General features: G+C 75.2%; 59 protein-coding genes and 2 pseudogenes (1 of these 61 only partly in view). 8 read left to right on the forward strand and 53 right to left on the reverse strand.

What is annotated here, in order from left to right; all coding sequences use genetic code 11:
- Positions 1-412: 412 nt before the first annotated feature.
- The 19 genes and pseudogenes from dapB to rimP all read right to left on the reverse strand — a co-directional run bounded on the left by dapB (position 413) and on the right by rimP (position 18,536).
- Entirely contained in the window at positions 413-1,216 is an 804-nt protein-coding gene (dapB, locus tag AB0J00_RS20435; RefSeq protein ID WP_357748498.1) for a 4-hydroxy-tetrahydrodipicolinate reductase, read from the reverse strand.
- 67 nt (positions 1,217-1,283) lie between these two features.
- Complete coding sequence (locus tag AB0J00_RS20440) at positions 1,284-1,652, reverse strand: VanZ family protein (RefSeq protein WP_357748501.1); 369 nt, start codon at positions 1,650-1,652, stop codon at positions 1,284-1,286.
- Between the two features lie 5 nt (positions 1,653-1,657).
- A complete protein-coding gene (locus tag AB0J00_RS20445; protein WP_357748504.1) occupies positions 1,658-3,040 on the reverse strand; it encodes a pitrilysin family protein in 1,383 nt (460 codons plus the stop codon).
- Positions 3,037-5,295 (reverse strand): polyribonucleotide nucleotidyltransferase, encoded by a 2,259-nt coding sequence (locus tag AB0J00_RS20450; protein WP_357748506.1) that lies wholly within the window; start codon positions 5,293-5,295, stop codon positions 3,037-3,039. The genes AB0J00_RS20445 and AB0J00_RS20450 overlap by 4 nt, the downstream gene beginning before the upstream one ends.
- 257 nt (positions 5,296-5,552) lie before the next feature.
- Entirely contained in the window at positions 5,553-5,822 is a 270-nt protein-coding gene (gene rpsO / locus AB0J00_RS20455; RefSeq protein ID WP_357748508.1) for a 30S ribosomal protein S15, read from the reverse strand.
- 130 nt (positions 5,823-5,952) lie between these two features.
- Positions 5,953-6,939 carry a bifunctional riboflavin kinase/FAD synthetase gene (locus tag AB0J00_RS20460; RefSeq protein ID WP_357748510.1) on the reverse strand — a complete coding sequence of 329 codons (987 nt, stop codon included), beginning with the start codon at positions 6,937-6,939 and terminating at the stop codon, positions 5,953-5,955.
- Between the two features lie 20 nt (positions 6,940-6,959).
- Positions 6,960-8,108 (reverse strand): branched-chain amino acid aminotransferase, encoded by a 1,149-nt coding sequence (locus AB0J00_RS20465; protein ID WP_357748512.1) that lies wholly within the window; start codon positions 8,106-8,108, stop codon positions 6,960-6,962.
- Between the two features lie 105 nt (positions 8,109-8,213).
- Positions 8,214-8,546, reverse strand: a complete 333-nt coding sequence (locus AB0J00_RS20470) for an antibiotic biosynthesis monooxygenase (protein ID WP_357748514.1) — start codon at positions 8,544-8,546, stop codon at positions 8,214-8,216.
- Between the two features lie 49 nt (positions 8,547-8,595).
- A complete protein-coding gene (truB, locus tag AB0J00_RS20475; RefSeq protein ID WP_357748516.1) occupies positions 8,596-9,516 on the reverse strand; it encodes a tRNA pseudouridine(55) synthase TruB in 921 nt (306 codons plus the stop codon).
- Positions 9,513-10,817, reverse strand: a complete 1,305-nt coding sequence (locus tag AB0J00_RS20480) for an MATE family efflux transporter (protein WP_357748635.1) — start codon at positions 10,815-10,817, stop codon at positions 9,513-9,515. The genes truB and AB0J00_RS20480 overlap by 4 nt, the downstream gene beginning before the upstream one ends.
- Positions 10,814-11,836 (reverse strand): bifunctional oligoribonuclease/PAP phosphatase NrnA, encoded by a 1,023-nt coding sequence (locus AB0J00_RS20485; protein WP_357748519.1) that lies wholly within the window; start codon positions 11,834-11,836, stop codon positions 10,814-10,816. Before AB0J00_RS20485 ends, AB0J00_RS20480 begins: the two co-directional genes overlap by 4 nt.
- Positions 11,833-12,105: a hypothetical protein gene (locus AB0J00_RS20490; protein ID WP_357748521.1), complete on the reverse strand. Its 273-nt coding sequence runs from the start codon at positions 12,103-12,105 to the stop codon at positions 11,833-11,835. Before AB0J00_RS20490 ends, AB0J00_RS20485 begins: the two co-directional genes overlap by 4 nt.
- Positions 12,102-12,617, reverse strand: coding sequence for a 30S ribosome-binding factor RbfA (gene rbfA / locus AB0J00_RS20495; protein WP_357748523.1), 516 nt, complete (start codon positions 12,615-12,617; stop codon positions 12,102-12,104). The genes AB0J00_RS20490 and rbfA overlap by 4 nt, the downstream gene beginning before the upstream one ends.
- A 96-nt stretch (positions 12,618-12,713) precedes the next feature.
- Positions 12,714-13,007 (reverse strand): DUF503 domain-containing protein, encoded by a 294-nt coding sequence (locus AB0J00_RS20500; protein ID WP_357748526.1) that lies wholly within the window; start codon positions 13,005-13,007, stop codon positions 12,714-12,716.
- 79 nt (positions 13,008-13,086) lie between these two features.
- On the reverse strand, positions 13,087-14,925 hold the full coding sequence (gene infB / locus AB0J00_RS20505) for a translation initiation factor IF-2 (protein WP_357748638.1): 1,839 nt from the start codon (positions 14,923-14,925) through the stop codon (positions 13,087-13,089).
- 1,053 nt (positions 14,926-15,978) lie between these two features.
- Positions 15,979-16,122, reverse strand: a pseudogene (locus AB0J00_RS20510) (translation initiation factor IF-2 N-terminal domain-containing protein); the annotation flags it as partial.
- A 214-nt stretch (positions 16,123-16,336) separates the two neighbouring features.
- Positions 16,337-16,609 carry a YlxR family protein gene (locus AB0J00_RS20515; protein WP_357748528.1) on the reverse strand — a complete coding sequence of 91 codons (273 nt, stop codon included), beginning with the start codon at positions 16,607-16,609 and terminating at the stop codon, positions 16,337-16,339.
- An 8-nt stretch (positions 16,610-16,617) separates the two neighbouring features.
- Entirely contained in the window at positions 16,618-17,760 is a 1,143-nt protein-coding gene (nusA, locus tag AB0J00_RS20520; RefSeq protein WP_357748531.1) for a transcription termination factor NusA, read from the reverse strand.
- Positions 17,757-18,536, reverse strand: coding sequence for a ribosome maturation factor RimP (gene rimP / locus AB0J00_RS20525; RefSeq protein ID WP_357748534.1), 780 nt, complete (start codon positions 18,534-18,536; stop codon positions 17,757-17,759). The genes nusA and rimP overlap by 4 nt, the downstream gene beginning before the upstream one ends.
- A gap of 250 nt (positions 18,537-18,786) precedes the next feature.
- Between rimP and AB0J00_RS20530 the strand changes: the two genes are divergently transcribed.
- Together AB0J00_RS20530 and AB0J00_RS20535 are read left to right on the forward strand one after the other, a co-directional pair.
- Positions 18,787-19,290, forward strand: a complete 504-nt coding sequence (locus AB0J00_RS20530; RefSeq protein ID WP_357748537.1) for a hypothetical protein — start codon at positions 18,787-18,789, stop codon at positions 19,288-19,290.
- Between the two features lie 30 nt (positions 19,291-19,320).
- Entirely contained in the window at positions 19,321-19,782 is a 462-nt protein-coding gene (locus AB0J00_RS20535; protein ID WP_357748539.1) for a ferritin-like domain-containing protein, read from the forward strand.
- Between the two features lie 21 nt (positions 19,783-19,803).
- Here AB0J00_RS20535 and AB0J00_RS20540 read toward each other — a convergent pair whose 3' ends face one another.
- Genes AB0J00_RS20540 through dxr form a run of 5 tightly spaced genes read right to left on the reverse strand, consistent with a single transcriptional unit; the run spans position 19,804 to position 26,401 of the window.
- Positions 19,804-21,717, reverse strand: a complete 1,914-nt coding sequence (locus AB0J00_RS20540) for a penicillin-binding transpeptidase domain-containing protein (protein WP_357748541.1) — start codon at positions 21,715-21,717, stop codon at positions 19,804-19,806.
- Between the two features lie 58 nt (positions 21,718-21,775).
- A complete protein-coding gene (locus AB0J00_RS20545; protein ID WP_357748544.1) occupies positions 21,776-22,663 on the reverse strand; it encodes a GNAT family N-acetyltransferase in 888 nt (295 codons plus the stop codon).
- 17 nt (positions 22,664-22,680) lie between these two features.
- Positions 22,681-23,841, reverse strand: a complete 1,161-nt coding sequence (gene ispG, locus AB0J00_RS20550) for a flavodoxin-dependent (E)-4-hydroxy-3-methylbut-2-enyl-diphosphate synthase (protein ID WP_357748547.1) — start codon at positions 23,839-23,841, stop codon at positions 22,681-22,683.
- 42 nt (positions 23,842-23,883) lie between these two features.
- The gene (locus AB0J00_RS20555; protein WP_357748640.1) at positions 23,884-25,185 is read right to left on the reverse strand and encodes a site-2 protease family protein; all 1,302 of its coding nucleotides are present in this window, start codon (positions 25,183-25,185) and stop codon (positions 23,884-23,886) included.
- 1 nt (position 25,186) lies between these two features.
- On the reverse strand, positions 25,187-26,401 hold the full coding sequence (gene dxr / locus AB0J00_RS20560) for a 1-deoxy-D-xylulose-5-phosphate reductoisomerase (protein ID WP_357748550.1): 1,215 nt from the start codon (positions 26,399-26,401) through the stop codon (positions 25,187-25,189).
- Between the two features lie 162 nt (positions 26,402-26,563).
- Between dxr and AB0J00_RS20565 the strand changes: the two genes are divergently transcribed.
- From AB0J00_RS20565 to AB0J00_RS20575, 3 genes are all read left to right on the forward strand, one after another.
- The gene (locus tag AB0J00_RS20565) at positions 26,564-26,884 is read left to right on the forward strand and encodes a DUF2631 domain-containing protein (RefSeq protein WP_357748552.1); all 321 of its coding nucleotides are present in this window, start codon (positions 26,564-26,566) and stop codon (positions 26,882-26,884) included.
- Positions 26,885-27,238: 354 nt separating this feature from the next.
- Positions 27,239-28,132 carry a hypothetical protein gene (locus AB0J00_RS20570; protein ID WP_357748556.1) on the forward strand — a complete coding sequence of 298 codons (894 nt, stop codon included), beginning with the start codon at positions 27,239-27,241 and terminating at the stop codon, positions 28,130-28,132.
- Positions 28,133-28,134: 2 nt separating this feature from the next.
- Complete coding sequence (locus AB0J00_RS20575) at positions 28,135-29,133, forward strand: LCP family protein (RefSeq protein WP_357748558.1); 999 nt, start codon at positions 28,135-28,137, stop codon at positions 29,131-29,133.
- A 4-nt stretch (positions 29,134-29,137) separates the two neighbouring features.
- Here the strand turns inward: AB0J00_RS20575 and AB0J00_RS20580 are convergent, their stop codons facing one another.
- From AB0J00_RS20580 to AB0J00_RS20595, 4 genes are all read right to left on the reverse strand, one after another.
- Positions 29,138-29,860: a VIT1/CCC1 transporter family protein gene (locus tag AB0J00_RS20580; RefSeq protein WP_357748561.1), complete on the reverse strand. Its 723-nt coding sequence runs from the start codon at positions 29,858-29,860 to the stop codon at positions 29,138-29,140.
- Positions 29,857-31,038, reverse strand: coding sequence for a 23S rRNA (adenine(2503)-C(2))-methyltransferase RlmN (gene rlmN, locus AB0J00_RS20585; RefSeq protein ID WP_357748564.1), 1,182 nt, complete (start codon positions 31,036-31,038; stop codon positions 29,857-29,859). Before rlmN ends, AB0J00_RS20580 begins: the two co-directional genes overlap by 4 nt.
- 73 nt (positions 31,039-31,111) lie before the next feature.
- The gene (locus tag AB0J00_RS20590; RefSeq protein WP_357748566.1) at positions 31,112-32,623 is read right to left on the reverse strand and encodes a hypothetical protein; all 1,512 of its coding nucleotides are present in this window, start codon (positions 32,621-32,623) and stop codon (positions 31,112-31,114) included.
- A gap of 143 nt (positions 32,624-32,766) precedes the next feature.
- A complete protein-coding gene (locus AB0J00_RS20595; protein ID WP_357748569.1) occupies positions 32,767-33,414 on the reverse strand; it encodes an RNA methyltransferase in 648 nt (215 codons plus the stop codon).
- 60 nt (positions 33,415-33,474) lie between these two features.
- Between AB0J00_RS20595 and AB0J00_RS20600 the strand changes: the two genes are divergently transcribed.
- Positions 33,475-34,605: a GNAT family N-acetyltransferase gene (locus AB0J00_RS20600; RefSeq protein ID WP_357748570.1), complete on the forward strand. Its 1,131-nt coding sequence runs from the start codon at positions 33,475-33,477 to the stop codon at positions 34,603-34,605.
- Here the strand turns inward: AB0J00_RS20600 and AB0J00_RS20605 are convergent.
- The 5 genes from AB0J00_RS20605 to rpsB all read right to left on the reverse strand — a co-directional run bounded on the left by AB0J00_RS20605 (position 34,577) and on the right by rpsB (position 39,221).
- Positions 34,577-35,767 (reverse strand): phosphatidate cytidylyltransferase, encoded by a 1,191-nt coding sequence (locus AB0J00_RS20605; protein ID WP_357748572.1) that lies wholly within the window; start codon positions 35,765-35,767, stop codon positions 34,577-34,579. The genes AB0J00_RS20600 and AB0J00_RS20605 overlap by 29 nt on opposite strands.
- Before the next feature lie 21 nt (positions 35,768-35,788).
- A complete protein-coding gene (gene frr / locus AB0J00_RS20610; RefSeq protein ID WP_357748574.1) occupies positions 35,789-36,346 on the reverse strand; it encodes a ribosome recycling factor in 558 nt (185 codons plus the stop codon).
- An 86-nt stretch (positions 36,347-36,432) separates the two neighbouring features.
- Positions 36,433-37,176: a UMP kinase gene (gene pyrH, locus AB0J00_RS20615; RefSeq protein ID WP_357748642.1), complete on the reverse strand. Its 744-nt coding sequence runs from the start codon at positions 37,174-37,176 to the stop codon at positions 36,433-36,435.
- Between the two features lie 171 nt (positions 37,177-37,347).
- Positions 37,348-38,163, reverse strand: a complete 816-nt coding sequence (gene tsf / locus AB0J00_RS20620; RefSeq protein WP_357748577.1) for a translation elongation factor Ts — start codon at positions 38,161-38,163, stop codon at positions 37,348-37,350.
- A gap of 131 nt (positions 38,164-38,294) precedes the next feature.
- The gene (gene rpsB / locus AB0J00_RS20625) at positions 38,295-39,221 is read right to left on the reverse strand and encodes a 30S ribosomal protein S2 (protein WP_357748579.1); all 927 of its coding nucleotides are present in this window, start codon (positions 39,219-39,221) and stop codon (positions 38,295-38,297) included.
- Here rpsB and AB0J00_RS20630 point away from each other — a divergent pair.
- Positions 39,205-39,987, forward strand: a pseudogene (locus AB0J00_RS20630) (M23 family metallopeptidase); the annotation flags it as partial. The gene rpsB and the pseudogene AB0J00_RS20630 overlap by 17 nt on opposite strands.
- An 85-nt stretch (positions 39,988-40,072) precedes the next feature.
- Positions 40,073-40,666 carry a DUF4262 domain-containing protein gene (locus AB0J00_RS20635; RefSeq protein ID WP_357748581.1) on the forward strand — a complete coding sequence of 198 codons (594 nt, stop codon included), beginning with the start codon at positions 40,073-40,075 and terminating at the stop codon, positions 40,664-40,666.
- A 70-nt stretch (positions 40,667-40,736) separates the two neighbouring features.
- Here AB0J00_RS20635 and whiG read toward each other — a convergent pair whose 3' ends face one another.
- The 20 genes from whiG to ffh form a co-directional block, all read right to left on the reverse strand.
- The gene (gene whiG, locus AB0J00_RS20640) at positions 40,737-41,534 is read right to left on the reverse strand and encodes an RNA polymerase sigma factor WhiG (protein ID WP_357748583.1); all 798 of its coding nucleotides are present in this window, start codon (positions 41,532-41,534) and stop codon (positions 40,737-40,739) included.
- 87 nt (positions 41,535-41,621) lie between these two features.
- Complete coding sequence (locus AB0J00_RS20645) at positions 41,622-42,584, reverse strand: tyrosine recombinase XerC (RefSeq protein ID WP_357748585.1); 963 nt, start codon at positions 42,582-42,584, stop codon at positions 41,622-41,624.
- 70 nt (positions 42,585-42,654) lie between these two features.
- Positions 42,655-43,908, reverse strand: coding sequence for a DNA-processing protein DprA (dprA, locus tag AB0J00_RS20650; RefSeq protein ID WP_357748588.1), 1,254 nt, complete (start codon positions 43,906-43,908; stop codon positions 42,655-42,657).
- The gene (locus AB0J00_RS20655; RefSeq protein ID WP_357748592.1) at positions 43,905-45,428 is read right to left on the reverse strand and encodes a YifB family Mg chelatase-like AAA ATPase; all 1,524 of its coding nucleotides are present in this window, start codon (positions 45,426-45,428) and stop codon (positions 43,905-43,907) included. The genes dprA and AB0J00_RS20655 overlap by 4 nt, the downstream gene beginning before the upstream one ends.
- A complete protein-coding gene (locus tag AB0J00_RS20660; RefSeq protein ID WP_357748594.1) occupies positions 45,428-45,811 on the reverse strand; it encodes a YraN family protein in 384 nt (127 codons plus the stop codon). Before AB0J00_RS20660 ends, AB0J00_RS20655 begins: the two co-directional genes overlap by 1 nt.
- Before the next feature lie 155 nt (positions 45,812-45,966).
- Positions 45,967-46,287, reverse strand: a complete 321-nt coding sequence (locus tag AB0J00_RS20665; RefSeq protein ID WP_357748597.1) for a DUF2469 domain-containing protein — start codon at positions 46,285-46,287, stop codon at positions 45,967-45,969.
- Positions 46,284-47,018, reverse strand: a complete 735-nt coding sequence (locus AB0J00_RS20670; protein ID WP_357748600.1) for a ribonuclease HII — start codon at positions 47,016-47,018, stop codon at positions 46,284-46,286. Before AB0J00_RS20670 ends, AB0J00_RS20665 begins: the two co-directional genes overlap by 4 nt.
- Before the next feature lie 297 nt (positions 47,019-47,315).
- Complete coding sequence (locus AB0J00_RS20675; RefSeq protein ID WP_357748602.1) at positions 47,316-48,038, reverse strand: response regulator transcription factor; 723 nt, start codon at positions 48,036-48,038, stop codon at positions 47,316-47,318.
- Positions 48,039-48,194: 156 nt separating this feature from the next.
- On the reverse strand, positions 48,195-49,226 hold the full coding sequence (lepB, locus tag AB0J00_RS20680; protein WP_357748605.1) for a signal peptidase I: 1,032 nt from the start codon (positions 49,224-49,226) through the stop codon (positions 48,195-48,197).
- Positions 49,227-49,367: 141 nt separating this feature from the next.
- On the reverse strand, positions 49,368-49,724 hold the full coding sequence (rplS, locus tag AB0J00_RS20685) for a 50S ribosomal protein L19 (RefSeq protein ID WP_357748608.1): 357 nt from the start codon (positions 49,722-49,724) through the stop codon (positions 49,368-49,370).
- Between the two features lie 194 nt (positions 49,725-49,918).
- Positions 49,919-50,419: an NUDIX domain-containing protein gene (locus AB0J00_RS20690; protein ID WP_357748611.1), complete on the reverse strand. Its 501-nt coding sequence runs from the start codon at positions 50,417-50,419 to the stop codon at positions 49,919-49,921.
- 10 nt (positions 50,420-50,429) lie between these two features.
- Positions 50,430-51,179 carry a tRNA (guanosine(37)-N1)-methyltransferase TrmD gene (gene trmD, locus AB0J00_RS20695; RefSeq protein ID WP_357748613.1) on the reverse strand — a complete coding sequence of 250 codons (750 nt, stop codon included), beginning with the start codon at positions 51,177-51,179 and terminating at the stop codon, positions 50,430-50,432.
- A complete protein-coding gene (gene rimM, locus AB0J00_RS20700) occupies positions 51,176-51,691 on the reverse strand; it encodes a ribosome maturation factor RimM (protein WP_357748616.1) in 516 nt (171 codons plus the stop codon). Before rimM ends, trmD begins: the two co-directional genes overlap by 4 nt.
- Before the next feature lie 51 nt (positions 51,692-51,742).
- Positions 51,743-51,979, reverse strand: a complete 237-nt coding sequence (locus AB0J00_RS20705; RefSeq protein WP_014742367.1) for an RNA-binding protein — start codon at positions 51,977-51,979, stop codon at positions 51,743-51,745.
- A 3-nt stretch (positions 51,980-51,982) separates the two neighbouring features.
- Positions 51,983-52,441, reverse strand: a complete 459-nt coding sequence (gene rpsP / locus AB0J00_RS20710; RefSeq protein WP_357748619.1) for a 30S ribosomal protein S16 — start codon at positions 52,439-52,441, stop codon at positions 51,983-51,985.
- 175 nt (positions 52,442-52,616) lie between these two features.
- The gene (locus AB0J00_RS20715) at positions 52,617-53,585 is read right to left on the reverse strand and encodes a DMT family transporter (RefSeq protein ID WP_357748621.1); all 969 of its coding nucleotides are present in this window, start codon (positions 53,583-53,585) and stop codon (positions 52,617-52,619) included.
- 41 nt (positions 53,586-53,626) lie between these two features.
- Entirely contained in the window at positions 53,627-55,375 is a 1,749-nt protein-coding gene (locus tag AB0J00_RS20720) for a proline--tRNA ligase (RefSeq protein WP_357748624.1), read from the reverse strand.
- Between the two features lie 42 nt (positions 55,376-55,417).
- The gene (locus AB0J00_RS20725) at positions 55,418-55,591 is read right to left on the reverse strand and encodes a hypothetical protein (RefSeq protein ID WP_357748626.1); all 174 of its coding nucleotides are present in this window, start codon (positions 55,589-55,591) and stop codon (positions 55,418-55,420) included.
- 28 nt (positions 55,592-55,619) lie between these two features.
- Positions 55,620-56,708, reverse strand: coding sequence for an amidohydrolase family protein (locus tag AB0J00_RS20730; RefSeq protein WP_357748629.1), 1,089 nt, complete (start codon positions 56,706-56,708; stop codon positions 55,620-55,622).
- Between the two features lie 4 nt (positions 56,709-56,712).
- Positions 56,713-56,760 carry the 3' end of a signal recognition particle protein gene (gene ffh, locus AB0J00_RS20735; RefSeq protein ID WP_357748631.1) on the reverse strand. 1,530 nt of this gene lie beyond the right edge of the window, so the window shows 48 of its 1,578 coding nt (coding positions 1,531-1,578); its start codon lies off the right edge, out of view — the gene reads right to left on this strand; it ends in the stop codon at positions 56,713-56,715.

A 56,760-nucleotide genomic window follows, 5' to 3' on the forward strand; every position in this document is an offset into this window, starting at 1 on the left:
GGCATCCAAAGGACACCGCTCATGGGGGTTTTGTTACTTGGCACTGACTTTCGGCACGCTGTTGAGTTCTCAAGGAACGGACGCGCACGAACCCCGACCACCTGGGCGGCCGTCGTCCGAAGCGACTTGCTCCACGATACGCCGTGCACGGCTCGGTGTCACACCCTGGGGGGGGCGACCATCCGGCTCCCGGCCCTCTCGGCCCGGTCTCGCTCGGCGCAGAGAGAAAGTTACGCGGCCACGGGGGCGGCGTCAAACCCAGGTCGGCGCTCGGACCCCCGATTCAGGAGGCCGAGCGTCTCGTGGACGGCAAAACCGCAGGTCGCACGCTTCGATGACCTTGTTACGTGCGAGGCAGGTCACGTGCCGGAGAGGTGTCCGGACGCCCCAGGAGCCCCGTGCGCCCCGTCCGTCACAGGCCCAGGAGCGACTCGATGCCCACGGTCAGACCGGGCCGGCCGCTGATCTGCCGGACGGCGAGCAGGACTCCGGGCATGAACGACGCCCGGTCGTAGGAGTCGTGCCGGAGGGTCAGGGTCTCCCCCGCCGCACCCATGAGCACCTCCTGGTGCGCGACCAGACCGGTGAGCCGGACGGCGTGCACCGGGATGCCCTCGACGTCAGCACCCCGCGCGCCGGGCAGCGAGTCACCCTCCCGGGTCGCATCCGGCGCCGCGGGCACACCGGCGGACCGGCGCGCAGCAGCGACGAGCCGGGCGGTGCGCGCCGCCGTCCCCGACGGGGCGTCGACCTTGTGCGGGTGGTGCAGCTCGACGATCTCCACGGAGGGGAAGAACCGGGCGGCCTCCTGCGCGAAGCGCATGAGGAGGACGGCGCCGATGCCGAAGTTCGGGGCGATGAGGACGCCCACCTGGGGGTGGGGCCCGAGCCACTCGGCGATGGTGGCGAGCTTCTGCTCGTCGAAGCCGGTCGTGCCGACCACGCAGTGGATGCCCTGGTCGATGCAGAACCGGATGTTGTCCATGACCGAGTCCGGCCGGGTGAAGTCGACCACCACCTGGGCGCCGGCGTCGGCGACGTTGAACAGCCAGTCCCGCTCGTCGACCATCGCGACGAGCTCCATGTCCTCGGCCGCGTCGACCGCACGGCACACCTCGGTGCCCATGCGGCCGCGGGCCCCGAGGACGCCCACCGAGATCAGCGGCGAGTCGGGGGCAGAGGTCTCGGCGGACGGGGCGTCAGGGGGTGTGCTCACCCCGCGATGCTCACCAACCGCGACGGCGGATGCAAGGCGGCGGCCCGCCCGGCACGCGCCGTCCCGCTCAGCGGGCGGCGGTGCGGCGGGACCGGGCGAGCGCGGCCCAGACGGCGAGGCCGACCGCCACGCCGGCCGAGTCGGCGACCAGGTCGCCCCAGGCGGCGTCCCGGTCGACCAGGTCGGTGCCCTGCAGCACCTCGCTGACCGCTGCGTAGAGCACCAGGACGACCGCGAGCACCCGTGGCCGGGCCCCGGCCCAGCGGCCGGTGACCGCCAGCGCCGCGAACAGCAGCCCGTGCACCAGCTTGTCGACGCCGTAGGGGCTCGGCGGGACGTCCGAGGGCGGGGCGAAGAGCACCGCGAACGACACCAGCCAGGCGACGGCGAAGACGCCGCGGGACAGCGCGCCGTGCGTGGCGAACGGTGAGGTCACGGCGCTCAGACCAGCGCGGTGAGCCGGTCCAGGTCGCGCGCCCGGTAGGGCCCGACGACGGCGAGGCAGGTGGGACGGGCGAACAGGTCGGCGGCGACGGCCGCGGCCTGCGGCACGTCGACGGCGTCGATCCGCTCGAGCACGGCGCGCACCGGGAGGTACTCCCCGTACGACAGCTCGCTCTTGCCCAGCCGGCTCATCCGGGAGCCGGTGTCCTCCAGCCCGAGCACGAGACCGCCCTTGAGCTGCCCCTGCGCCCGGGTGACCTCCTCTGCCGTGAGCCCCTCGGCGGCGACCCGGTCGAGCTCGGCCCGCACCAGGCGCAGCACCTCGGGCACCCGCTTGGGCGAGCACCCGGCGTACACCGAGAAGTGGCCGCTGCCCGCGTAGTGGGTCAGCGCCGAGCCGACGCTGTAGACCAGCCCGCGCTTCTCCCGGATCTCCTGGAACAGCCGGGAGCTCATCCCGCCGCCGAGCGCGGCGTCCACGACGGCGGCGGCGTAACGGCGCTCGTCGAGCCGGCCCATGCCCAGCCCGCCCAGCAGCAGGTGGGTCTGCTCGGTGGGTCGGTGCAGCAGCCCCGCCGGGGTCGCCGGCGCGTCGAGGACGACGTCGTCGCCGAGCCGGAGCGGCTCGGGACGGGAGTCCCCCGCCAGCCGGTCCGCGAAGGCGGCGGTCACCAGGTCGAGCACCTGCTGGTGGTCGACCCGGCCGGCCGCGGACACCACGATCGACGGCACCCGGTACCGGCTGCGGTACCAGCCGTCGACGTCGTCCCGGGACAGCGCCTCGATCGACTCGACCGTGCCGAGCACCGAGCGGCCGAGCGGGGTGTCCCCGAAGAGGGTCTCGGCGTAGAGGTCGTGCACGGCGTCGGCGGGCTCGTCGTCGCGCATGGCGATCTCCTCGAGCACCACCGTCCGCTCGGACTCGAGGTCCGGGGCGGTGTTGAGCGCCTCGGTGACCAGGTCGCCGAGCAGGGTGACCGCGAGCGGCAGGTCGCTGGCGAGCACGTTCGCGTAGTAGCAGGTGTGCTCCTTGGCGGTGAACGCGTTCATCTCACCGCCGACCGCGTCCATCGCGGTCGCGATCTCCAGCGCCGTCCGGCTGCGGGTGCCCTTGAACAGCAGGTGCTCGAGGAAGTGCGACGCCCCGCCGAGGGCGGGCGTCTCGTCCCGGGAACCGACGCCCACCCAGATGCCCAGGGTGGCCGAGAGGACGCCGGGCATCGTCTCGGTCAGCACCCGCAGGCCACCGGGCAGCTCGGTGCGCTCGACCCGGCCGCCGACCTCGTCGACGTCCAGGGTGCTCGTGATGCCGACCGGGGCCGGGTCGGACGCCGCAGCGTCCGGCCCGGCCCCGGTCAGGTGCTCAGCAGTCGTGGTCACGCCTCCGCGGGAGCGGACGCCTCGGCCGGGGCGTCCGCGGCGGGAGCCGACTCACCTTCGGCAGCGACCGGCACGAGGCTGATCTTGCCGCGGGCGTCGATGTCGGTGATCTCGACCTGGATCTTGTCGCCGACGTTCACGACGTCCTCGACCTTGGCGATCCGCTTGCCGGCGCCGAGCTTGCTGATGTGCACCAGCCCGTCCTTGCCCGGCAGCAGGGAGACGAAGGCACCGAAGGCGGTGGTCTTGACGACCGTGCCCAGGAACCGCTCGCCGACCTTCGGCATCTGCGGGTTCGCGATCGCGTTGATCCGGTCCACCGCGGCCTGGGCCGAGGGACCGTCGGCGGCACCGACGTAGATCGTGCCGTCGTCCTCGATCGTGATGTCCGCGCCGGTCTCGTCCTGGATCGCGTTGATCATCTGGCCCTTCGGGCCGATGACCGCGCCGATCTTGTCGACCGGGATGTGCACCGTGGTCACCCGGGGGGCGTACGGGCTCATCTCGTCGGGACCGTCGATGGCCTCGAGCATGACGTCGAGGATGTGCAGCCGGGCCGCGCGGGCCTGGGTCAGCGCACCGGCGAGGACGTCGGAGGGGATGCCGTCGAGCTTCGTGTCCAGCTGGAGGGCCGTGACGAAGTCCTTGGTGCCGGCGACCTTGAAGTCCATGTCACCGAACGCGTCCTCGGCACCGAGGATGTCGGTCAGCGCGACGTACTGGGTCGTGCCGTCGACCTCGTCGGACACCAGGCCCATGGCGATGCCGGCGACCGGGGCCTTCAGCGGCACACCGGCGTTGAGCAGGGCCAGCGTCGAGGCGCAGACCGAGCCCATCGAGGTGGAGCCGTTGGAGCCCAGCGCCTCGGAGACCTGCCGGATCGCGTAGGGGAACTCCTCGCGGTCGGGCAGCACCGGGACCAGCGCGCGCTCGGCGAGCGCGCCGTGGCCGATCTCGCGCCGCTTGGGCGAGCCCACGCGGCCGGTCTCCCCGGTGGAGTACGGCGGGAAGTTGTAGTTGTGCATGTACCGCTTGCGGGTCACCGGCGACAGGGTGTCCAGCTGCTGCTCCATGCGGAGCATGTTCAGCGTGGTGACGCCCAGGATCTGGGTCTCGCCGCGCTCGAACAGCGCCGAGCCGTGCACCCGGGGCAGCACCTCGACCTCGGCCGACAGCGGCCGGATGTCGGTGACGCCGCGGCCGTCGATGCGAACCTTGTCGCGCAGGATGCGCTGCCGGACGACCTTCTTGGTCACCGCGCGGAAGGCACCGGAGATCTCCTTCTCGCGGCCCTCGAACTGGCCGGCCAGCGCGGCCTTGACCTCGTCCTTGAGCGCGTCGGTGGCCTCCTCGCGCTCCTGCTTGCCGGCGATCGCCTGGGCGACGGCCAGCTTCTCGGCGGCCTGGGCCTCGACGGCGGCGTAGACGTCGTCCTGGTAGTCCAGGAAGCGCGGGAAGTCCGCGACGGGCTTGGCGGCCTTGGCGGCCAGTTCGCTCTGCGCCTGGCACAGCGCCTTGATGAAGGGCTTGGCGGCCTCGAGGCCCTGGGCCACGACCTCCTCGGTCGGCGCGGTGGCGCCGCCGGCGACGAGCTCGATGGTCTTCTCGGTGGCCTCGGCCTCGACCATCATGATCGCGACGTCGCCGTCGGGCAGCACCCGGCCGGCCACGACCATGTCGAAGACGGCGTCCTCGAGCTGGGCGTTGGTCGGGAAGCCGACCCACTGGCCGTTGATGAGCGCCACCCGGGTACCGCCGACCGGGCCGGAGAACGGCAGGCCGGAGAGCTGGGTGGAGGCCGACGCGCCGTTGATCGCCAGGACGTCGTAGAGGTCCTCGGGGTCCAGCGAGAGGACCGTGATGACGACCTGGACCTCGTTGCGCAGGCCCTTGGCGAACGTCGGGCGCAGCGGGCGGTCGATCAGCCGGCAGGTGAGGATCGCGTCCTCGCTGGGGCGGCCCTCGCGGCGGAAGAACGAGCCGGGGATGCGGCCGGCGGCGTACATCCGCTCCTCGACGTCCACCGTCAGCGGGAAGAAGTCGAACTGGTCCTTGGGCTGGCGGCCGGCCGTGGTGGCCGACAGCAGCGTGGTCTCGCCCATGGTGGCGACGACGGAACCGGCGGCCTGCTTGGCGAGGCGGCCGGTCTCGAAGGTGACGGTGCGGGAGCCGAGGGCCCCGTTGTCGATCACCGCGGTGGCGGTGAAGACGCCGTCCTCGAAGTCGTTGTCGGTGTCTGTGGTGGGTGCGGACATCGTGTCCTCTTCCTACGTCGCATGCGGCGACGTCCTCTTCGCGGCGCTGCGCGCCGACGGTGTCCGGGGCGACCGGTCTTCGATCGAAGCCCTCGGGGGGCGGCCTGTTCCGCAGGCCCGCTGCGTCCCGGGGGCCACTACCGAGGACCGGCCCTTCGCGGGTGTCCGTCAGGTGGGGCGCCGGTGGGCCCGTGCGGCGGGTGCCGCACGAGAGAGGGGACCGTCCCGGTGGTGCCGGAGCGGTCCCCTCGGTGGTGCTAGCGGCGCAGACCCAGCCGCTCGATGAGCGAGCGGTACCGGTTGATGTCGGTCTTGGCCAGGTAGTTCAGCAGTCGGCGACGACGGCCGACCAGCAGGAGCAGGCCCCGCCGGCTGTGGTGGTCGTGCTTGTGCTGCTTGAGGTGCTCGGTCAGGTCGCTGATCCGGCGGGTCAGCATCGCGACCTGCACCTCCGGCGAGCCGGTGTCGCCCTCGGCCGTGCCGTACTCGGCCATGATCTGCTTCTTCGTCGCGCTCTCCAGCGCCATGTCGCCTCCAGGGCAGGTCACGTGTGGCCCCCGGTCTGTGTCACGGGGGCAGCGTTCACACACACGTCGGTCACCCGACGCTCCGGCAAGGCTACCAGCGTGACCGGACCGTGACCCCACGCCGTCCGGGTCACCCCCCGGCCGGGTGCTCCAGCCCGAGGCTGGCCCGGGTCTCGGCGACGTCGCGGGCCATCGCCTCGAGCAGTTCGGGCACGCCGGAGAAGGTGAGCATCGGCCGCAGCCGGGCGGTGAACTCCACGCCGACGTGCTCGCCGTACAGGTCGCCCTCGAAGTCGAGCAGGTAGGCCTCCACCGTCCGCCGGCTGCCGGCGAACGTCGGGTTGGTGCCGACCGAGATCGCCGCCGGGTGCCGGCTGCGGCTGGCACCGGTCTGCGGGTCGCGCAGCACCAGGTGCCCGGCGTACACGCCGTCGGCGGGGACGGCGGTGTACCGGGGGCTCTCCACGTTGGCCGTCGGGTAGCCCAGCTCGCGGCCGCGCCGGTCACCGCGCACCACGACGCCGTCGACCCGGTGCGGGCGGCCCAGCGCCTGGGCGGCGGACACCATGTCGCCGGCGGCCACGCAGGCCCGGATGTAGGTCGAGGAGATGGTGACCGGCTCGGCGTCGGCGGGGTCGGCCACCACGCTGGCCAGGTCGACGCCCTCCACCGCGAAGCCGAACCGGCGGCCCTCGGCGGTCAGCGTCTCGACCGTGCCGGCGGCCCGGTGGCCGTAGGTGAAGTTCCGGCCCACCACGACCTGGGCGGCGTGCAGGTGCTCGACCAGCACGGTGTGGGTGAACTCCCCCGGGGTCAGCCGGCTGAACTCGGGGGTGAAGGGCAGCACGCACATGGCGTCGACGCCGAGCGCGGCCACCAGCTCGGCCTTGCGGTCGGCCGAGGTGAGGATGGCCGGGTGCGAGCCCGGGCGCACGACCTCCGACGGGTGCGGGTCGAAGGTGACCAGCAGCGCCGGACGGCGCATGGCCCGGGCCCGGGCGACCGCGGCGGTGATGAGGTGCTGGTGACCCCGGTGCACGCCGTCGTACATGCCGATCGTGACGACCGTGCGACCGAGGTCACCGGGCGTGGCCTCCAGGCCCTGCCAGCGCAGCACTCCGCTCCCCCGCGTCCCGGTCAGGAGGCGGGGGCGACGCGGTGCAGCCAGCCGTGGGTGTCGGCGACCCGGCCGTGCTGGACGTCGAGCAGGTGCTCGCGCAGCCGCATGGTCACCGCGCCGGGCTCGCCGTCGCCGACGGTGAAGTCGCCGGTGCGGGCCTTCACCGAGCCCACGGGCGTGATCACCGCGGCGGTGCCGCAGGCGAAGGTCTCGGTGATCGAGCCGTCGGCCACCCCGCTGCGCCACTCGTCGACGCTGATCCGCCGCTCAGTGACGGTGTGCCCGAGCTCCCGGGCGACGGTGATCAGGGAGTCCCGGGTGATGCCGGGCAGCAGGGTGCCGGTCAGCTCCGGCGTGACCAGCTCGGCGTCGTCGCCGGAACCGAGGACGAAGAACAGGTTCATCCCGCCCATCTCCTCGACGTACTTCTTCTCCACCGCGTCGAGCCAGACGACCTGGTCGCAGCCGGCGGCGATCGCCTGCTCCTGGGCGAGCAGGCTGGCGGCGTAGTTGCCGGCGCACTTGACGTCGCCGGTGCCGCCGGGCGCCGCCCGGATGTAGTCCTCGGACAGGTAGACCGAGACCGGGTGCACGCCGCGCGGGAAGTAGGCGCCGGCCGGGCTGGCGATCACGATGAACAGGTACTCGTGGGCCGGCCGCACGCCGAGGAAGGGCTCGCTGGCCAGCTGGTAGGGCCGGATGTACAGCGTCTGGTCGGGACCGGTGGGCACCCAGTCGCGGTCGGCGTCGACGAGCGCGTCGACCGCGGTGATGAAGGCCTCCTCCGGCACCGGGGGCATCGCCAGCCGGACGGCGCCCCGGGCGAACCGGGCGGCGTTCTGCTCCGGCCGGAAGGTGGCCACCGAGCCGTCGGGCTGGGCGTACGCCTTGAGGCCCTCGAAGATCGACTGCGCGTAGTGCAGCGCGGCGGCGCTGGGGTCGACCTGCAGCGGCGCGTACGCGGTCAGCCGGGCGTCGTACCAGCCGCGGCCGGCCTGGTACCGGGCGACGAACATCGAGTCGGTGAAGTACCGGCCGAAGCCCGGGTCCTCGAGCAGCTGGGTGCGCTCGGCGGTCGAGCGGCGCCGCACGTCCTCCACCACCAGCGGCACGCCCTCGGAGAAGACCCGGGACGAGGTTCGGCTGTCGGCGAGCGTGTCGGTCATGGCTCCCACCTGCAGGGATCGGGGCTGGGCGCCCCGGCGGCTGCCGACGGCGCCCCGTCACACTAGCCCGCGCCCGGCAACCGCCTGCCGGGCGCGGGGCCGGGGTCAGCTCTTCTCACCCTCCGGGCCGGACGACTGCACGACCTCGTAGCTCCACAGGTGGTTCTGCGACCGCTCCGCGGCCGGTGCGAGGGTGTCGCCGCCGCCGGAGTGGGCGCGGTCGAAGTCCTGGCTGGTCTGCCAGGACTGGTAGGCCTCCTCGCTCTCCCACCGGGTGTAGACGAGGTAGGCGTCGGTGCCCTCGACCGGGCGCAGCAGCTCGAACCACTCGAAGCCCGGCGTGGTCTCCACCGCGCCGGCGCGACCGCGGAACCGCTCTTCGAAGCGCTCCCGCTTGTCCTCGGGCATGGTCACGACGTTGATCTTGACGACGCTCATGATCGGTTCCCTGCCCGGCGCCACGGCCGGTCAACCGTCGCCGGCCCGGTCAGGACGGCGGGAACCCGACCTGCACGCGGGCGGTGGACCCGGCGTCCTCGACCAGCGCCACCAGCCGGCCGTCCGGGGCCACCGCGGCGACCAGCCCGGGCACGCCGGTGGCCGGCACCCGCTGGCCGTACCCGAGCGCCACGGCCTCCTCGGCGGTCAGCTCGCGGGCGGGGAACACCTGCCGGGCGGCGTCGGCCAGCCCGAGCACCCCGGGGCCCGCGCCGTGCCCGGCGAGCGCGCCGGCGGCGTCCTCGACCGGGCGGGCGTCGGCGGTGGAGAACGGGCCGCTGCTGGTGCGGCGCAGCGCGGTGAGGTGCCCGCCCACGCCGAGCGCGGCGCCGGCGTCCCGGGCGATCGCCCGGACGTACGTGCCTGTGCTGCACGCCACCGTCACGTCGACGTCGACCAGGTCCGGCGTCGGCCGGTCGACCCGGTGGACGTCGATGCGGTGCACGGTCACCGACCGGGGGGCGAGCTCGAACTGCTCGCCGGCGCGCACCCGGTCGTAGGACCGCACGCCGCCGACCTTCACCGCGCTCACCGACGAGGGCACCTGCGCGAGCTCCCCCACCTGCCCGGCGAGCGCCGTCCGGACGTCGTCGGCGGTGAGCCCGGCCGCCGACGTGGTGGCGGTGACCTCGCCCTCCCGGTCGTCGGTGACCGTCGACTGCCCGAGCCGGATGGTGGCCTCGTAGGTCTTGTCCGAGCCCGACAGGTGGCCCAGCAGCCGGGTGGCAGCCCCGACGCCGAGCACGAGCAGGCCGGTGGCCATCGGGTCCAGCGTGCCGGCGTGGCCGACCTTGCGCACCGACAGCACCCGCCGGGCGCGGGCGACGACGTCGTGCGACGTCATGCCGGCGGGCTTGTCGACCAGCAGCAGGGACGGCGGGACGTCGGCATCGGGCCTTCTCGGACTCACGGTGCAACGCTCGCAGACGTCCACCGGGAGCCGGCCACCCGGGCGACCACCGCTCCCAGCCGGAGCGCGATGAACAGCGTGAGCCCGGTCCAGACGCCGGGCAGCCCCCAGCCCAGCGCCCCCGACAGCAGCGACAGCGGCACAAAGCCGACCAGCGCCGACCCGAGCGTGACGGTGCGCAGGTAGGCGACGTCGCCGGCGCCCATGAGCACGCCGTCCAGCGCGAAGACGACGCCGGCCAGCGGCTGCATGAGCGCCAGGAACCACCAGACGACGCCGGCCTGGTCGAGCACGGCAGGGTCGGCGGTGAACAGCGGCGGCAGCACCGTCCGCAGCGCCAGCAGCGCGCCGGCGACCACGACCCCGGTGCCCAGGCCCCAGATCCCGACCCGGACGGCGGTGCGCCGGGCCTCGGCCGGTTCCCCGGCGCCCAGCGCGTGCCCGACGAGCGTCTGCGCGGCGATCGCGTACGAGTCGAGCACCAGCGCCAGGAACATCCACACCTGCAGGGCGACCTGGTGCGCGCCGAGCTCCGCCGTCCCCGACCGGGCGACGACGCCGGCGGCCGCGGCGAAGGCGACCTGCAGCACCGCGGCGCGGATGAGCAGGTCGCGGCCGAGCACCAGCTGGGCCCGCAGCCCGGACCAGCGCGGCGGCTGCCGGAGGACCGCCCGGCCGGTCTCGCGCAGCAGGGCGCGGACGAACAGCGCGGCGGACACCGCCTGGCCGGCCAGGTTGGCGACGGCGCTGCCGACCAGGCCGAGGCCGGCGACGTGCACCAGCGGCGGGCACAGCACCAGGCTGACCACGCTGCCGGCGAGCACGAACCGCACCGGCCGGTGCAGCTCCTGCACACCGCGCAGCCAGCCGTTGCCGGCGAGCGCCAGCAGCAGCAGCGGCAGCCCGGGGCTCGCCACCCGCAGCCAGTCCTCGGCGGCGTCGGCGACCGGCCCGGCGCCCCCGGCCAGCAACCGGGTCAGCGGGCCGGCGGCCAGCTGGAAGACCAGGGCCAGCGGGACGCCGAGCGCCAGCGCCAGCCAGCTGGCCTGGACGCCCTCGGCGACCGCGCCGGCCCGGTCGCCGGCGCCGGACCGCCGGGCGGCGCGGGCGGTCGTGCCGTAGGCGAGGAAGTTCAGCAGCGCCGCGACGTAGGCCAGCAGCCCGCCGCCGACGGCGAGCCCACCGAGGCTGGTCGCGTCGAGGTGCCCGACGACGGCGGTGTCGACCAGCAGGTACAGCGGCTCGGCCGCGAGGACGACGAGCGCCGGCGCGGCCAGCCGGGGGACGGACGGACCGCTCAGCCCTGCAGCTCCCGCCGCAGCTGCTCGAGGGTGCCGGCCCGGTCGAGCGTGCTGCTGTAGCCGGCGGCGGCGCGGTGGCCGCCCCCGCCCAGGGCGATCGCCACCCGGGACACGTCGGTGCGGCCGCGGGACCGCAGGGACACCACCCAGCTGCCGTCGTCCTGGCCCTTGAGCACGCAGGCGACGTCGGCCTCCTCGGTGGAGCGGATCACGTCGACCAGCGCCTCGAGGTGGTCGGCCGCCAGCCCGTGCGAGCGGGCGTCCGCGCCGGTGGCCCAGGTCCAGACCAGGCCGGCGCCGACCGCGGGCTCCAGCTGCGCCCGGCCGGTGACGTCGGCGAGCAGGCGCAGCCAGCCGAACGACGCGGTGTCGAACAGGCGCTGGCTGATGGCCGCGTGGTCGATGCCGGTGCGCAGCAGGCGCGCGGCCAGCTCGTGGGTGGCCGGCGCGGTGTTGCCGAACCGGAACGACCCGGTGTCGGCGGTCAGCCCGGCGTACAGGCAGGCGGCCAGGTCGGTGTCCAGGTCGACGCCGAGCCGGTCCAGCAGCGCGGCCACCAGCGCGACCGTCGCGGGCGCCAGCGGGTCGACCAGCCGGACGTCGCCGAACCCGGGGTTGCTGGCGTGGTGGTCGACGACCACCGAGCGGCCGGCGTCGTCCAGCAGCCGGGCCAGCTCACCGAGCCGCCCGGTCGACGAGGCGTCGAGGCTGACGAAGACGTCCGGGGAGTCCGGCACGTCGGTCGAGGGCACCAGCGCGTCCGCGCCGGGCAGCCAGGCCAGCGACTCGGGCACGGTGAACGGGCCGGGGAAGGTGGGCACGACGCGGGCACCGAGCCGGCGCAGGCCGGCGGCCAGGGCCAGCACGCTGCCCAGCGCGTCGGCGTCGGGCTGCACGTGGCCGGACAGCACCACGGTGGCCCCGGCGCCGGCCGCGCCGGCGAGCACCTCCGCCGCCCGGTCGGTGGCCCCGGCGACCGGGTCGCCGGTCGCCGGCAGCGGCTCCCGGGTCACCGTCACGCGTCCGGCCCCGGGTCGGCGACCGGCGGGGACTGGGACGCGTCGGTGTCGACGCGGCCACCGCCCACGGGGTAGGACGAGCCGTCGTCGGGCTCGTCGGCGGCGATGGACGGCGCCTCACCGATCTGGCCGGTCTTGCCCCCGGCGGTGGGGTCGCCGTGCGGCGCGGGCTCCTGCCGGCCGCCGAGGGTGGTGCCCTCGTCGTCGCCGTAGGGATCGGGGTCGACGGCCTCGTTGCCCGGGCGGTCGGTGCCCTGGCCCGCGCTCACCGGGCGCTCCGCTCGGGCGTGGGCAGGTCGTCCGCGTCGTCGGCGGCCGCGTCGTCGAGCTCCTCGTCGGACAGGTCGTCGTCCTCGTCCGCCACGGCGGGCTTGCGGTACGGGTCGGCGTCGCCGGCGTACTGCGCGCCCTCGCGGGCCCGGGCGAGCTCGGCGTCCGCGTGGCGCACCCGCTCCAGGGCCTCGTCCAGCTCGCGCGCGGTGTCGGGCACCATGTCGGCGACGAAAGCCAGCGACGGCACGAACTTGATGCCGGTCTGCCGGCCCACGGCCGAGCGGAGCACGCCGGTGGCGCTGGCCAGCGCCCGGGCCGAGTCCTCGACCTCCTGGGCGTCGCCGTAGACGGTGTAGAAGACCGTCGCCTCGCGCAGGTCTCCGGTCACCTTGGCGTCGGTGATGGTGACCATCCCCAGCCGCGGGTCCTTGATCTGCATCTCGATGGTCGCCGAGACGATCTGGCGGATGCGCACCGCCAGCCGCCGCGCGCGTGCCGGGTCGGCCATCGGTCCTCCTGAGCTCTGGGTGCATCGCTGCACCGGGTCGGCCCCGCTCCCGGGCCCTCCGCGAGCTCGCGCGGTGGGCGGACCGGGGCCCGGTCGTCAATCCTCGTCGCTGAACAGCTGCCGGTGCGTCGACAGCAGGGTCACCTCGGGTCGCTCGGCCAGCAGCCGTTCGCAGGCGTCGAGGACGTCACCGACCTGGGCGGCGTCGCCGGCCACCGTGGCGACCCCGAGCTGCACGCGGCGGTGCAGGTCCTGGTCACCGACCTCGGCGGCGGCGACGGCGAAGCGGCGCCGCAGCTCAGCCACCACCGGCCGGACCACAGCCCGCTTCTCCTTGAGCGAGTGGACGTCGCCCAGCAGCAGGTCGGCCGTCAGCGTCGCGGTGAACACCGGACGCCTCCTACCCACCTGCCGCCGGACGATGCCGGTCCCGTCCCGGGCGCACCCGGGACGGGACCGGCCGTCGACATCAGGCGCGCGGCTTCTCGCGCATCTCGAACGTCTCGATGACGTCGTCGACCTTGATGTCGTTGAACGACCCCAGGCCGATACCGCACTCGTAGCCCTCGCGGACCTCGGTCGCGTCGTCCTTGAACCGGCGGAGCGACTCCACCGTCAGGTTGTCGGCGACCACGGCACCGTCGCGGATCAGGCGCGCCTTGGAGTTGCGCACGATCGTGCCGCTGCGCACCAGCGAGCCGGCGACGTTGCCGATCCGCGGGACGCGGAAGACCTCGCGGACCTCCGCCGTGCCCAGCTGCACCTCCTCGTACTCCGGCTTGAGCATGCCCTTGAGCGCGGCCTCGATCTCCTCGATGGCCTGGTAGATGACCGTGTAGTACCGGACGTCCACGCCCTCGCGGGCAGCCAGCTCGGTGGCCTGACCCTCGGCCCGGACGTTGAAGCCCAGGACGATGACGTCGTCGGCCAGCGCCAGGTCGATGTCGCTCTTGGTGATCCCGCCGACGCCGCGGTGGATGACCCGCAGCGAGATGTCGTCGCTCACCTCGATCTTCATCAGCGCCTCTTCGAGCGCCTCGACGGTGCCCGAGTTGTCGCCCTTGATGATCAGGTTGAGCTGACGGGTCTCCTTGAGCGCCGCGTCCAGGTCCTCCAGGCTGATCCGCTTCCGCATCGACGCGTTCTGCGCGTTGCGGATCCGGGCCTGGCGGCGGTCGGCGATCTGCCGGGCGATCCGGTCCTCCTCGACGACGAGGAAGGTGTCACCGGCACGCGGCACGGAGGTGAGGCCGACGACCTGCACCGGCCGGGCCGGCAGGGCCTCCTTGAGCTTGTTGCCGTGCTCGTCGAGCAGCGACCGGACGCGACCATAGGCGTCGCCGGCCACGATCGAGTCGCCCTGGCGCAGCGTGCCGCGCTGGACCAGCACCGTGGCGACGGGGCCCCGGCCCTTGTCCAGCTTGCCCTCGATCACGACACCCTGGGGGTCCTGACCGACGTTCGCGCGCAGGTCCAGCGAGGCGTCGGCGGTCAGCAGGATCGCCGCGAGCAGGTCCTCGAGACCCTGGCGGGTCGTCGCGGAGACGTCGACGAACATCGTGTCGCCGCCGTACTCCTCGGCGACCAGCCCGTACTCGGTGAGCTGCTGGCGGATCTTGGCGGGGTTGGCCCCCTCCTTGTCGATCTTGTTGACCGCGACCACGATCGGCACCTCGGCGGCCTGGGCGTGGTTGAGCGCCTCGACCGTCTGCGGCATGACGCCGTCGTCGGCGGCCACGACGAGCACGACGATGTCGGTGACCTTCGCGCCTCGGGCACGCATCGCGGTGAACGACTCGTGACCCGGGGTGTCGATGAAGGTGACCGGGCGCTCGTTGCCCTCCAGCTCGGTGACGATCTGGTAGGCGCCGATGTGCTGGGTGATGCCACCGGCCTCCTTGGCCGCCACGTTGGCGTGCCGCAGGGCGTCCAGCAGCTTCGTCTTGCCGTGGTCGACGTGGCCCATGACGGTCACGACCGGCGGACGGATGTCCCAGTCGTCCTCGTCGTCGCTCTCCTCGTCGCCGAAGGTGAGGTCGAAGGTGTCGAGGAGCTCGCGGTCCTCGTCCTCCGGGCTGACGACCTGGATGACCCAGCCGATCTCGGCACCGAGCAGCTGCAGCGTGTCGTCGTTCACCGACTGCGTCGCGGTGACCATCTCGCCCAGGTGGAACAGGGCGGTGACCAGCGCGGCCGGCTGGGCGTTGATCCGCTCGGCCAGGTCGGTCAGCGAGGCGCCCCGGGGCAGCCGGACGGTCTGCCCGTTGCCGCGGGGCAGGCTGACGCCACCCATCGACGGCGCCGCCATGGAGTCGAACTCCTGACGCCGCTGCTTCTTGCTCTTGCGCCCGCGGACCGGACCGCGGCCACCGGGACGCCCGAAGGCACCCGCGGTACCGGCACCGGAACCACCGCGACCACGGCCGCGGCCACCTCCGCCACCACGGAAGCCACCACCGGCCGGCGCGCCGGCACCAGGAGCACCGCCGCCGCCACCGGGACGGAAGCCGCCGCCACCGCCGGGACCACCCGGACGGCCACGACCGCCGGCGCCACCGGGGCCACCGGGACGACCGCCACCGGCGGGCCGGGGCGGCATCATGCCGGGGCTCGGACGCTGCGGCATCATGCCCGGGTTGGGGCGCGGACCGCCGGGGCCGGCCGCGGGCCGGGGCCCGCCGGGACCGGCCGCGGGACGCGGACCGCCCTGGCCGGGCGCCGGGCGGGGACCGCCGGGGCCGGGACGCGGACCACCCTGACCGGGCGCCGGGCGGGGACCGCCGGGACCCGGACGCGGGCCACCGGCCGCCGGGCCGGGACGGGGACCGCCCTGGCCGGGAGCCGCCGGACGCGGGGTGCTGCTGAAGGGGTTGTTGCCCGGACGGGGCGCCGGACGCGGGCCCGGGCGGGGACCGCCGGGAGCGGCCGGACGCTGGGCGCCGGAGGTGGGTGCACCGCCGCCGACCGGACGCGGACCGGGCCGGGGACCGGACGGAGCGCCCGGACCGGCCGGGGCCTGGGCAGCCGGAGCCGCCGGGGCCTGGGCCGCCGGGGCCTGGGCCGCCGGAGCCGCGGGGGCCTGGGCAGCCGGACGCGGGCCCGGGCGGGGACCCGGGGCACCGGGACGCGCCGGGGCCTGGGCAGCCGGGGCCTGGGCGGCCGGAGCCGCGGGGGCCTGGGCAGCCGGAGCCGCGGGGGCCTGGGCAGCCGGGACCTGGGGCGCCGGGGTCGGGGCCGCCGGAGCAGCCGGGGCCTGCGCGGCAGGCGCCGAGGGCGCCGGACGCGGGCCGGGTCGGGGGGTCGGGCGGGCGGCCGAGCCGTCGCCACGGGACGGGGCGCTGGAGCCACCGTCGAACGCCTCACGCAGCCGTCGGGCCACGGGGGCCTCCACGGTGGACGAGGCGGACTTCACGAACTCGCCCTGCTCCTTGAGCTTCGCGAGCACCGTCTTGCTGTCGACACCGAGCTCTTTTGCGAGCTCGTGTACGCGGGCCTTGCCTGGCACGGGTCTCCTCTTGCTGAGGCCGGCGGCGGGTCCGCGCGACCTCTGGGTCAGTGGTGCATGGTCATCGTGACGACTTCACGGGTGGCTCATCCGAGGACGTCCTGCTCTCGAGGGCGGTCCGGCCGGGTGCCGGACCGACTGTGGTGCTGCGCTCTCGTCGGGCTGTGTTCTCGTCGGGCCCTGTGGTGCTGTCCCACCCGGGGTCCGCCCCGGGTCAGGCCTGGTCGGCCGTGCCCCGGAGGTGGTCCTCGAGCGGACCGGTCTCCAGCGGTGCGCTGCTGCGCAGTGCCCGCGGGAAGGCCCGGCGCCGGACTGCTGCGCGCAGGCACTCCTCGGTGGGGTGCAACGAGGCACCTCGTCCGGGGAGCCGCCGCCGGGGGTCGGGGGTGACCCCGCCGTCCCGGACCACGACGCGAAGCAGTTCGGTGACCGGAGCGCGCCGCCGGCACCCCACACAGGTGCGGACCGGGATCGACGTTTCGGCCATCGACGAGTCTAGCGCGCCGCCGGCCCGCGTTGTTCCGCGCGTCGGACCGGCGGCCGCTGACCGCCCTGCCCGCCGCGCAGCGGGGGACGACCGGTCTGGCCGGCGGCACCCGCCGGGGCGGCGGTCCGCAGCGGCGCGCGGCCCACGCCCGGGGAGGCGGGGGCGTCCGGGTCGTCGGCCTGGGCGTCGCTGCGGATGTCGATCCGGCAGCCGGTGAGCCGGGCGGCGAGGCGGGCGTTCTGCCCCTCCTTGCCGATGGCCAGCGACAGCTGGTAGTCGGGGACGACGACGCGGACCGCGCGCGCCGCCGGGTCGACCACCCGGGCGCTGGTCACCCGGGCCGGCGACAGGGCCGAGGCGACGAACGTGGCGTCGTCGTCCGAGTGGTCGACGATGTCGATCTTCTCGCCGTGCAGCTCGCCCATGACGTTGCGCACCCGCTGGCCCATCGGCCCGATGCAGGCACCCTTGGCGTTGAGCCCGGACACCTTGGTGCGCACCGCGATCTTCGTGCGGTGGCCGGCCTCGCGGGCCACCGAGACGATCTCGACGCTGCCGTCGGCGACCTCCGGGGCCTCCAGCGCGAACAGCTTGCGCACCAGGTTCGGGTGGGTGCGCGACAGGGTGACCTGGGGGCCGCGGAACGTGCGGGCCACCGAGACCACGTAGGCCTTCAGCCGCGAGCCGTGCGGGTAGCTCTCCCCCGGCACCTGCTCGGACGGCGGCAGGACGGCCTCGACCTTGCCGATGTCGACGAGCACCGCGCCCTGGGCGTTGCGCCGCGCGTCGGCCTGGACGACGCCGCTGACGATGTCGCCCTCCTTGCCCGCGTACTCGCCGAAGGTCTGCTCGTGCTCGGCGTCCCGCAGCCGCTGCACGATCACCTGCTTGGCGGTGCTGGCCGCGATCCGGCCGAAGTCGGTCGGGGTGTCGTCCCACTCCCGCACGACCGCGCCGTCCTCGCCCAGCTCCTGGGCCAGCACCGCGACCTCGCCGCTCTTGCGGTCGATGTGCACGCGGACGTGCTTGGCCGCCCCGTCGGCGTGCCGGTAGGCGGTGACCAGGGCGGTCTCGATCGCCTCCAGCACCGTGTCGGCGGGGATGCCCTTCTCCCGCTCGACCGCCTTGAGCGCGGTCACGTCGATGATCACCGGGTTCCTCCTCGTCCCTGGCGCGGCCGCCGCGGCGCGCGGGGCCCGGCCGGTCGCCCGGCCGTGCTGCCCGCGTCGGCCGGCGGGGTCGCCGCCGTCTCCTGCTCGTCCTGCTCGTCGAGCAGTCCGTCGTCGTCGGTCTCGTCGCTGTCGTCGTCGGTCTCGTCGTCGGTCTCGTCGTCGGCCCCGTCGTCGGCCCCGTCGTCGGCCTCGTCGCCGCCGAGGTCCACCAGCGCCGCGTCGCGGTGCCCGGCGGGCCGGGCGAACTCGACCTGCACGCGGGCCTCGCCCAGCTCCGCCCAGCCCAGCGTGCGCTCTCCGACGGCCTTGCGCACCTGGCCCTTCTTGGCGCCGCCCTTCTCCACGGCCAGCACCACGCCGTCGTCGCCGACGCGCAGCACCCGGCCGGTCAGCTGCTCCCGCTTCCCCTCCGGGCCGGCCGCGACGCTGACCAGCCGGCCGACGTTGCGCCGCCAGTGCCGCGGCTGGCTGAGCGGGCGGTCGACGCCGGGGCTGGTGACCTCGAGCACGTAGGGCGAGCTGCCGAACGCGCCGTCGACGGCGTCGAGCACCTCGGACAGCCGGCGGCTGAGGTCGGCGACGTCGTCGAGGCTCACGCCCTCGTCCCGGTCGATCACCACCCGGACGACGGCGCGCTGCCCGGCCTGGCGGACGACGAGCTCCTCCAGGTCGTAGCCGGCGGCGGCGACCAGCGGCTCGACCGAGGCGGTCAGCCGGCCGGTCAGCGCGTCGTCGTGGACCCCTCGCGTGGGCACCGGTCGCCTCCTCGTCTGCTGTTGTCGTCCCACCCCTGCCCGGTCCGCGACCGGTCGGTCGCAGGACGGGGCGGCAGACCGCGGCAGGCCCGACGGGCCGCCGGCGGGCTGGGCGGGAACCGTCAGGCTACCGCTCGCCCCGCGACCGGCCGACCGGCCCCGGCGGCACTCCCGCCCCACCGCTCACAGCGTCCCGGCCGGACCGGAGCGTCGGGCTGCCGGACCGGCGCGGGCTGCGAGGATGGGGGCGATGTCCAGTTCCGCCCCCTTCTCCCGGCCCTTCACCCGGCCCTTCACCCGGCGCAGCCTGCTGGCCGCGGCGCTGGCCGGCACGGCGCTGGTGGCGACCGCCTGCACCGGCGGCGACGAGGACCGGGCCGACGCGGTCACCCCGGCGCAGTCCGACCAGCTCGCCCGCCAGGTCGCCGTCCAGGCCTCGCTGGTGGCCGCCTACGAGCAGGCGTTCACCGCCTCGCCCGAGCTGGCCGCCGCGGCGGCCCCGCTGGCCGACCAGGCCCGCGAGCAGCTCACCCGGCTGCGCCGGGCGGCGCCGGGCGCCGGTGCGTCCGGGTCTGCGGCCCCGGACGGTGCCCCGCCGGCGGACGCCGCGGGTGCCCGGGGCTGGCTGCGGGCCCAGGTGGCCGCGGCCGCCCAGGCGCACGCCACCGCCTGCCCGGACTTCACCGGCGCGCGGGCGGCGCTGCTGGGCAGCATCGCCGCGGGTCTGCGCGGCCAGGACGGGCAGCTGGCGTGACCCGCCGGCACGAGCGGGAGGACGACGGCCGTGGCTGACGACGGCAGCACCGAGGACGGCGGACCGGAGGTGACCGCGCTGCAGGACGCGCTGGCCGCCGAGCACGCCGCGGTCTGGGGCTACGGCACGGTCGGCGCGGCGCTGCCCGCCGCCGACCGCGCGCAGGTGACCGCGGCGGAGGAGGCCCACCGCGACGTCCGCGACCGGCTGACCCGGCTGCTCAGCGGCCGCGGTGCCGACCCGGTGCCGGCGGAGGGCGGCTACGCCCTGCCGTTCCCGGTGCTGTCGGCGGTGGACGCCGCCCGGCTGGCGGTGACCCTCGAGGAGGGCACCTCCCGGGCCTGGGCCTGGGTGCTCGACCGGGCCACCGAGCGCAGCACCCGCGAGGAGGCGGTCACCGCGCTCGGCGACGCGGAGGTGCGCGCGGTCGGCTGGCGGGCCCGGGCCGGCGTCAGCCCGGTGACCACCGCCCTGCCGGGGCTGCCCTCCTGACGCAGCCCGGCCCGCGGCCCGTCAGCCGCGCAGGCCGCTGAGGAAGGCGTCGGTGACGTTGACCGCCGCGGTGCTCGACTGGCCGGCCTCGACCAGCACCGCGAACGCGATGTCGCCCTGCGGACCGCCCAGCTGGTAGCCGACGAACCAGCCGTGCGAGTCCGGCGGGGTCTTGTCCCCGAACTCCGCGGTGCCGGTCTTGCCGAACACCTCGCCCTGGTCGCCGAGCGCCCGGGCGGTGCCGGTGAGCACCACCTGCCGCATCATCGGGCGCAGCGCGTCCAGCACCGCGGCGTCCGGGCCGGTGGGGGCCGGCCCGGCCGGGTCGGCACCCACGACCTCGACGGGGGCCGCGGGCCTGCCGCTGGCGATGCCGGCGGCGACCAGCGCCATCTGCGCGGGGCTCATGACGACCTTGCCCTGGCCGATCTGGTCGGCGGCCTTGGTGGTGCCGGTCGCGTCGGCGGGCACCTTGCCGCTGGAGATGCCGACCGGCAGCTTCCAGTCGCTGCCCACGCCGTAGGACGCCGCGGCCTTCGCCAGCGCGTCGTCGGGCAGGGTCAGGCCCTGCTGGATGAACGTGGTGTTGCAGGACTGCGCGAAGGCCTCGGTGAGCGGGACGGTGCCCAGGTCGAACTGGTCCTCGTTCTCGAACTCCCGGCCGTCGACGGTCGTGGTGCCCGGGCAGGGCACCGGGGTGCCGGGGGTGACCGTGCCCGCCGCCAGGAGGGCGGTGGCGGTCATCGTCTTCATGCTCGAGCCGGGCGGGAACTGCCCGGACAGCGCGTTGGCCGGGGTCGCCGCCTCGTTCGAGCTCACCGCCAGCACCTCGCCGGTGCCGGGCCGCACGACCACCAGGTGGGTGGCCAGCGGCTGGGTGGCGACGGCCGCGTCGGCGGCGTTCTGGACCGCCGGCACCAGCGGGGTCTGCACGGGGGTGCCCGGCACCGGGGCGACGGAGGCGATCTGCTGCCCGGTGTCGCTGGTGCCCTCGTCGGTGCTCAGCACGGTCACGCTGAACCCCGGTGTGCCGGTCAGCTGCGCCTGGTAGGCCTTCTGCAGGCCGGACAGCCCGAGGGTGTCGCCGGCGGCGTACAGCGGCTTGCCGTCCTCGCCCTTCGCGTCGTCGAGCACGTCGGCGGTCGCGTCACCGACCCGGCCGAGCAGCGCGGACGCGAACCGCGGGCTCGGTGCGAGCAGCCGGGTGGAGGTCGGGAACACCGCGCCGGGGAGGTCGTGGACCTGGGCCTTGATCCGCTGGTAGTCGGGCTGGCGCAGGGTGATCACCGGGACGAACTGGCCCGGCTTCGCCTGCTGCACGTCGGCGGTGATCTCCTCGGCGGAGACCCCGGTGGCCGCGGCGAGGCCGGCGGCGAGCGCGGGCAGGTCGGTGACCTTCGACGGGTCGACGCCGACGTTGACGACCTCGGTGGGGGCGAAGACCGGCGCGCCGGTCGCGTCGGTGATCGCCGCGCGGTCGGGCAGGGTGCGGGTGAGCTGCAGGTGCTGCCCCTCCCCCAGCTCCGGGTGGACGATCGTCGGCTCGGCGACCACCTGCCAGGCGTCGCCGGCCCTGCGCAGCTGCAGCTCGGCCGAGTAGCTCCAGTCGGGCGCCGCGGCGAGGTCCCAGGTCGCCTTCCACGACGCGGTGGCCCGGTCGTCGTCGACGGTCACCTTCCCGAGGTCGGCGGTCAGCGTGGCGTCGGGGAGGTCCTCGGCGGTCTGCTCCAGCAGCGCCTTCGCGACGGCGGGGTCGGTGGTGTCCCCGGCCGCAGCGGCGGCCTTCCCCTTCGACCAGTCGGTCAGGAAGGCCCGGGCGGCGTCGTGCACCTCGTCGGAGGCGTTCCCGGAGCAGCCGGCGAGCACCGGCACGAGGAGCAGGACGGCGCCGGCCGCCGGCAGCAGCCCACGGACGGTCCGGTGTCGGTTGCGCACACCTCCACCCTCGCAGACCCGCCGGGCAGAACCCTGGCAGCCGGGTGGGCGTGCCGTCCTAGAACAAGATCGACGTGTAGGTGCCCACCTGGGAGAAGCCGACGCGGGCGTAGGCGGCCCGGGCGGCGGAGTTGTAGTCGTTCACGTACAGGCTGACCACCGGGGAGACGGTGGTGCGGGCGTGCTCGACGACCGCGGCGGTGCCCCGCTGGCCGATGCCCCGGCCCCGGTGGCGCGGCGACACCCACACCCCCTGCAGCTGGCAGGCGCCGGAGGAGACCGCCCCGACGTCGGCCTTGAACAGCACCTCGCCGTCCTCGATCCAGGCCAGCGCCTGACCGGCGTGGACGAGCTCGGCCACCCGGGCCCGGTAGCCGGCCCCGCCGTCGGCCCGCAGCGGGCTGACCCCGACCTCCTCGGTGAACATCGCCACCGCGGCGGGCAGCAGGACGTCGATCTCCTCGACGCGCACCGGCCGCACCCGGGGCTCCGCCGGCACCGTCGGGGGCCCCTCGATGGCCAGCAGCGGCTGACGGGCCCGCACCTCACGGGCGGGCCCCCACCAGGGCGCCAGCAGGTCCCACAACGGCAGCACCGAGGCCGCCGGCCCGACGATGGTCGAGCAGCGGCGGCCGGCCCGGCGGGCCCGCTCGGCGAAGGCGACCGCGGCCTGCTCCTCGGCGCCCGGCCGGGCGAACGGGATCAGGTTCGCCCCGGCCAGGCACACGGCGTCCAGCTCGCGGCCGGTGCCGCGGGGTGCGGGCAGCCCCCACAGCGGGGCGCCCAGGCTGCGCGCGGAGGTGCCGGCGACCTCGGTGCGGGCGGCGAGCATGCAGGCGGCCACCGGGTCGGTGGCCAGCAGCTCCCGGACGGCGGGCTCGTCGTCCTCGTCGAGGAGCCGCGCCGCACGGGACGACGCCCCGGCCGGCGACCCGGCGCGCAGCACGGTGGCCGTCCGGTCCGTCAGCTGACGGTGACGACGGGCGGGCCCGACGGCTCACCGGCGGCGACCTGCGCCTCGGCGATCCGCATGGCCTCCTCGATGAGCGTCTCGACGATCTGCGACTCGGGAACGGTCTTGACGACCTCGCCCTTGACGAAGATCTGGCCCTTCCCGTTGCCGGAGGCGACGCCCAGGTCGGCCTCGCGGGCCTCGCCGGGGCCGTTGACCACGCAGCCCATGACGGCGACGCGCAGCGGCACCTCCATGCCCTCGAGCCCGGCGGTGACCTCGTCGGCCAGCTTGTAGACGTCGACCTGGGCGCGGCCGCACGAGGGGCAGCTGACGATCTCGAGGCCGCGCTGGCGCAGGTTCAGCGACTCCAGGATCTGGTTGCCGACCTTGACCTCCTCGGCCGGCGGTGCCGACAGGGAGACGCGGATGGTGTCGCCGATGCCCTTGGACAGCAGCGCGCCGAAGGCGACCGCGGACTTGATGGTGCCCTGGAACGCCGGGCCGGCCTCGGTGACGCCGAGGTGCAGCGGGTAGTCGCACTGCTCGGCGAGCAGCTCGTAGGCCCGCACCATGACCACCGGGTCGTTGTGCTTGACCGAGATCTTGATGTCGCGGAAGTCGTGCTCCTCGAACAGCGAGGCCTCCCACAGCGCGGACTCGACCAGCGCCTCGGGGGTGGCCTTGCCGTACTTGGCCAGCAGCCGCTTGTCCAGCGACCCGGCGTTGACGCCGATCCGGATCGGGGTGCCGGCGTCCTTGGCGGCGCGGGCGATCTCGCCGACCTTGTCGTCGAACTTCTTGATGTTGCCGGGGTTCACCCGGACGGCGGCGCAGCCGGCGTCGATCGCGGCGAACACGTACCGCGGCTGGAAGTGGATGTCGGCGATGACCGGGATCTGCGACTTCTTCGCGATGATCGGCAGCGCCTCGGCGTCGTCGGTGTCCGGGACGGCCACCCGGACGATCTGGCAGCCCGACGCGGTCAGCTCGGCGATCTGCTGCAGGGTGGCGTTGATGTCGGCGGTCTTGGTGGTGCACATCGACTGCACGCTCACCGGGAAGTCGCTGCCGACGCCGACGCCCCCCACGTCGAGCTGCCGGGTCTTCCGGCGCGGAGCGAGGACGGGCGGCGGGGCTGCGGGCATGCCGAGGCTGACAGGGATCGCCATGCCCGCCAGTATCCACCCGACCGGCGCAGGTCGGGTGGAGCGCTAGTCGAGGGTGATCGGGTTGATCAGGTCGGCGATCACCAGCAGGCCGGAGAACACCACGAACACCCCGGCCACCACGTAGGCGACCGGCATCAGCCGGGCGATGTCGAAGGGCCCCGGGTCCGGCCGGCCGCGCAGCCGCGCGACGACGGCGCGGGCCTTCTCGTAGACCGCGCCGGCCACGTGCCCGCCGTCCAGCGGGTAGATCGGCACGAGGTTGAACAGGAACAGCACCATGTTGATGCTGGCCAGCAGCGACACGAAGAAGCTGATCTTCTCGGTGGTGGTGAACCGCTGCTCGCTGAACGCCTCGCCGGAGAGCCGGCCGACCCCGACCAGGCCGATCGGGCCGTTGGGGTCGCGGTCCTCACCGAGGAACGTGGCGCGGACCAGCTGGGGCACCCGCTCGGGGATCTGCGCCAGCCGCTGCACGGACTGGCTGACGATGTCGGCGAAGTAGCCGGGCAGCGCGCCCACGGGCTGCCGGGCGTAGACCGTCGCCGAGGTCACCCCGAGGTAGCCGGCGGTCACGACGTCGCCGTCGCTGGTGCGCACCCGGTTCTCGATCGGCTGGACGGTGACCTGGCGGCGCTCGCCGTCCCGCTCGACGGTCAGCGCGAGCGACTGCCCGGCGCTGGCCTGGATGGTGCGGACCAGCGTGTCCCAGCCCTTGTCGTTGGGGTCCTGCGGGATCGCCCGGCCCTCGACGGCGACGATCCGGTCACCGGCGCGCAGCCCCGCGGCCGCGGCGGGGGACGGCGTCGCGTCGTCCGGGCAGGTGGTGGACGCCGAGGTCGCCGGGAGCACGCACTCGGGCACCCGGTCGATGGTGGTGCTGGTCATCGGGATCCCGATGCCGACCAGCAGCACGAGGAACAGCAGGACGGCCAGGACCAGGTTGTGGAACGGGCCGGCGAACATGACGATGACCCGCTGCCACCACGGCTTGGCGTAGAACACCCGGTTGCCGTCGGTGGGCAGGACGTCGTTGAGCGCCTGGCCGCGGACCTCGGCGATGAAGCTGCGCATCCGGGTCGCGCGCCTGCTCTCGCCCTCCTCCGCCGGCGGGATCATCCCGACGATCCGGATGAACCCGCCCAGCGGGACGGCCTTGACGCCGAACTCGGTCTCCCCGCGGCGGCGGGACCACACGGTCGGCCCGAAGCCGACGAAGAACTGCGGCACCCGCATGCCGAACTTCCGGGCCCAGAAGAAGTGCCCGAACTCGTGGAAGCCGATGGAGAACATCAGCCCGACGGCGAAGGCGACGATCCCCAGGACGGTGAGCAGGACCCCGGTCAGTTCAGCCTCCGGCGATGGCGGCGCGGGCGTGCTCCCTGGCCCACCGTTCGGCGGCCAGCACGTCGTCCACGCTCGTGGGTGCGCCGAGGTCCGGCGCGGCGTCGAGGGTACGCGCGACGACCTGGACGATCCCTGGGAACGAGAGGTGTCCCGCCGCGAACGCCGCGACCGCCTCCTCGTTCGCGGCGTTGTACATCGCGGGGGCGACGCCTCCGGCCTCCCCCGCCTCCCGCGCCAGCCGCACGGCGGGGAACACCGCGGAGTCCAGCGGCTGGAACTCCCAGGTGCTGGCGGTCGACCAGTCCAGCGCCGGCTGGACGTGCGGGAGCCGGTCCGGCCAGGCCAGCGCCAGCGCGATCGGCAGCCGCATGTCCGGGGGGCTGGCCTGCGCGATCGTCGCGCCGTCGGCGAAGGTGACCATCGAGTGCACGATCGACTGCGGGTGCACGACCACGTCGATGTCGGCGTACGGGACGCCGAACAGCAGGTGCGCCTCGATCAGCTCCAGGCCCTTGTTCACCAGGGTGGCCGAGTTGATGGTGACGACCGGGCCCATCGCCCACGTGGGGTGCGCGAGCGCCTGTGCCGGCGTGACGTCGGCGAGCTCGGCGGCGGTGCGGCCGCGGAACGGGCCCCCGCTGGCGGTGAGCACCAGCCGGGCGACCTCGCCGCGGGCGCCACCGCGCAGGCACTGGGCGAGCGCCGAGTGCTCGGAGTCGACCGGCACCAGCTGCCCGGGGGCGGCGGCCGCGGTGACCAGGTCGCCGCCGGCGACGAGCGACTCCTTGTTGGCCAGCGCCACGGTGCGGCCGGCGCGCAGGGCGGAGAGGGTCGGGCCGAGCCCGATGGAGCCGGTGATCCCGTTGAGGACGACGTCGGCCGGGCGGGCGGCGAGCTCCTCGGCGGCGCGGGGGCCGGCCAGGATCTCCGGCAGCGCGAACTGGCCCTGCGCCCACCCGCGCTGCTGCGCGGCCGCGTAGAAGGCCAGCTGCAGGTCCTGGGCGGCGGTGGCCCGGGCGACGGCCACGGTCTGCACACCGAGGGTGAGCGCCTGCTCGGCCAGCAGGGCCACGTCGCCGCCCCCGGCGGCCAGGCCGGTCACCTGCAGCCGGTCGGGGTTCTGCTGCGCCACGGCGATCGCCTGGCGGCCGATCGACCCGGTGGAGCCGAGCACGGTGACGGTGCGGGGTCCCGCGCCGGGGCTGGTCGTCTGCACGCCCGTCATCCTCCCCGACGACAGCGGGCCGGCCCCGCCCGGCGTGCCCGCGGCCCTTGCGGGGTATGCCCGCCGCACGGATGACAGGATGACCGGCAGCACGGACCGGCGCGGGCACGGCCGGACGGGCGCCAGCAGCGGAACAGCGAGGAGGACCGGCTCGTGAGTGAGCACGAGGGCCGCGGGATGGGCCACCAGACGACCGCCCGGGTGGTGGAGCAGTCCACCCGCGAGGAGGGCATCGTCCGCGCCGGCGAGACCCCCATCGAGCACGAGCAGCCCGAGGACTGGGGCTGGCACCACGAGTGGGGCGCCAAGGCCCGGCTCGCGATCGTCATCCCGATCGTCTTCGTCGTCGCCATGATCTGGGGCAACCACCAGGGCAGGACCGAGGACATCTGGCTGATCGGCAGCGCCGTCCTCATGGTGCTGCTGCTCATCTGGGACGCGCGCCGGCGGAAGAACGCCTGGCGCCGCAACTGAGTCCCCCGGCGGTCCCCCGCCACTCGCACGTCCACGGAGGCCGTCTCCCCAGCCGGGGAGACGGCCTCCGTCGTCGTCCCGGCCGGCTGACCGCCCTGGCAACGTCCGCCCGGCAGCCCGGACGGGTGAGCACAGGCGTTTGTGGGTAGTCGACGACAGATTCCGGGATCCGCGACGGATCTCCACCGCTCCATCCCCCACATCCACTGGGGCGGGTGTGACACGTGTGCACTCCTGGGGCGACACGGCGAAGTTCTCTGTGAAGTCCTTAAGTCAGGACGCTGTTGTACCGATAAGAAGTGCACAGGCCGGGACGGACACCCGCGCCCCCACACTTCACGGAGGACCCCCACGATGAGCCGTCTGTCCCGCTCCCGCGTCGCCGTCGCGACCGGGCTCACCCTCGGTACGGCCACCGCCGGCCTGCTGTTCTCCCCGGCCGCCTTCGCCGCCGAGACCCCCGGCTACACCGTCTCCCCGTCGACCACGCTGGCCCCGGGCGCCGAGTTCACCCTCTCGGGCACCGGCTGCGTCCAGGCCGACGACACCACCGAGACGCCCTTCGTGGGCTTCGTCCCCGACGTCGACGAGCCGGGCTGGGGCGACGGTGCCGACAGCAACGCCGACGGCACCTGGACGCTGACCGAGCAGGCGCCGGAGGACCTGGGCAGCTACACCTACGTCGTCTACTGCGACCAGTACACCGACGGCTTCGACTACAACAAGCTGACGATCACGGTGACCGCGGACGGCAAGCCGGTCCCGGCCCCGGCCCCGACCACCCCGGCCCCGACCTCGACCGCCCCGGCCGAGTTCAAGCCGGGCGCGAAGCCCAACACCCCGGGCATCGCCAGCACCACGACCGCCAAGACCACCGGCAACGCCGCAGCCCCGGGCCAGAAGGTCGTCAAGGTCCTCAAGGGCTTCAAGCCCTTCGAGAAGGTCACCCTGGTCCTCCACTCGACCCCCGTCGAGCTGGGCACCTTCACCGCTGACGCCAACGGCGTGGTGACCGCCGAGTTCACCATCCCGGCCGGCACCCCGCTGGGCAACCACACCCTCGCCTACACCGGCGACAAGGGCAGCTACTTCGAGGACCCGCTGACCCTCACCAAGGACGGCAAGGCCCTGGCCTACACCGGTGCCGACGTCAAGCTGCCGCTCATCGGCGGCACCGTCCTGCTCGCCGCCGGCGCCGGCGCCCTGGTCGTCGGCCGTCGCCGCCGCACGGGGGCTGCGCAGGCCTGAGCATGACCACCAGCACCACGACGGACGCCGGCCAGGACACTCCTGGCCGGCGTCCGCCGCGTGCGGGGCGCCGGCTGGTGCCCCGCACGCGCCGGGGCCGCGTCGGCGCGGCCGTCGCGCTCCTGGCGCTCCTCCTCGCCGTCGCCCTGGGTGCCGACGCCGCACTCGTCGCCGGGCGGATCGACCGCATCGCCGTCGATCCCCGCCCCGGTCCCGGCACCACCTGGGTCGTCGTCGGCCTCGACTCCCGCGCCGACCTGCCCGCCGGCACGTCCAGCGCCCAGTTCGGGACCACCGACCAGGTGCCCGGCGAACGCGCCGACGTCGTCCTCGTCGTGCACCGCTCCGGGTCCGGCGCGACCACCGCCTTCTCGGTCCCCCGTGACCTGACCATCGGCGGCGGGGGGCGTCCCCGGCGGCTGGCGCTGACCTGGCTCGACGGCCCCCAGGCGACCGTCGACGCGCTCTGCCGGCTCGGCATTCCCACCGACCACCTGGCCACCGTCGACCTGGCGGGTTTCGCCGCCGTCGTCGACGCGGTCGGCGGCGTGGAGGTCGACGTCCCCGAACCCGTCCGCGACCCCGGGGCGAGCCTGCTGCTCCCCCGCGCCGGCCGCCAGCGCGTCGACGGCGCCACCGCGCTGGCGATGGTGCGCTCGCGCCACCCCCAGCACCTGGTCGACGGGCAGTGGGCGGACGCCGTCGTCGACCCCGACGGCCGCGCCGACGAGGCCGGCACCGTGCTCTCCGCGGTGGCCCAGGCCGGCCGCGCGAGCCTCCGCTCGCCGCTGCGCCTGCAGCGGCTGGCCTGGGCCGGCGCCGGGGCCGTCACCGTCGACGAGGGCACCTCCCTGACCGACCTGGCCGGCCTGGCGCGCACCGACCTGGCCGGCGTCCCCGTGCTGCCCGTCGGCGAGCCGGTCAACTCCACGCTGATGCGGCTGCCGACCGACGCCACCCGCGAGGCGGTCGCCGCGGCCGGGATGTCCTGCGACCGCTGACGGGTCAGCCGGTGCCGACGCCGATCGCCGTCCCGATCAGGTAGGTCGCGCCCGCGGCGACGGCGCCGAAGACGAGCTGCCGCAGACCCGCGGACCACCACGGGCGGGGCGTGAACCGGGCGGAGATCGCCCCGGCCGCCACCAGCCCGGCACCGCCGCTCAGCAGCGCCAGCCACAGCAGCGGCGCACCGAGCAGGTAGGGCAGCAGCGGGATCACCGCGCCCACGGCGAAGCAGATGAACGACGAGACGGCCGCCGTCATCGGTGAGGGCTTGTCGTCGGGGTCGAGACCCAGCTCGTTGAGCGCGTGCACCCGCAGCGCCTGCTCCGGGTCGCGGGACAGCTGCTCGGCGACCGCCGCGGCCAGCTCGGGCTGCAGCCCGCGGGCCTCCCACAGCTCGGCGAGCTCCGCCTGCTCCCCCGCGGGGTTGAGCCGCAGCTCCCGGCGCTCCTTGTCGACCTCGAGGTCGAGCTGCTCGTTCTGGGTGCTCACCGACGTGTACTCGCCCAGCGCCATCGAGATGGCGCCTGCGGCGAGGCCGGCCACGCCGGACAGGACGACCGCGTGCGACGAGGCCCCGCCGCCACCGACGCCGGCGACCAGGGCGGTGTTGGTGACCAGGCCGTCCATCGCGCCGAAGACCGCGGCCCGCAGCCAGCCGCCGGAGACGTCGGCGTGCGTGTGCTCGTGCGCCTCGGGCGCCTCCAGCCGGCCCTCGGCGGTCACGACTGGTCCGACTCCGCGCCGAGCGGTACGCCCTCCTCCACCGACGGGACGGCGACGGCGACGCTCGGCACGCCGTCGACCTGGTCAGCGGCGGCGAGCTGCCCGCACGCGCCGTCGATGTCCGACCCGCGGGTGTCGCGGACCGTGGTGGGCACCCCGGCGGCCCGCAGCCGGGCGACGAACTCGGCCTGGGCCGGCAGCGGGCTGGCGTCCCACTTGCTCCCCGGGGTCGGGTTCAGCGGGATCAGGTTGACGTGCGCGAGCCGGTCCCGCAGCAGCTTCCCCAGCAGGTCGGCGCGGAACGGCTGGTCGTTGACGTCGCGGATGAGCGCGTACTCGATCGAGTAGCGGCGTCCGGTGCGCTTCGCGTAGTCGTCGGCGGCCGCGAGCACCTCGGCCACCTTCCAGCGGGTGTTGATCGGCACCAGGGTGTCGCGCAGCTCGTCGTCCGGCGCGTGCAGGCTCACCGCGAGCGTGATGTTGAGCCCCTCGTCGGTGAGCCGGCGGATCGCCGGCGCGAGCCCGACGGTGGAGACGGTGACCGACCGCTGGGACAGCCCGAGACCGTGCGGCGCCGGCGTGAGCAGCGCGTCGAGGGTCTTGCGCACCCGGGCGTAGTTGGCCAGCGGCTCGCCCATGCCCATGAAGACCACGTTGGACAGCCGGCCGGGGCCGCCGGGGATCTCGCCGTTGGCCATCGCCGCGGCAGCGGCGACGGCCTGGGCGATGATCTCGGCCGCCGACAGGTTGCGGGTGAGACCGCTCTGGCCGGTCGCGCAGAACGGGCAGGCCATGCCGCAGCCGGCCTGGCTGGAGATGCAGACGGTGGCCCGGTCGGGGTAGCGCATGAGCACGCTCTCGACCAGTGCGCCGTCGTGCAGGCGCCACAGCGACTTGCGGGTGCGGCCGCCGTCGGCGGACTGGTGCCGCACGAGGGTGAGCAGGCCCGGGAGCATCGCGTCGACGAGGTCGGCCCGGGCCGCGGCCGGCAGGTCGGTCATCGCCGCCGGGTCGGTGACCCCGGCGTAGAAGTGCCGGGACAGCTGGTCGGCGCGGAAGGCAGGGTGGCCGAGCTCGGTGACGGCGGCCCGCGCCTCCTCCCGGGTGAGGTCGGCGAGGTGGCGCGGCGGCTTGGCGGCGCGGCGCGGGGCGTCGAAGACGAGCGGCAGGGCAGTCATGGCACCGTCCATCGTCCCACCCGCACCGGGTCCCGGGGCGGGCCGGGACGTGAGTTCGCTCCCGTGGGGGCGCTCAGCCGGCGCAGGGCGCCGGGCCGCCCGTCGGGGTGGCCGTCGCCGGCGGCGTGTCCGTGGTGGACGACGGGGTCGCGTCCCCGCCGGGCGCAGCGGTCGCCCCGGGCGTGGTGGCCGGCTCGGCGGAGGTCGCGCCCGCCGGGGCGCCGCCCCCGCTGCCCGGCCCGGTGCCGCCGGCGGGCGGGGTCGCGCAGGCGTCTCCCCCGCCGCCGGCGCCGTCGCCGGAGGGCGCGTCGGTGCCGGTGGTCGGCGGGGCCTGCCCGGTCGGGAGGGGCTGGCCGTCGCTGTCCGGGTAGTTGCCGGCCGCGGGGTCGGCGGCGCGGAGCAGGTCCTCGGACGGGTCGAACGGCACCACGGTCGGGACGGCGGACGCCGGCGGCGCGCTCGACGGCGTGGTGCTCGACGGCGGCGTGCTCGACGGCGTGGCGCCCGACGGCGCGGCCGGGGCGGTCGCCGGGGTGGTGCTGGGGACCCGCACCCGGGCGAGCCGGGCGGCGGCCGTCTCGGTGCGGGTCCCCGGCACGGCGGTCCCGGCACCCGCGGGGACCAGCTCCACCGACGACGGTGCCGCCGAGGTCGCGACGGCGGACGACGGGGCCGTGGGCGCGGCCGGGGTCGGAGCGGGGCGGCGGGCGGGCGAGGTCGGGGCCGCGGTGGCCGTCTCCTGGTCGGCGCGGACGGCGGCCGCAGGCGTGGCCCGCTCGCCTCCGGAGGCCAGGACCGAGGCCGTGGCGATGCCACCGACCACCAGCAGCGCCAGCGGCACCAGCACCCGCGCCCGGCGGCGCGGCGGCACGGGGGCCGTGACGGCGAGCGGCGGCTCCACGGGCGCCGGGCGCCGGGTCGACGACGCGGAGGTGCGCGGCGTGTCCGTCCAGATCGGCGGGAGCTCGGCCGTTCCCGGGGCGGCGGCCGGCGCCGCGAGGACCGCGGAGGTGGCCAGCGGCCAGGGCTGGTCGACCAGCGGCCGGTCGAGGGGCGGGTGCGGCTCGTCGACTGCGACTGCGACCGCGACCGGGACGGCGGGCGTGGTGGGCCACTGCTCGGGGGCGTCGACCGGTCCGGGTGCCGGCTCGGGCGCCGGCGCGGCCACCGGGGCGGGCCAGGCCGGTTCCGGCGCGGCGACGACGGCCGGCGCGGGAGCGGACTCGACGATCGCGGGGACGACGGCGGGCAGCGGGGCATCCGCCGGCGGGGGCGCCGGGTCGGTGCGGGGTGCGGCGGCTGCGTCGCCGACCAGGTCCGCCTCGTACCGGGCGACCTCGCCGGCCAGCCACTGCGGGAGCAGCGCCTCCTGCCAGTCCGCCGGCACCGGGACGGCGATCTCGAGGGCGTCCCCGAGCCCCGACTCGTCGACGGCGACCTCCTCGGCCCGCGGCTGCGGCACGGCGGCGCGGACCTCCTCGGGCGGTCCGTCGACGACCGGTGGGTGCAGCGGCGGCACGGGCCGGGGCGTGGGGATGCCGGGCAGGGAGCGGGAACGGCGGTCGCCCCTCGATCGGTTGGTCACCACGGCTCCTGCCTCCTCCCGGCTGGGTCGACGACTCCGCCTCGCAACCACCGACGGTGATCGCCCGTCAACGCAACGGAGCCGAAACGCCATGCTGCCGGATCGAACCCCGCGGATCGGGGAGGCGCGGCCGATCGATCAGGTCACGTCGGCGGGGCCGCGTGCTCCCGCACCCAGGCGTGCATCGCGATGCCCGCGGCGACCCCCGCGTTGAGCGACCGGGTCGACCCGAACTGGGCGATCGACACCGTCAACTGCGCCGCCGCCCGGGCCTCCGGGGTCAGCCCCGGGCCCTCCTGGCCGAAGAGCAGCACGCACGCGCGCGGCAGCGACGTCGTCTCCAGCGGCACGGCGCCGGGCCCGTTGTCCACCGCCACCAGCGGCACCCCGGCGGCGGTCGCCCAGCCGGCCAGCGCACCGACGTCGGGGTGGTGGCGCAGGTGCTGGTACCGGTCGGTGACCATCGCCCCGCGCCGGTTCCAGCGCCGCCGACCGACCACGTGCACCTCGGCGGCCAGGAAGGCGTTCGCCGTCCGCACCACGGTCCCGATGTTGAGGTCGTGACCGAAGTTCTCGATGGCCACGTGGAAGGGGTGCCGTCGGCGGTCGAGGTCGGCGACGACGGCCTCGACCGTCCAGTAGCGGTACCGGTCGGCGACGTTGCGCCGGTCGCCGGCAGCGAGCAGCTCCGGGTCGTACCGGGGGTCCGCCGGCCAGGGACCGGCCCACGGCCCGACCCCGACCGACTCGCCCCACTCGGTGGGGCCGGCCTCACCCTGGTGCTCGCTCATCGGTCCGCGATGCTGCCACCCCGCCGCCCGGCGGTCCGGCGCACCCGGTTGGCTGGGGTCGTGGCCGACCTGCTCGTGCACCTCAGCACCCCCGGCGAGTGGCGCGCGGCGCTGGACGCCGGAGCGCTGCGACCGCCGTCGCTGGCCGACGCCGGCTTCGTGCACCTGTCCGCGCCCGGCCAGGTGCACCTGCCGGCGGAGCGGCTCTTCGCCGGCCGCCGCGACGTCGTCCTGCTGGTCGTCGACCCGGCCCGGCTGACCGCGCCGGTGCGCTGGGAGCCCGGCGTCCCCGGCGATCCGGCGGCGATGCGGTTCCCGCACCTGTACGGCGAGCTCCCGGTCGGCGCGGTCGTCGGCGTCGTCCCGTGGCGCCCGGACCGGACGCCCGAGCTGCCCGCGCCCGGGGACGCCGCCGCGCGGCACCGGGCGCTGGCCGTCTCGCTGCCGGTGCGCCGGGCCGGCACGGTGGTCGACGTGCCGGGCGGGTTCGCCGTGGCCGATCCGGCCTGGGCGGCGTCGCGGGACGACAACCGGGCGCTGCTCACCACGCCGGTCGAGGCCGGCGCGGTCGAGGACCTCCTCCCCCGGCTGGCGGCCGACCTCGGCTGGCCGGCGCCGGCGGCGGCGCTGCTGCACCCGGAGGCAGGACCCGTGGCCGACGTCCTGGCAGGGCGTGGGTGGGACGTCTCCGCCGCCGTGGTCATGGCCCGCTGGGCGCCGTTCCCCGCCGCCGCCGGTCCCGCGGAGGTGGTCGCCGAGCGGGAGGTGCACGCGGTGTGGCAGCGGTCGTGGCGCCGGGAGCTCGCCGGCACCCCGGACCTCGACCAGGTGGTGGGCCAGCTGGTGGGCCGGGAGCACCGGTCCGACGCCGTCGTCCGGGTCCTGGACGTCGCCGTCCGCGAGGCCGGGCAGGTGGTCGCCGCCGGTCAGCTGCGGATCGACGGCGCGACCGCCGCGGTGGAGTCCGTGCTCACCGACCCGGCGGCGCGGGGCCGCGGGCACGGCGACGCGGTGCTCGCCCGCTGCCTGGAGCTGGCCGGTGCGGCCGGCTGCGACCTGGTGGTGCTGCAGGCGGCGGAGGAGGACTGGCCGCGCGGCTGGTACGCCCGCCGGGGCTTCGCCGTCGTCGGCCGGACCTGGGACGTCACCCGGGCGGACGGCGTCAGGCCGGGACGACCGCCGACAGGATGAGGTAGGCGATCGCCGCGGAGGGCAGCAGCGAGTCCATCCGGTCCATGATCCCGCCGTGGCCGGGGAGGATCGTGCCCATGTCCTTGATGCCGAGGTCGCGCTTGATCAGCGACTCCCCGAGGTCACCGGCGGTCGCGGTCAGCGCGATCGCCACGCCGTAGAGGGCGCCGCCCCACCAGGGACCGTGGAACGTCAGCGTGACCACCAGCGTGCCGATGAGCACGCAGGCCGCGACCGAGCCGCCCAGCCCCTCCCAGGACTTCTTCGGGCTGACCGTCGGCGCCATCGCGTGCCTGCCGAACAGCACGCCGGCCGCGTAGCCGCCGACGTCGCTGCAGACCACCGTCGCGATGAAGGTGAGCACCCGGGCGGCGCCGTCGTCGGGCACCAGCAGCAGGACCGCGAACCCGGCCAGCAGCGGGATGTAGAAGGCGACGAAGACGGCGGTCGCCGCGTCGTCGAGGTACCGGGCGGGGCCGTCGCCGAGCCGCCACAGCAGGACCGCGAAGACGGTGAGCAGGAAGCCGACGACGAGGCCGGAGCCGCCGCGCGTCCAGGCCAGCGCCACCATCGCCACCGCGCCGACCAGCAGCGGCACCCGCGGCGGGCGGTGACCGCCCTTGCCCAGCGCGCCGGTCAGCTCCCAAATGGCGACCAGCACCGCGGCCGAGATGACCACCAGGAAGGCCGGTCGCCAGACCAGCAGCGCGGCGAGGATGACCGCACCGAGCCCCAGGCCGACGCCGATCGCCGAGCCGAGGTCGCGCCCCGCCCGGCCGGTGGCCTTGACCGGCGGGACCGGCCCGGCCGCCGGGGCCGGCGCGTCGGGGGTGGGCGCCAGCGGCTGCTCGGCGGCGATCCCGTCGAGCGGGGGCACCACGGGCAGGCCGGCCGCGGCGAGCGGCAGCTCACCGGTGGGCGGCACCGCCTCGTCCGGCTCCGGCGCGGGCGCCGGCGGGCGCACGCCGGGCGCCGGCCGCGAGGGCGGCGGCACCGGGGGCGGGGGGCCCACCCGGGTCACCTGACCGGTCGCCGGGGCGTCGTCCGGCCCGTCGCCGTGCGCGCTCGGCACGTCGTCGCCGGGCTCGGCCAGACCGGCCCGGCCGCGGGCAGCCCGACGGCCCGAACCGAGCGGTTCGGGCCGGTGCAGGAAGCGGGGCATGGTCGCGGTTCCGGTGGTGGGTCAGACCTCGAGGAGCTCGGACTCCTTGTTCTTCATCGCCTCGTCGATGCTCGCCACGTGCTGCGCGGTGAGGTCGTCGAGCTCCTTCTCCGCGCGGCGGACCTCGTCCTCGCCGGCCTCGCCGTCCTTGCCGATGCGGTCGAGCTCCTCCTTGGCGCGGCGGCGGATGTTGCGGATGGCCACCTTGGCGTCCTCGCCCTTCGACCGGGCCTGCTTGACCAGGTCGCGGCGGCGCTCCTCGGTCAGCTGCGGGAAGACCACGCGGATGATCGTGCCGTCGTTGGTGGGGTTGACGCCCAGGTCGGAGTCGCGGATGGCGCGCTCGATGGCCTGCAGCTGGCCCATGTCGTAGGGCTTGATGACCGCCATCCGCGCCTCGGGCACGGTGATCGAGGCCATCTGCGGCACCGGGGTGTAGGCGCCGTAGTAGTCGACCGTGATCCGGTTGAAGATCGAGGGGGTCGCCCGGCCGGTGCGGACCGACCCGAGGTCCTCCCGGGCGACCGACAGCGCCTTGTCCATCCGCTCCTCGGCGTCGAGCAGGGTGTCGTCGATCACGGGGGTTCCTCTCCTCCTGCGGCAGGTGCCGCCGTGCGCTGCAGTGCTGGTGCCACCCGGCACCGGGGTCCGGCCGCTCCGGCCGGTCAGCTGATCAGTGTCCCGATCCTCTCACCTGCGACGGCGCGCGCGATGTTGCCGTCCTTCAGCAGGTTGAACACGACGATCGGCATGCGGTTGTCCATGCAGAGGCTGATGGCCGTGGCGTCGGCGACCTTGAGCTGGTCGGCCAGCACGGTGGCGTAGTCCAGGTCGGTGTACATGGTGGCCGCCGGGTTGGTGCGCGGGTCGTCGTCGTAGACGCCGTCGACGCCGTTCTTCGCCATGAGCAGCACCTGGCAGCCGATCTCCAGCGCCCGCTGCGCCGCCACCGTGTCGGTGGAGAAGTAGGGCATGCCCGCACCCGCGCCGAAGATGACCAGCCGGCCCTTCTCCAGGTGCCGGACGGCCTTGCGCGGGATGTAGGGCTCGGCGACCTGGCCCATGGTGATGGCGGTCTGCACCCGGGTCTCCAGGCCGACCTGCTCGCAGAAGGCCTGCAGGGCCAGCGCGTTCATGACCGTGCCCAGCATGCCCATGTAGTCGGCGTGCCGGCGGTCCATGCCGGCCTGGGCGAGCTCGGCGCCGCGGAAGAAGTTGCCGCCACCGACGACGACGGCCACCTGCGTGCCGCCGTGGACGACGTCGGCCAGCTCCTGGGCGATGCTGGAGACGATCGCCGAGTCGACGCCGACACCGCCGCCGCCGAAGGCCTCACCGGAGAGCTTCAGCAGCACCCGCCGGTAGCCCCGCCCGTCGTTCGAGGTGAGGGTCGCGGGCTCGAAGAGCACGCCCTCCGGCGTCGTGGCCGTCGTGTCACTCACTGGCTTCCCCTGGTTCCGTGTCGGTGGATCGATCCTGCCCCATGGGCCGCCGCGGGTCTCCCGCTGCCGGCCCCGGGCAGACCATCGGCCCCGTCCCGGGAGGGGGCGGGGCCGATGGTGGCGTGCTGGGGGCCTGGCTCAGGCCTGGCCGACCTCGAAGCGGGCGAACCGGTCGACGACCAGGCCGGCGTCGCCGATGACCTGCTGCACGGTGCGCTTGGGCTCGGTGATCGACGGCTGCTCGAGGAGGACGAAGTCCTTGTAGTAGGCGTTGACCCGACCCTCGACGATCTTGGAGATCGCCTGCTCGGGCTTGCCCTCCTCCTTGGCGGTCTGCTCGGCGACCCGGCGCTCGGTGTCGACGGCCTCGGCCGGCACCTCCTCGCGGGAGAGGTACCGCGGGCGCGCGGCGGCGATGTGCATCGCCAGCGAGCGCGCGGCGTCCTCGCTGCCACCGCGGTACTGCACCGCGACACCGATGGCCGGGGGCAGGTCGGTGGCGCGCTTGTGCAGGTACACCGCGGTCGGACCCTCGAAGAGGGCGAACCGCGAGAGGACCAGCTTCTCGCCGATGCGGGCCGACTCGCCCTCGATCAGCTTCTCGACGGTCTGGCCGTCGACCTCGACGGCCAGCAGCGCCGACACGTCGGCCGGGCTCTGCTCGATGGCGATCTCGAGCAGGCGCTCGGCCAGCGCGACGAACTCGGCGTTCTTCGCGACGAAGTCGGTCTCGCAGTCGAGCTCGAGCAGCGCGCCGTGCTTGCTCACGACGATGCCGTTGGTCGTCGAGCGCTCGAGGCGCTTGCCGACGTCCTTGGCGCCCTTGACGCGGAGGAGCTCGATGGCCTTGTCGTACTCGCCGTCGGCCTCGGTCAGGGCCTTCTTGGCGTCCATCATGCCGGCGCCGGTGGCGTCGCGGAGGCGCTTCACGTCAGCTGCGGTGAAGGCGGGCATGTCACTTCCTCTGGGTGGTGGTGGTGGTGCGGGGCGGAAGCCGCCCCGCGGCGTTCGGAGGGCCCGGCCGGGGCCGGGCACGCGGCGGCGCCGCCCCTCACCGCGCGAGCGGGAGGAGCGGCGCCGGAGCGTCAGCCGTTCTGGGCGCCCTGGGTGCCGGTCTCGGTGCTGCCCGTGGCGGGCACGCCCTCGACCGGGGCGACCTCGTCGGCGGTGACCGTCGGGGCCTCGGCCGGGGTCTCCGGCAGCGGGGTGGCGGCGGCGTCGCCGGACTGGCCGGTCAGCAGCTCGCGCTCCCAGTCGGCCAGCGGCTCGGCCTCGGCACCGGCCGGGGCGCCGTCCTCGCTGCGCCCGGCGTTGGCCTGCGCGGCGGAGCGGGCCATGAGGCCCTCGGCGACGGCGTCGGCGATCACGCGGGTGAGCAGCGCGGTCGAGCGGATCGCGTCGTCGTTGCCCGGGATCTTGTAGTCGACCTCGTCGGGGTCGCAGTTGGTGTCGAGGATCGCGACGACCGGGATGTTCAGCTTGCGAGCCTCGCCGACGGCGATGTGCTCCTTCTTGGTGTCCACGATCCAGACGGCGCTGGGGATCTTCTGCATGTCGCGGATGCCGCCGAGGGAGCGGTCCAGCTTGGCCTTCTCGCGGGAGAGGACCAGCTGCTCCTTCTTGGACAGGCTGACCAGCACACCGGTCTGCTCCATGTCCTCGATCTCCTTGAGGCGCTGCAGGCGCTTGTGGACGGTCGAGAAGTTGGTGAGCATGCCGCCCAGCCAGCGCTGGTTGACGTAGGGCATCCCGACGCGCTGCGCCTGCTCGGCGATGACCTCCTGGGCCTGGCGCTTCGTGCCGATGAACAGGATCGTGCCGCCGTGGGCGACCGTCTGCTTCACGAACTCGTAGGCCTGGTCGATGTAGCCCAGGGTCTGCTGGATGTCGATGATGTAGATGCCGTTGCGCTCGGTGAAGATGAAGCGCTTCATCTTCGGGTTCCAGCGACGGGTCTGGTGCCCGAAGTGGACCCCGCTGTCGAGCAGGTTCTTCATGCTGACGACGGCCACGTGTCAGCCCTTCTGTGCAGGCGCGACCCGGTGGGCCGCGCTCCTCGGTTGTCGCGGGCACCGGGTGGTGCACCGCCCTGGTGTCCAGCAGCCCCGTCCGCCCGTCCGGGGACGGGACCGAGGAGGCGGCTGCCCCGCGCCGCGGGGAGCGGCGGCGGGATCAGGACACGCGAAGTCGGCCTGCCGCTGGCAGACCGCACGCCCAGCATACGTCGTCGGTGCGCGGCGCCTCACCCGGCGTCCCCAGCCGGTCGTCCCGTCCACAGCTCCCGTCACGGACCGTCCTCGGCCGCCGCCGCGGGCGAGGCTCCCCGGTGTGCTGATCCGCGTCCTCTGCCTGGCCTCGCTCCTGCTGCTGGCCGCTCCCCCGGCCGCCGCGGCGTCCGCCGTGCCGGTGCCGGTGCCGGTGCCCGTGGCGTTGTGGACCTGGCCGCTGGCCGGCCCCCCGCCGGTGACCCGCGGCTTCGACGTGCCCGGCGGTCCGTACGCGGCCGGCCACCGCGGTGTCGACCTGGCCGGGGCCGCCGGCGGGCCGGTGCTGGCCGCGGGCGCGGGCACCGTCGCGTTCGCCGGGACGGTCGCCGGCCGGCCGGTGGTGAGCGTGCAGCACCCCGACGGCCTGCGGACGACGTACGAGCCGGTGCAGCCGGCGGTGGCCGCGGGTCAGCCGGTGGCGCGCGGCAGCCCGCTGGGCGTGCTGGTCGCCGGGCACAGCGGGTGCCCGGCCGGGGCGTGCCTGCACTGGGGCGTCCGGCGCGGGGAGGTGTACCTGGACCCGCTCACCCTGCTGCGCCCGCCACGCGTGCGCCTGCTGCCGTGGGACGGGGCCCGGTCCCGGCTACGGTCGGGGCGTGCGGTTCCGACGCAAGCGCAAGCAGGAGATCCCGGCCGAGCAGCCCGGCAGCCCGGCGGTCCCGGGGGCCACCGGTCTCCCGACCGAGGCCGACCTCAGCGGCTCCGACGCCGCGGCGGCCCAGGTCCGCCGGGACCTGCAGGGCGTCATCGACCGGTTCGGCTGGGCCGTGGTGCACGGCGGGGGCGGTGCCGCCGGCGCGCGGTACTCGCACACCGTCGGGCTGACCGCGGGCGGCCACCCGGAGGTCATCGTGACCGGGCTGCCGTTCGAGGCCGGGGAGAAGTACCTCAACCTGGCCGGCCGGGCGATCACGGCCGGCGCCCGGTTCACCCCCGGTGCCGCCACGACCGTGCTCACCGACGTGGACTCGCCGGTGGTCTTCCTCGCCGTCACCGATGCCGAGCGGCTGACCGTCGCCGAGCAGTTCTACGGGCGGCCGGTCGAGGCGCTGCAGCTGGTGTGGCCGGACTCCACCGGGCTGCTGCCCTGGCAGGAGGGCCACCGCAACCCGCCCACGGCGCAGCCGCTGCTGGGTCCCCTGCCCGGCGACGACGAGGCACCCTCCCCCGCGGACGGGCCCGGGGCCTGACCCGACCGGCCCCGGGCGGGCGGGCGGCTGAGCCGGGCCGCCCGCCCGGGGCCGGGTCATGCCGCCGCCGTCAGGCGATGTCGGCGAGCTTGGTGCGCAGGTGCAGCACGGCCTTGGTGTGCAGCTGGCAGATCCGGCTCTCGGTGACGCTCAGCACCCGGCCGATCTCGGCCAGGGTCAACCCCTCGAAGTAGTAGAGGCTCACCACGACCTTCTCCCGGTCGGGCAGCTGCTCCACCGCGCGGGCCAGCAGCTGGCGGGCCTCACCGTGCTCGGCCATGGCCTGCGGGTCGAGGGCCTGGGAGTCCTGCAGCGTGTCGACCAGCCGCGGTGCGGAGCCGTCGTCGTCGACGAGCAGCTCGTCCAGCGCCACCACGTTGACCAGGGAGAGCTGGCCGAGGAACTTCCGGACGTCCTCGACGTCCATCTCCATCTCGGCGGCGATCTCCTCCTCGGAGGGGTTGCGCTGCAGCTTGGCCTCCAGCGCCGCGATGGTGCGCTCGAACTGGCGGGCCTTCATCCGCACCGAGCGCGGGATCCAGTCGGTGGAGCGCAGCTCGTCGATGATCGCGCCGCGGATGCGGGACATCGCGTAGCTCTCGAACTTGATCTCCCGCGACGGCTCGAAGCGGGTGATCGCGTCGATGAGCCCGAAGGTGCCGTAGGAGACCAGGTCGGCCTGCTCGACGTGCGCGGGCAGACCGCTGCCGACCCGGCCGGCGACGTACTTCACCAGCGGCGCGTAGTGCAGGATCAGCCGGTCGCGCAGCGCGGAGTCCCGGTCCACGACGTACCGGGCCCAGAGGTCGGCCACGACGGCGTCGGGGTCCTCCCCGGTCTCCTGCTGGTGGACAGTCGCCTCAGACACCGGTCCGCCTCCGCACCGTCGTTCCCCGTTCTCCGTGCCCTGCTCGTGCGCCGCGTGCTGCGGCGCGCAGGAAGTCCTTGCTGGTCGTCATGCCCGCGGGTGTGCCTGCGCGTGCACCGCACGGAGCCGCTCGACGGTCACGTGCGTGTAGACCTGCGTGGTGGCGAGGCTAGCGTGCCCGAGCAGCTCCTGGACCGACCGCAGGTCGGCGCCGCCCTCCAGCACGTGCGTCGCCGCCGAGTGCCGCAGCCCGTGCGGCCCGATGTCGGGGGCGCCGGGGGTGTCCGCCATGGCGGCGTGCACCACCCGCCGGGCCTCGCGCGGGTCGAGCCGGGCGCCGCGCACGCCCAGCAGCAGCGCCGGGCCGCTGCGGTCGGTGGCCAGCTGGGGCCGGCCGCGGGTCAGCCACGCGTCCAGCGCCGCCGCCGCGGGGGCGCCGAACGGGACGCTGCGCTCCTTGCGGCCCTTGCCCAGCACGCGCAGCAGGCGCCGGCCGCGGTCGACGTCGTCGACGTCGAGGCCGACGAGCTCGCCGACCCGGATGCCGCTGGCGTAGAGCAGCTCGAGCACCAGCGCGTCGCGCAGCCGGACGGCGGCCTCGGCCGGGTCGTCGGCGGCGCCGGCCACCCGCTCCTCCGCCTGCTCGAGCACCGTGCGGGCCTGGTCGGCGGCGAGCACGCCGGGCAGGGTGCGGTGCGCCTTGGGGCTGGCCAGCCGGAGGCCGGCGTCCTCGGCCACCTGGCCGGTGCGCTTGAGGTGGGCGGTGAACGACCGGGCCGACGCGGCCCGCCGGGCGGTGGTGGCCCGGCTGTCGCCGCGGGTGCGGCCCTGGGCCAGCCAGCTGCGCAGGGTGGCGAGGTCGAGGTCGGCCGGGGTCGCGCCGCTGCGCCGGACGAGGTGGTCCAGCAGCGACACGACGTCACCGACGTAACCGCGCACGGTGTGGTCGGAGAGGTCGCGCTGCAGCCGGAGGTGTTCCTCCCAGGCGTCGAGCGACTCGGCCAGGGCAGCCGGCAGCGCGGCGCGCAGCTCTGCTGTCCCGGCGACCACGGGGCGACTGTCCGTTGCGCGGCCCGGCGGGTCAACCGGACGCGCCGGAGCACCGGTCGCACCCGACCGGTCAGCCCTTTCCCCGCCCCGGTCCCGGTCGTTCCTCGGCCGTCGGCGGCGGTGCGATCCGCCAGCCGGTGCCGGTCCACTCGACCAGCCCGGCCAGCTCCAGCGCCGGCAGCACCCGCAGCACGTCGACGACCGCCACCCCGGCCACCGAGGCCAGCCGCTCGGGCGGCACCCCGCGGCGCACCGGGCAGGCGTCGAGCACCCGCCGCGCCAGGTCGCTGAGCTCGTCGCGCGGATCGCCGGGCCGGTCGGGCAGCGGTGCCAGGTCGTCGCCGAGCCGGCCCACGGTCTCGACCACGTCGGCGGCCGAGGCGACCAGCACCGGCGCCGCGCGCTGCTCGTCCCCCTGCTCGCGGTCGCGCAGCAGCTGGTGGCAGCCCACCGACATCGCGCTCGTGACCGGCCCCGGGACCGCCATCACCGTGCGGCCGAGGTCGCGGGCCCGGTGCGCGGTGGCCAGCGCGCCGGACCGGGCCGCGGCCTCGACCACGACGGTGCCCCGGGTGAGCCCGGCGATCAGCCGGTTGCGGACCAGGAACCGGTGCCGCAGCGGCGCGCATCCCGGTGGCCACTCGCTGACCAGCAGACCGCCGTCGCTGATGCGGGCGAAGAGCGCCGAGTGGCCCGCCGGGTAGGCCCGGTCGACGCCGCAGGCGAGCACGGCCACCGTCGGGCCACCCGCAGCCAGCGCACCGCGGTGCGCGGCAGCGTCGATGCCGAAGGCGCCACCGGAGACCGTCGTCCAGCCGCGCTCCCCCAGCCCGTGGGCGACCTCGGCGGCGACGTGCTCGCCGTAGGCGGTCGACGCGCGGCTGCCCACCAGGGCGACCGACCGGTCGACGGTGTCGTCCAGGCGGGCGTCGCCGCGCACCCAGAGCGCCAGCGGCGGGACCAGCGACCTGGTCCGGTCCACGGCCTTCGCCCCGTCGGACCGGTCGGCGGCCTGCTGGGCCGCGGCCAGGGTGAGGCAGTGCAGGGCGTACCGCGGCCACTCGTCGTCCTCGGGGACGACCAGCCGGGCACCGCAGCGCTCGGCCCGCCACAGGTCGTCGGCGGACGTGTCCTCCCCGGCGCGGGTGCCGACCAGCGCCTGCACCGCCGGCGGCGCGCTGCCGGCGCGCAGCGCGTCGACGGCGACCACGGGCCCCGCCTCCTCGACGTACTGCCAGGCGTCGACCGAGCCCGGTTCCAGCGCCCGGGTGAGCCACGCGCGGGCCTGGCGGACCGCCGGGTCGGCGACTCCCGGCCCGGTCATGCCGCCACCCGCTGCAGCCGCATGCCCAGCGCCTCGGCGACCTCGTCGGGTCCCGGCACCGTGCGGCCTGCCAGGTCGCTCAGCGTCCACGCCACCCGGAGCACCCGGTCGAAGCCGCGGACCGACAGCGCGCCGCGTTCCAGGGCCCGTTCGGCGAGCGCCAGCGCCGCCCGGGGCACCGGCCACCGCTCGCGCAGCAGCCGGCCGGGCAGCTGGCTGGTCAGCTGGAGCCCGGTGCCGGCGAACCGCTCGGCCGCGGCGGCCCGGGCGGCTGCGACCCGGGCCGCGACCGCCGCCGTCGGCTCGGGCGTGCCCGCGTCGTCCAGCCAGGCGGCCCGGGTGACCGGCGGCAGGTCGACCCGCAGGTCGATCCGGTCCAGCAGCGGCCCGGACAGCCGCGCCTGGTACCGGCGGCGCTCCAGCGGGCTGCACGTGCACGCGGTGTCGCCGGCGGCGGTGGCGCACGGGCAGGGGTTGGCGGCCAGCACGAGCTGGGTGCGGCACGGGAAGGTGGCCGACCCGCTGGCCCGGTGGATCGTGACCGACCCCCGTTCGAGCGGCTGGCGCAGCGTGTCGAGCACCGCCCGCGAGAACTCGGGTGCCTCGTCGAGGAACAGGACCCCGCGGTGCGCGCGGGACAATGCCCCGGGTCGGATCTGCCCCGAGCCACCGCCGACGAGGGCGGGCATGGTCGCCGAGTGGTGCGGCGCCTCGAACGTCGGCCGGGTGACCAGCGGTGCCCCCGGCGGGAGGGTGCCGGCGATGGAGGCGATCGCGGTGACCTCGAGCGCCGCCGCCTCGTCCAGCGGTGGCAGCAGACCGGGCAACCGCTCGGCCAGCATGGTCTTGCCCGCGCCGGGCGGGCCGGTGAGGAACAGGTGGTGCCCGCCGGCCGCCGCCACCTCCACCGCGCGGCGGCCGGCGGCCTGCCCCACGACGTCCGCGAGGTCGGGCCCTGGTGGCTGCGACGGCGCCGGCCGGCGCCGGTGCGGGAGGAGCGCCGCGCCCTTCCCGGTGAGGTGCGCGACCACCTGACCGAGGCCGGCCGCGGCCAGCACCTCGACGCCGGCGACCAGCGCCGCCTCGTCGGCGTTGTCGGCCGGCACCACGACCCGCCGGTGACCGGCGTCGGCGGCGGCCAGCACCGCGGGCAGCACCCCGCGGACGGCCCGCACCGCACCGTCGAGCCCGAGCTCACCGAGGAGGACCAGCTCCTCGACGCGCTCGGCCGGCACCACGCCGCGGGCGGCGAGCACCGCGACCGCGAGCGCCAGGTCGAAGCCGCTGCCCTGCTTGGGCATCGCGGCCGGTGACAGGCTGATCGTGACCCGGCGCAGCGGGAACTCGTGACCGCCGTTGGCGATGGCGGCCCGCACCCGGTCGACCGACTGCCGCACGACCGCGTCGGGCAGCCCCACCAGGGTCACCGTGGGCACCCCGGGCGCGAGGTCGACCTCGACCTCGACCAGCGCGCCGCGCACGCCCACCAGGCCGACCGACCAGGTCCGCGCGAGGCTCATCAGAACGCGTTCCGCAGGTGGACGACGCGCGGCCGCCCGGACCCGGGCACCAGCACGCCGATGACGTCGAACCGCAGGTCCGGCGCGTGCTCGTCGTGGGCGTCCAGCCAGGCCCGGGCCAGCGCCCGCAGCCGGCGCCGCTTGTCCGGGGTGACCGCCTCGACCGGGTGGCCGTAGCCCTGGGCGCGGCGGGTCTTCACCTCGCAGAAGACGATCGTCGCGTCGTCCCGGGCGACCAGGTCGAGCTCACCGGCGCGGGTGCGCCAGTTCCGGTCGAGGACGCGCAGGCCGGCGTCGGTGAGCACCCGGACGGCGATCCGCTCGCCGTAGGCGCCCAGGGCCGCGCGCTGGTCGGGTGGCGGGGAGCTGGCTGGCGTGGACACCGGCCCACCGTCGCGCCGCGGACCGGCGCCCGGCCAGGTCCGCGATCAGGTTGTGGACGGCCGCCCGGGCTGTGGACGGCCGGCGGCGCCCGGTCCGCTCCCGGGTGCACCCTGCGCGCATGCGCAGGGTGCACTGGTCGGACGAGGCGGGCGGCTCAGCTGAGCCGGGGGTTGTCCGGGAGCTCGAGGTCGGGCTTGTCCAGCTCCTCGACGTTGACGTCCTTGAACGTCACCACCCGCACGTTCTTCACGAACCGGGCCGGCCGGTACATGTCCCACACCCACGCGTCGGACAGCCGCAGCTCGAAGTAGACCTCACCGCCGGCGTTGCGCACCTGCAGGTCGACCGAGTTGGCCAGGTAGAACCGCCGCTCGGTCTCCACCACGTAGGTGAACTGGCGGACGATGTCCTTGTACTCGCGATAGAGCTGCAGCTCCATCTCGGTCTCGTACTTCTCGAGGTCCTCGGTGCTCATCGGGCGTGCTCCAGGGGGGCCGGCGGGACCACGGCGGGTGCGCCGGGCGTTCGGTCGGGGGTCGACGGGTCGAGCACCGGACCATCATCGTCCATCGGCGCAGGAGCGGACAGCGGCGCGGTGCGGGCGGCGTGGGCTGCCCGGGCGCGCGCCACGTTCACGAACCGCATCCGGTGCTCCGCGCACGGCCCGTGCCGGTCCAGCGCCGCGCTGTGCACGTCGGTGATGTAGCCCTTGTGCTCGGCGAAACCGTACTCGGGGAAGCGCTCGTGCAGCTCCAGCATCATCCGGTCCCGGGTGACCTTGGCCAGCACGGACGCCGCGGCCACGCACGCCGCCACCCGGTCGCCCTTCCACACCGCCAGCGTCGGCTGGGCCAGGCCGTTGACCGGGAACCCGTCGCTGAGCACGTAGTCCGGCGCCGGGTCCAGCACGCTCACCGCGCGCCGCAGCGCCTCGATGTTCGTCACGTGCATGCCCCGCGCGTCGAGCTCGGCGACCGGGATGACCACCACCGACCAGGCCACCGCCCGGTCGACGACCTCGGCGTAGACCTGCTCGCGGCTGGCGGCGGTCAGCAGCTTGGAGTCCGCCAGCCCCGGCACCCGGCCGCGCCGGCCGGGAGGCAGCACGCAGGCGGCCGCGACGAGCGGCCCGGCGCAGGCACCGCGGCCGGCCTCGTCGGCGCCGGCGATCGCGGCGAAGCCGCGCCGCTGCAGGGAGCGTTCCATCCGCCAGAGGTCCTCCTCCGGATCCGCGGCGGCGGAGCGGGAGGTCGGGGCGGAACGGGGAGGAGTGGATCGAGCGGCCATCGCCTCCCGACCCTACGACGGGTGCTCGGAGCGGTCGGGCAACGAGGGGCGGAAAGGCGCGAGCCGGTGCCTGGGGGAACAGGCACCGGCTCGCGGTGGCCCGCACCGGCCGAGGGGAACGGCCAGGGGGCCTGCCGGGGCGACGACGGAGGAAGCGCCCCGGACGGGGAACGGGCCGGGCGCCGCGTTGAGCAGGCGCCCGACCCCGATCGGGGGCTACAGCTCGCTGGCGGCCAGCGACCGGCCGTGCGCGCCGCAGGAGCAACCGGGGTTGCGGGAGGAGAGCACCAGCGACACCGCGTGCGCGCGGTCGCGGGCGCCGAGCTTGCGGAGGATCGCCTTCACGTGCGACTTCACCGTGTCCTCGGAGATGAAGAGGTTCTTGCCGATCTGCCGGTTCGACTGGCCCTGCAGCAGCTCCTCCAGGACGTCGGACTCGCGGCGGGTCAGCGGCACCTCCGGCTGCAGCGGGCGGCCGACCGGCACGACCTCGCCCTCGGTGCGGCGGATCTGCGGGTCGACGACGGTGCGGCCGGCGCGGGCGGCGAGCACCGCCCACCCGAGCAGCGTCGGCGAGGTGTTCATCAGCAGGTAGCCGCGCACACCGGCGGCGAGCGCCTCGTTGACCACGGCCGGGTCGTCGCTGGTGGCCAGCGCCACGATGGTGATCGTCGGGTAGCGGCGGCGCAGGTCCCGGCAGGCGCTCAGCGTCACGGCCTGGTTGCCGTGGGCGCCGGTGCCCAGCTCGACGACGACGGCGTCCGGGCGGGCCGTCTCGGCCAGCGTCAGGGCGCGACGCGGCTCGCCGGGAGCGCCCACGGCCTGCAGCCCGGCGGTCTCGTTGACCATGCTCAGCAGCCCGCGGCGCAGGACCGGCGCGTCCGCCAGGATGAGGACGCGGGTGACCCCACGGGTGGCGTTCGCCAGAGGTGCAGACACAGCAGGTGCTCCGTTCACGGTGCGGGAACTCTCGAGAGAGAGTTCGACCGGGTGAACGAATTGCTTGAACACTTTTTTCGAGAATTGTCGCGGCTCACGTCACCGCGTGCGCCACAGGAATGGTGCGGGCTGCCGGAATGGCAACCGGAAAAGGCGTCAGGAGCCGTCGAGCTCGCGTCCGGGCCGGGTCGGCGGCGACCGGCGCAGCCGCCGCCAGCCGGTGCGCGGCGGACGGCGGGACGGTCCGGTGAGCCGCAGCGGACGGCTGCGCAGCCGACGGCGCGCGGCGGTCAGCGGCACCGCGCCGGCCAGGCCGATCAGGTAGGGCGTGGCGACGGCGGCCGTACCCGAGACGACCGGCAGCGCGTGCGCCGCGGCCGCCCCCTGGTCGTCGGTGCCCTGGATGTCAGGGCTGTCCAGCACGCCGATCCGGTTCAGCGGCCACACGATGAGCGCCGCCTTGCCGATGACGTCGTCCACGGCGATGGTGCCGGCGTACTTGTCGCCGATGTGCTCACGGGAGTCCGCGGAACCCGAGCGGTGGTCGCCCATCACCCACAGCCGACCCTGGGGCACGGTCACCGGGCCGAACTCGCGACCGGTGGGCGGACCGGCCCCCAGCGGGCTGTTCTGGTAGATGTAGGGCTCGTCCAGCGGCTTGCCGTCGACGGTGACCCGCCCCTCGGCGTCGCAGCACTGCACGGTCTGGCCCTCGGTGGCGATGACCCGCTTGACGAAGTCGTCCTCGCTGGGCGGCGCGACGCCGATCGCCCGGCCCAGCGCCAGCAGGCCCTTGGACACGACGTTCCCCGGCTCGTCGACCCGGATCTCCGGGCTCCAGGTGTCCGGGCCCTTGAAGACGACGATGTCGCCGGGCTCGGGCTCGCCGAACCAGTAGGGCACCTTGTTGACCAGCACCCGGTCACCGGTGCAGCCGGTGCAGCCGTGCAGGGTCTGCTCCATCGAGCCGGACGGGATGAAGAACGCCTGCACGAGGAAGGTCTTCACCAGCAGGGCCAGCACGAACGCGATGACCAGCAGCACGGGCAGCTCCTTCAGGAGCGAGCCCTTCTTCTTGTCCCCGCCGTCGCTCTTCCTCCCGCGGCGCCCCGTGCGGGCGGTGGAGCCGCCCTCGGTGGGGTGCTGCGCGGCGGCGTCAGCCTGTTCTGCGGGGTCAGGGGTGCTCATCGCCGGACAGCGTACGGTCCGCGGCTGTGCGGGGCCGCCGACCCGCCCGCGCCGGGCCGGCACTCCCCCGGACGCACCGCGGGCCGGCTGCCATCGGCAGCCGGCCCGCGGAGGGAGTGCAGCAGTTCGCGAACGCTGGGGTCAGCGCGCGACGACCTCGCGCTTCTCCTTGATCTTGGCGGCCTTGCCGCGCAGCTCGCGGAGGTAGTACAGCTTCGCCCGGCGGACGTCACCGCGGGTGACGACCTCGATCTTCTCGACGACCGGGGTGTGCACCGGGAAGGTGCGCTCCACGCCGACGCCGAAGCTGACCTTGCGGACGGTGAAGGTCTCGCGGATGCCGCCACCCTGGCGACGGATGACGACGCCCTGGAAGACCTGGATGCGAGAGCGGTTGCCCTCGATGACCCGCACGTGCACCTTCACGGTGTCCCCGGGGCGGAACTCGGGGATGTCGTCGCGCAGCGACGCGGCGTCGAGGGCGTCCAGGGTGTTCATCGCAGCAGTCCTCAGTTCTGGCGGAAACTCAGCTTGGTCGAGCTCGGTGGTACGGGCAGCGGTCGTCCCGGAGCTGTCCGTGCCGGGAGCCGCGCTCCGCCTCCTGCGCCGGCCCGGTCAGGGACGGCTGCGGGCGCGGAGCCACCGTCGACCTCGGCCGACAGCGTGCAGCAGCTCTCTACTGTGCCACATCTTCAGGTGACGATGCGCGGCGGCCCCGTCCAAGGCCCGTCGAGCAGCTCACCGAGGGCGGTCGCCAGCTCGGCGGGCGCGAACCGCGCCCCGCCGGCGGTGATCTCGGCGGGGGTCCACCAGCGGTGCGGCTCGTCGGCGAGCACCTCCAGCTCGGTGCGCGCGGCCGGCACCACGTCGTGCTCGACGCCGCGGAGCACGAAGAAGGTCTCGCGGGAGTCGATGACCTGCTCACCCCACCGGCCGACGTGGCGCCGCAGCCACACCGGCCCCTCGAGCGCGGCCGGGTCGACCACCAGCCCGGTCTCCTCGGCCAGCTCCCGGACCGCCGCGGTGCGCAGGTCCTCGCCGTCCTCGACCCCGCCGCCGGGCGTGTACCAGAACAGCACGTCGCCGGGCACCTGGTCCGGGCCGGTCAGCCGGGCGCCGAACAGCAGCAGCCGGTGGAGCGGGTCGAGCACCAGGACCCGGCTGGTGGGCCGCACCCAGACCGGCGCGGTCACGGCTGGGTGCTCACGGCTGGGGGTCGGCGTCCAGCACGGCCCGGTCGGCGGCGGTGAGCGCGCCGTCGGGCAGCGCGGCCAGCAGGTCGGGACGGCGGTCCGCGGTGCGCCGCAGCGACTCGCCGCGCCGCCAGCGGGCGATCGCGGCGTGGTCGCCGGACAGCAGCACCGGCGGCACCTCGTGCCCGCGCCAGGACGCCGGGCGGGTGTAGCTGGGGCCCTCGAGCAGGCCGTCGGCGTGCGAGTCGAACTCGACCGACTCGGCGTTGCCGACGACGCCGGGGATGAGCCGGGTGACGGCCTCGACCATGACCAGCGTGGCGGACTCGCCGCCGGCCAGCACGTAGTCGCCGATCGAGACCTCCGACACGGGCCCGGCGGCGGCGGCCCAGTCGGCGACCCGCTGGTCGATGCCCTCGTACCGGCCGCAGGCGAAGACCAGGCCGGGCTCGGTGGCCCACCCGGCGGCCATCGCCTGGGTGAACCGGCGGCCGGCCGGGGTGGGGACGACGAGGCGGGTGCCCGCGGGGCGGACCTCCTCCAGCGCCCGGGCCCACGGCTCGGGGCGCATGACCATGCCCGGGCCGCCGCCGTACGGGGAGTCGTCGACGGTGCGGTGCACGTCGTCGGTCCACTGGCGCAGGTCGTGCACGCCGATGCTGACCAGCCCGCGCTCGGCGGCCTTGCCCAGGAGCGACTGGCGGAGCGGCGCGAGGTACTCGGGGAAGATCGAGACGACGTCGACGCGGAAGGCGCTCACAGGTCGAGCAGCCCCTCGGGCGGGTCGACGACGACCCGGCCACCGGCCACGTCCACGGTCGGGACGATGGACGCGACGAACGGGACGAGCAGCTCGCCCCCGTCGGTGCGGCGGACCACCAGGAGACCGGCGCCGTCGTGGGTCACCGCGGTGACCTCCCCCAGCACCGTGCCGTCGGGCAGCTGCGCGGCGAGCCCGACCAGCTGGTGGTCGTAGAAGTCGTCGGGGTCCTCGAGCTCGGGGAGGTCGGTGACCGGGACGACGAGGCGGGTGTTGCGCAGCGCGTCGGCGGCGGTGCGGTCGGCGACGGTCACGCCGTCCGGGCCGGCCAGCTGCAGCAGGAGGGTGCCGCTGTGCCAGCGGCTGCCCACCACGGTGAGCGGCCCGCGGGACGCCGGCTCGGTGAGCAGCGTCGTCCCGGGGGCGAAGCGCAGGTCGGGGTCGTCGGTGCGGACCTCGACGGTGACCTGACCACGGACACCGTGGGGCCGGCCGATGCGGCCGACCACCACGGTGTCGGGGTGTTCGCTGGCGCCAGCGGCGCCGGTCGTGCTCAGCGTCGATCAGCGCCCGTCGGTGTCGACGACGTCGACGCGCAGACCGCGGCCGCCGACGCCGGTCATCACCTGGCGCAGCGCCTTGGCGGTGCGCCCGCCGCGGCCGATGACCTTGCCGAGGTCGTCGGGGTGCACCCGGACCTCGAGGGTCTTGCCGCGGCGGCCGTTGACCAGGTCGACCACGACGTCGTCGGGGTTGTCGACGATGCCCTTGACCAGGTGCTCGAGCGCCTCTTCGAGCACGTCTTACTCGGCGGGCGTCTCGGCGGCCGGGGCCGCCTCGGCCGCGGCGTCGGCAGCCGGAGCAGCCTCGGCCTTCGGGGCGGCCTTCTTCTTCGGCGTGGTGGCGTCGGCGGAGGGCTCACCCATGGCGGCGCGGGCGGCCTCCTCATAGATGGCCTTCTTGTCGGGCTTGGGGGCCGCGACCTTCATCGGGGCCGGAGCCGGCTCGCCCTTGAACTTCTGCCAGTCGCCGGTGACCCGGAGGATGGCGGCGACGGCCTCGGTCGGCTGCGCGCCGACACCCAGCCAGTACTGCGCCCGCTCGCTGTCGACCTCGATGAAGGAGGGGTCCTCCTTCGGGTGGTACTTGCCGATCGTCTCGATCGAGCGGCCGTCCCGCTTGGTGCGGGAGTCGGCGACGACGATGCGGTAGTACGGGGCGCGCATCTTGCCGAGACGCATGAGCTTGATCTTGGTGGCCACGGTGGGTGGTGTACTCCTCGAACGCTGTGTCGGTGCCCGCCGGACGGACGTGTGGGGTCACGCCGGGGCGGAGCGAGGGACACGGCCGGCAACGGTGAGAGGGCCGCCCACCGCCGTGTTCGACCATTCATTGTGCCAGATCCCCCGGCCGGCTCTCATGTCGCGCTCGGCACCCTCACCGGGAGGGCCTCGCGGAGGACCCGGGAGGCGCCCCCGCACCGGCCGCCGCCCCGGCCCGCTCGGCGGCCTGCGCGCTGATCGCCCGGGTGGACGGCGAGTGGGCGAGGACCACGGCGCCGACCGACAGCAGCACCAACGAGACGACGACGGCGGAGATCGTGCCCGCCCCGTGCGGCAGCGGGACGTCGAACGTGTAGACGCCCAGCACGTAGCTGATCACCGGGGCGGTGACGGTGCTCGCGGCGACCGCGACCGCCAGCGACCCGGCGGCGTACGCCTGCTGGGCGAGCAGCACCCCGAGGACGGTCGAGACCGCGATGCCGTACCCGGGCCAGTCGCGGGCGGTGGCCCAGACCCCCGGGCCGGCGAGGCTGGCGATCGTGAGCTTGATGTTCACCGCGGTCGCGGCGTGGCAGATCCCGGACGCGACGCCGTACAACGCCGCGCGGGTGAGCGAGGACCGTCCCGCGGCGAGCGCGACCAGCACGACGATGAGCCCGGCGCTGGCGGCCATGGACAGCAGCACGGCCGGCCGGTCGGCGGCGCCGCTGCCCGGCGCGGCCCCCGGCACGGCGAGGAACACCGCGACGCCGGCGCAGATGGCCACGACGGCCGCCCAGTCCCGGGGCAGCGGCTTCCGGCGGGTCTCGCGGGCCGACAGCGGCAGGTCGAACACCAGCTGGGTGGTCATCAGCGGCTGCACCCGGGCCACCGACCCGTAGTGCAGCGCGCCGGCCTGGGTGATCGTGCCCAGGGTGTTGAAGACCCAGCCCAGCCACCACACCGGGTGCTTCAGCAGCCAGCCGAACTGCCGCAGCACCGGCAGGTAGCGGGAGACGATGCCGTCCGGGCGGCGCGGCGTCCACCCCCGTTCGGCGACCAGCTGGGAGGCGCGCTGCTGGTAGCTGGCGGCGAGGGCGTTCAGCAGCGCGGTGAGCAGCGCGAGCGCCGTCCCGAGGACCACCGCGCCGCCTCCCTGGGCTCCTGGTGCCGTCCGGCCCGCCGTCAGCCGCGGACGGCCGTCAGCACCGCCTCGCGGGCGTCGGCCACGGCGACCTCCGACCGCTCCCCGGACCTCCGGTCGCGCACCTCGATGGCGCCGTCGGCCAGCCCGCGGCCCACGGTGACGATCGTCGGCATGCCCAGCAGCTCGGCGTCCTTGAACTTCACGCCGGGCGAGACCTTCGGGCGGTCGTCGAACAGCACGGTCAGCCCGGCGGCGACCAGCTCGGCGGCCAGGGTCTCCGCGTACTCGAAGACCGCGGCGTCCTTGCCGGTGGCGACCAGGTGGACGTCGGCCGGCGCGACCGACCGCGGCCAGACCAGGCCCAGCTCGTCGTGGGTGCTCTCGGCGATCGCGGCCACCGCGCGCGAGACCCCGATGCCGTAGGAGCCCATGGTGACGGTGACCAGCTTGCCGTTCTCGTCGAGCACCTTCAGGTCCAGCGCCTCGGCGTACTTGCGGCCCAGCTGGAAGATGTGCCCCATCTCGACGCCGCGGGCGAGCTCCAGCGGGCCGGAGCCGTCGGGCGCCGGGTCGCCGGGCAGCACCTCGGCGGCCTCGATGACGCCGTCCCAGGTGAAGTCCCGGCCGGCCACGAGGTCGAACACGTGCTTGCCGGGCTCGTTGGCGCCGGTGATCCAGCGGCTGCCGGGGACGACCCGCGGGTCGACCAGGTAGCGGATCCCGGACTTGCCCTCGCTGCCGAGCACCTGCGGGCCGATGTAGCCCTTGACCAGCTCGGGGTGGCCGGCGAAGTCGGTGAACGGCTCGACCTCGGCCGGGCTCACCTGCGCCTCCAGGCGCTTGGTGTCGACCTCGCGGTCGCCGGGCAGGCCGACGACCAGCGGCTCGCGGGTGCCATCGGGGTGCACCAGCGTGACGACGACGTTCTTCAGCGTGTCCGCCGCCGTGTGGCCGGCGTCCGGGAACAGCTCGTTCGCGACGGCGACCAGCGTCTCGATGGTCGGGGTGTCGGGGGTGTCCTCGACGTGCGCCTCGGGCAGCCCGTCGAAGGGGATCGACTCGGGGACGACGGTGCTCACCGCCTCCACGTTCGCCGCGTACCCACCGGGCGAGCGGACGAAGGTGTCCTCACCGATCGACGTCGGGTGCAGGAACTCCTCGCTCTTGGACCCGCCCATCGCCCCGGACATCGCCGAGACGATCACGTACTCCAGGCCCATCCGGTCGAAGATGCGGATGTAGGCCTCGCGGTGCGCGGCGTAGGAGCGGTCCAGGCCGGCGTCGTCCACGTCGAAGGAGTAGCTGTCCTTCATGGTGAACTCGCGGCCGCGGAACAGCCCGGCCCGGGGCCGCGCCTCGTCCCGGTACTTGGTCTGGATCTGGTACAGCGAGACCGGCAGGTCCTTGTAGGAGCCGTAGAGGTCCTTCACCAGGAGCGTGAACATCTCCTCGTGCGTGGGCCCGAGGAGGAAGTCGTTGCCGCGGCGGTCCTTGAGGCGGAACAGGTTGTCGCCGTACTCGGTCCAGCGGCCGGTCGCCTCGTAGGGCTCACGCGGGAGCAGCGCGGGGAACTGCACCTCCTGCGCGCCCATCGCGTCCATCTCCTCGCGGACGATGCGCTCGACGTTGCGGAACACCCGGTAGCCCAGCGGCAGCCAGGTGAAGCCCCCCGGCGCAGCGCGCCGGATGTAGCCGCCGCGCACGAGCAGGCGGTGGCTGGGGACCTCGGCGTCGGCCGGGTCGTCGCGCAGGGTGCGCAGGAACAGGGTGGACATCCGCAACAGCACGGGACCAGTGTCCCAGGCGGTCCCCGATCCGCGCCCACGGGTTTAGGAGGTCGGCTCGGGAACCGCGCCGGGGTCGCCGCCCGGGTCGTCCGGGGTGGGCTCGACGGGCGCCGGCGGGAGCGGCTCGGGTGCGTCGGGGAGCAGCTCGCCGGGGTCGTCGGGCACCGGCACGTCGGGGTCGATGACCGGGTCCGGCTCGGGGATGGGCGCGACCATGCCCCGAGTCAACCAGCGCCGCGCGGGTTCAGCAGATGATCCGCCCGCGCAGCACCATCCGCTGCGGCCGCTGCAGGGTGTCCAGGTCCGTGCGCGGGTCGGCCGCGTAGACGACGAGGTCGGCCGGCGCGCCCTCCTCGATGCCGGGCAGCCCGAGCCACTCCCGCGCGCTCCAGGAGGCCGCCGCCAGCGCCGCCTCGGCCGGCAGCCCCGCGGCGTGCAGCGCCCGGACCTCGTCGGCGATGACCCCGTGCGCGATGCCGCCACCGGCGTCGGTGCCGGCGAACACCGGCACGCCCGCCTCGTACGCGGCCCGCACCACGGCGCCGGACTGCGCGTACAGCCGCCGCATCGTCGAGGCGTACGCCGGGAACCGCTTCTCCCCCGCCGCGGCGAAGCCCGGGAAGTTCTCCACGTTGACCAGCGTCGGGACGACGGCCGTGCCGCGGGCGGCCATCTCCCCGATGAGCTCCTCGGTCAGGCCGGTGCCGTGCTCGATGCAGTCGATGCCGGCGGCCAGCAGGTCGGGCAGGGCGTCGGTGCCGAAGGTGTGCGCGGTGACCCGGGCGCCCTCCTGGTGGGCCGCGGCGATGGCCGCCGCGACGACGTCCGCGGGCCACTCCGGCGCCAGGTCGCCGACCCCGCGGTCGATCCAGTCGCCGACCAGCTTCACCCAGCCGTCGCCGCGGCGGGCCTGCACCCGCACCTGCTCGACCAGGTCGGCCGGCTCCAGCTCGATCGCCAGCTCCGGGATGTACCGCCGGGTCGCGGCCAGGTGCCGGCCGGCCCGGATGATCCGCGGCAGGTCCTCGTGCTCGTCGAGCACCCGGGTGTCGACCGGCGAGCCGCAGTCGCGCAGCGCGAGCACCCCGGCGTCCCTCTCGGCGAGCGCCTGCTCCCGCAGCCCGGCGAGGTCGTCGACGTGCGCCCCGCCGAGGCCGAGCCCGACGTGGCAGTGCGCGTCGACCAGCCCGGGCAGCAGCCAGCCACCGCGGCTGACGGTCTCCGCTCCCGGGACGGGCTCGAGGGTGATCCGCCCGTCGCGCACCCAGAGGTCTCGGTGCTCCCCCTCCGGGAGGACGACGCCGGACAGGTGCAGGGCGGGCGGCGGCGTCACCGGATCAGCGGCCCTGGTCCTTGAACTGGCTGAAGTCCAGCTTGGACAGGTC

Source organism: Modestobacter sp. NPDC049651, from assembly GCF_040659695.1.
GTDB lineage: Bacteria > Actinomycetota > Actinomycetes > Mycobacteriales > Geodermatophilaceae > Modestobacter.

Coding starts and splice junctions, on each gene's coding strand:
- AB0J00_RS20450 (WP_357748506.1), bottom strand. CDS start 5,295: ATGTCCGCACCCACCACAGACACCGACAACGACTTCGAGGACGGCGTC.
- rpsO (WP_357748508.1), bottom strand. CDS start 5,822: ATGGCGCTGGAGAGCGCGACGAAGAAGCAGATCATGGCCGAGTACGGC.
- AB0J00_RS20465 (WP_357748512.1), bottom strand. CDS start 8,108: ATGACCGACACGCTCGCCGACAGCCGAACCTCGTCCCGGGTCTTCTCC.
- AB0J00_RS20470 (WP_357748514.1), bottom strand. CDS start 8,546: ATGAGCGTCGTCAAGATCAACGTCGTGACCATGCCCGAGGACAAGCGG.
- rbfA (WP_357748523.1), bottom strand. CDS start 12,617: ATGGCCGACCCGGCACGCGCGCGGCGGCTGGCGGTGCGCATCCGCCAG.
- infB (WP_357748638.1), bottom strand. CDS start 14,925: ATGGCGGCGCCGTCGATGGGTGGCGTCAGCCTGCCCCGCGGCAACGGG.
- AB0J00_RS20515 (WP_357748528.1), bottom strand. CDS start 16,609: ATGGCCGAAACGTCGATCCCGGTCCGCACCTGTGTGGGGTGCCGGCGG.
- AB0J00_RS20530 (WP_357748537.1), top strand. CDS start 18,787: ATGTCCAGTTCCGCCCCCTTCTCCCGGCCCTTCACCCGGCCCTTCACC.
- ispG (WP_357748547.1), bottom strand. CDS start 23,841: ATGGCGATCCCTGTCAGCCTCGGCATGCCCGCAGCCCCGCCGCCCGTC.
- AB0J00_RS20570 (WP_357748556.1), top strand. CDS start 27,239: ATGAGCCGTCTGTCCCGCTCCCGCGTCGCCGTCGCGACCGGGCTCACC.
- AB0J00_RS20575 (WP_357748558.1), top strand. CDS start 28,135: ATGACCACCAGCACCACGACGGACGCCGGCCAGGACACTCCTGGCCGG.
- rlmN (WP_357748564.1), bottom strand. CDS start 31,038: ATGACTGCCCTGCCGCTCGTCTTCGACGCCCCGCGCCGCGCCGCCAAG.
- AB0J00_RS20595 (WP_357748569.1), bottom strand. CDS start 33,414: ATGAGCGAGCACCAGGGTGAGGCCGGCCCCACCGAGTGGGGCGAGTCG.
- AB0J00_RS20605 (WP_357748572.1), bottom strand. CDS start 35,767: ATGCCCCGCTTCCTGCACCGGCCCGAACCGCTCGGTTCGGGCCGTCGG.
- tsf (WP_357748577.1), bottom strand. CDS start 38,163: ATGCCCGCCTTCACCGCAGCTGACGTGAAGCGCCTCCGCGACGCCACC.
- dprA (WP_357748588.1), bottom strand. CDS start 43,908: ATGACCGGGCCGGGAGTCGCCGACCCGGCGGTCCGCCAGGCCCGCGCG.
- AB0J00_RS20655 (WP_357748592.1), bottom strand. CDS start 45,428: ATGAGCCTCGCGCGGACCTGGTCGGTCGGCCTGGTGGGCGTGCGCGGC.
- AB0J00_RS20665 (WP_357748597.1), bottom strand. CDS start 46,287: ATGAGCACCGAGGACCTCGAGAAGTACGAGACCGAGATGGAGCTGCAG.
- AB0J00_RS20670 (WP_357748600.1), bottom strand. CDS start 47,018: ATGGAACGCTCCCTGCAGCGGCGCGGCTTCGCCGCGATCGCCGGCGCC.
- lepB (WP_357748605.1), bottom strand. CDS start 49,226: ATGAGCACCCCTGACCCCGCAGAACAGGCTGACGCCGCCGCGCAGCAC.
- rplS (WP_357748608.1), bottom strand. CDS start 49,724: ATGAACACCCTGGACGCCCTCGACGCCGCGTCGCTGCGCGACGACATC.
- AB0J00_RS20725 (WP_357748626.1), bottom strand. CDS start 55,591: ATGGTCGCGCCCATCCCCGAGCCGGACCCGGTCATCGACCCCGACGTG.